This window comes from Arthrobacter sp. 10T416 (assembly GCF_056394165.1).
Genome location: NZ_JBFTHI010000013.1, coordinates 1 through 56,074 on the forward strand (window position 1 = coordinate 1; position 56,074 = coordinate 56,074).

Annotated in this window: 51 protein-coding genes, 2 tRNA genes and 2 riboswitches (1 of these 55 cut by a window edge); of the genes, 37 read left to right on the forward strand and 16 right to left on the reverse strand. The window is 68.4% G+C overall.

The annotated features are described in order from the left end of the window. The first annotated feature begins 72 nt into the window (after positions 1 to 72). The 5 genes from AC1DBE_RS13275 (at position 73) to AC1DBE_RS13295 (ending at position 4,764) form a co-directional block, all read left to right on the forward strand. The gene (locus tag AC1DBE_RS13275; RefSeq protein ID WP_476880537.1) at positions 73 to 339 is read left to right on the forward strand and encodes a hypothetical protein; all 267 of its coding nucleotides are present in this window, start codon (positions 73 to 75) and stop codon (positions 337 to 339) included. A 114-nt stretch (positions 340 to 453) separates the two neighbouring features. Beyond that, the gene (ligA, locus tag AC1DBE_RS13280) at positions 454 to 2,745 is read left to right on the forward strand and encodes an NAD-dependent DNA ligase LigA (protein ID WP_476970827.1); all 2,292 of its coding nucleotides are present in this window, start codon (positions 454 to 456) and stop codon (positions 2,743 to 2,745) included. Next, the gene (locus AC1DBE_RS13285; protein WP_476970828.1) at positions 2,742 to 3,572 is read left to right on the forward strand and encodes an inositol monophosphatase family protein; all 831 of its coding nucleotides are present in this window, start codon (positions 2,742 to 2,744) and stop codon (positions 3,570 to 3,572) included. The genes ligA and AC1DBE_RS13285 overlap by 4 nt, the downstream gene beginning before the upstream one ends. Positions 3,573 to 3,651: 79 nt before the next feature. After that, a complete protein-coding gene (locus AC1DBE_RS13290; RefSeq protein ID WP_476879417.1) occupies positions 3,652 to 4,155 on the forward strand; it encodes a GNAT family N-acetyltransferase in 504 nt (167 codons plus the stop codon). 87 nt (positions 4,156 to 4,242) lie between these two features. After that, positions 4,243 to 4,764 carry a hypothetical protein gene (locus tag AC1DBE_RS13295; RefSeq protein WP_476970829.1) on the forward strand — a complete coding sequence of 174 codons (522 nt, stop codon included), beginning with the start codon at positions 4,243 to 4,245 and terminating at the stop codon, positions 4,762 to 4,764. 46 nt (positions 4,765 to 4,810) lie between these two features. Here the strand turns inward: AC1DBE_RS13295 and AC1DBE_RS13300 are convergent, their stop codons facing one another. Both AC1DBE_RS13300 and AC1DBE_RS13305 read right to left on the reverse strand, forming a co-directional pair. Continuing rightward, positions 4,811 to 5,482 carry a response regulator gene (locus AC1DBE_RS13300; RefSeq protein WP_476879419.1) on the reverse strand — a complete coding sequence of 224 codons (672 nt, stop codon included), beginning with the start codon at positions 5,480 to 5,482 and terminating at the stop codon, positions 4,811 to 4,813. Further along, on the reverse strand, positions 5,475 to 7,232 hold the full coding sequence (locus AC1DBE_RS13305) for a sensor histidine kinase (RefSeq protein ID WP_476970830.1): 1,758 nt from the start codon (positions 7,230 to 7,232) through the stop codon (positions 5,475 to 5,477). Before AC1DBE_RS13305 ends, AC1DBE_RS13300 begins: the two co-directional genes overlap by 8 nt. Positions 7,233 to 7,364: 132 nt before the next feature. Here AC1DBE_RS13305 and AC1DBE_RS13310 point away from each other — a divergent pair, with 132 nt between their 5' ends. The 4 genes from AC1DBE_RS13310 (at position 7,365) to gatB (ending at position 12,557) form a co-directional block, all read left to right on the forward strand. Then, a complete protein-coding gene (locus AC1DBE_RS13310; protein WP_476970831.1) occupies positions 7,365 to 8,888 on the forward strand; it encodes a CitMHS family transporter in 1,524 nt (507 codons plus the stop codon). A 282-nt stretch (positions 8,889 to 9,170) separates the two neighbouring features. Continuing rightward, positions 9,171 to 9,467: an Asp-tRNA(Asn)/Glu-tRNA(Gln) amidotransferase subunit GatC gene (gene gatC, locus AC1DBE_RS13315; RefSeq protein ID WP_138769869.1), complete on the forward strand. Its 297-nt coding sequence runs from the start codon at positions 9,171 to 9,173 to the stop codon at positions 9,465 to 9,467. Between the two features lie 4 nt (positions 9,468 to 9,471). Then, positions 9,472 to 11,052 (forward strand): Asp-tRNA(Asn)/Glu-tRNA(Gln) amidotransferase subunit GatA, encoded by a 1,581-nt coding sequence (gene gatA / locus AC1DBE_RS13320; protein ID WP_476879422.1) that lies wholly within the window; start codon positions 9,472 to 9,474, stop codon positions 11,050 to 11,052. Beyond that, a complete protein-coding gene (gene gatB, locus AC1DBE_RS13325; RefSeq protein ID WP_476970832.1) occupies positions 11,052 to 12,557 on the forward strand; it encodes an Asp-tRNA(Asn)/Glu-tRNA(Gln) amidotransferase subunit GatB in 1,506 nt (501 codons plus the stop codon). Before gatA ends, gatB begins: the two co-directional genes overlap by 1 nt. Before the next feature lie 26 nt (positions 12,558 to 12,583). On the opposite strand, the gene AC1DBE_RS13330 is transcribed toward gatB, so the two are convergent. Continuing rightward, positions 12,584 to 13,489: a LysR family transcriptional regulator gene (locus AC1DBE_RS13330; RefSeq protein ID WP_476878451.1), complete on the reverse strand. Its 906-nt coding sequence runs from the start codon at positions 13,487 to 13,489 to the stop codon at positions 12,584 to 12,586. 142 nt (positions 13,490 to 13,631) lie between these two features. Between AC1DBE_RS13330 and tdh the strand changes: the two genes are divergently transcribed. From tdh to AC1DBE_RS13355, 5 genes are read left to right on the forward strand one after another with little or no spacing between them, the layout of a single operon-like run. After that, positions 13,632 to 14,678, forward strand: coding sequence for an L-threonine 3-dehydrogenase (gene tdh, locus AC1DBE_RS13335; RefSeq protein WP_476878452.1), 1,047 nt, complete (start codon positions 13,632 to 13,634; stop codon positions 14,676 to 14,678). A 57-nt stretch (positions 14,679 to 14,735) separates the two neighbouring features. Continuing rightward, entirely contained in the window at positions 14,736 to 15,950 is a 1,215-nt protein-coding gene (locus AC1DBE_RS13340; RefSeq protein ID WP_476878453.1) for a glycine C-acetyltransferase, read from the forward strand. 52 nt (positions 15,951 to 16,002) lie between these two features. Further along, complete coding sequence (locus AC1DBE_RS13345) at positions 16,003 to 17,118, forward strand: NAD(P)/FAD-dependent oxidoreductase (protein ID WP_476970833.1); 1,116 nt, start codon at positions 16,003 to 16,005, stop codon at positions 17,116 to 17,118. An 11-nt stretch (positions 17,119 to 17,129) separates the two neighbouring features. Then, on the forward strand, positions 17,130 to 18,341 hold the full coding sequence (hutI, locus tag AC1DBE_RS13350) for an imidazolonepropionase (RefSeq protein WP_476970834.1): 1,212 nt from the start codon (positions 17,130 to 17,132) through the stop codon (positions 18,339 to 18,341). 25 nt (positions 18,342 to 18,366) lie between these two features. Further along, the gene (locus tag AC1DBE_RS13355; protein ID WP_476970835.1) at positions 18,367 to 19,764 is read left to right on the forward strand and encodes a phenylacetate--CoA ligase family protein; all 1,398 of its coding nucleotides are present in this window, start codon (positions 18,367 to 18,369) and stop codon (positions 19,762 to 19,764) included. Between the two features lie 11 nt (positions 19,765 to 19,775). On the opposite strand, the gene AC1DBE_RS13360 is transcribed toward AC1DBE_RS13355, so the two are convergent. Further along, entirely contained in the window at positions 19,776 to 20,432 is a 657-nt protein-coding gene (locus AC1DBE_RS13360; protein WP_476878471.1) for a histidine phosphatase family protein, read from the reverse strand. 80 nt (positions 20,433 to 20,512) lie between these two features. Between AC1DBE_RS13360 and AC1DBE_RS13365 the strand changes: the two genes are divergently transcribed. Beyond that, on the forward strand, positions 20,513 to 21,298 hold the full coding sequence (locus tag AC1DBE_RS13365; RefSeq protein WP_476970836.1) for a CPBP family intramembrane glutamic endopeptidase: 786 nt from the start codon (positions 20,513 to 20,515) through the stop codon (positions 21,296 to 21,298). Positions 21,299 to 21,448: 150 nt separating this feature from the next. Further along, the gene (locus AC1DBE_RS13370) at positions 21,449 to 22,462 is read left to right on the forward strand and encodes an isopenicillin N synthase family dioxygenase (protein WP_476970837.1); all 1,014 of its coding nucleotides are present in this window, start codon (positions 21,449 to 21,451) and stop codon (positions 22,460 to 22,462) included. Positions 22,463 to 22,565: 103 nt separating this feature from the next. On the opposite strand, the gene AC1DBE_RS13375 is transcribed toward AC1DBE_RS13370, so the two are convergent. After that, the gene (locus tag AC1DBE_RS13375) at positions 22,566 to 23,204 is read right to left on the reverse strand and encodes a VOC family protein (protein WP_476878459.1); all 639 of its coding nucleotides are present in this window, start codon (positions 23,202 to 23,204) and stop codon (positions 22,566 to 22,568) included. 151 nt (positions 23,205 to 23,355) lie between these two features. Further along, positions 23,356 to 23,471: riboswitch (SAM riboswitch) on the forward strand. Positions 23,472 to 23,532: 61 nt separating this feature from the next. Here AC1DBE_RS13375 and AC1DBE_RS13380 point away from each other — a divergent pair. The 3 genes from AC1DBE_RS13380 (at position 23,533) to AC1DBE_RS13390 (ending at position 27,801) form a co-directional block, all read left to right on the forward strand. After that, on the forward strand, positions 23,533 to 24,849 hold the full coding sequence (locus AC1DBE_RS13380; RefSeq protein ID WP_476970838.1) for a bifunctional o-acetylhomoserine/o-acetylserine sulfhydrylase: 1,317 nt from the start codon (positions 23,533 to 23,535) through the stop codon (positions 24,847 to 24,849). Positions 24,850 to 24,932: 83 nt separating this feature from the next. Beyond that, positions 24,933 to 25,048: riboswitch (SAM riboswitch) on the forward strand. 11 nt (positions 25,049 to 25,059) lie between these two features. Beyond that, on the forward strand, positions 25,060 to 26,247 hold the full coding sequence (metX, locus tag AC1DBE_RS13385) for a homoserine O-acetyltransferase MetX (protein WP_476970839.1): 1,188 nt from the start codon (positions 25,060 to 25,062) through the stop codon (positions 26,245 to 26,247). A gap of 171 nt (positions 26,248 to 26,418) precedes the next feature. After that, positions 26,419 to 27,801: an MFS transporter gene (locus AC1DBE_RS13390; RefSeq protein ID WP_476903772.1), complete on the forward strand. Its 1,383-nt coding sequence runs from the start codon at positions 26,419 to 26,421 to the stop codon at positions 27,799 to 27,801. A gap of 85 nt (positions 27,802 to 27,886) precedes the next feature. Here the strand turns inward: AC1DBE_RS13390 and AC1DBE_RS13395 are convergent, their stop codons facing one another. After that, a complete protein-coding gene (locus AC1DBE_RS13395; RefSeq protein WP_476970840.1) occupies positions 27,887 to 29,146 on the reverse strand; it encodes a phophatidylserine decarboxylase associated domain-containing protein in 1,260 nt (419 codons plus the stop codon). A gap of 10 nt (positions 29,147 to 29,156) precedes the next feature. After that, entirely contained in the window at positions 29,157 to 29,438 is a 282-nt protein-coding gene (locus AC1DBE_RS13400; protein ID WP_476970841.1) for a hypothetical protein, read from the reverse strand. A gap of 125 nt (positions 29,439 to 29,563) precedes the next feature. On the opposite strand from AC1DBE_RS13400, the gene AC1DBE_RS13405 reads away from it, so the two are divergent. Then, complete coding sequence (locus AC1DBE_RS13405; RefSeq protein ID WP_476970842.1) at positions 29,564 to 29,953, forward strand: GntR family transcriptional regulator; 390 nt, start codon at positions 29,564 to 29,566, stop codon at positions 29,951 to 29,953. Then, positions 29,950 to 31,032, forward strand: a complete 1,083-nt coding sequence (locus AC1DBE_RS13410) for a DUF1648 domain-containing protein (RefSeq protein WP_476970843.1) — start codon at positions 29,950 to 29,952, stop codon at positions 31,030 to 31,032. Before AC1DBE_RS13405 ends, AC1DBE_RS13410 begins: the two co-directional genes overlap by 4 nt. 27 nt (positions 31,033 to 31,059) lie before the next feature. Here the strand turns inward: AC1DBE_RS13410 and AC1DBE_RS13415 are convergent, their stop codons facing one another. After that, the gene (locus AC1DBE_RS13415; RefSeq protein WP_476970844.1) at positions 31,060 to 32,004 is read right to left on the reverse strand and encodes a LysR family transcriptional regulator; all 945 of its coding nucleotides are present in this window, start codon (positions 32,002 to 32,004) and stop codon (positions 31,060 to 31,062) included. A gap of 135 nt (positions 32,005 to 32,139) precedes the next feature. On the opposite strand from AC1DBE_RS13415, the gene mmsB reads away from it, so the two are divergent. Then, positions 32,140 to 33,042 carry a 3-hydroxyisobutyrate dehydrogenase gene (mmsB, locus tag AC1DBE_RS13420; RefSeq protein ID WP_476970845.1) on the forward strand — a complete coding sequence of 301 codons (903 nt, stop codon included), beginning with the start codon at positions 32,140 to 32,142 and terminating at the stop codon, positions 33,040 to 33,042. Between the two features lie 28 nt (positions 33,043 to 33,070). Next, positions 33,071 to 34,555 (forward strand): CoA-acylating methylmalonate-semialdehyde dehydrogenase, encoded by a 1,485-nt coding sequence (locus AC1DBE_RS13425; protein WP_476970846.1) that lies wholly within the window; start codon positions 33,071 to 33,073, stop codon positions 34,553 to 34,555. Positions 34,556 to 34,560: 5 nt separating this feature from the next. Here the strand turns inward: AC1DBE_RS13425 and AC1DBE_RS13430 are convergent, their stop codons facing one another. Together AC1DBE_RS13430 and AC1DBE_RS13435 are read right to left on the reverse strand one after the other, a co-directional pair. Further along, positions 34,561 to 35,097 carry a hypothetical protein gene (locus tag AC1DBE_RS13430; RefSeq protein WP_476903774.1) on the reverse strand — a complete coding sequence of 179 codons (537 nt, stop codon included), beginning with the start codon at positions 35,095 to 35,097 and terminating at the stop codon, positions 34,561 to 34,563. A gap of 94 nt (positions 35,098 to 35,191) precedes the next feature. Beyond that, on the reverse strand, positions 35,192 to 36,067 hold the full coding sequence (locus AC1DBE_RS13435; RefSeq protein WP_476903775.1) for an SGNH/GDSL hydrolase family protein: 876 nt from the start codon (positions 36,065 to 36,067) through the stop codon (positions 35,192 to 35,194). A 69-nt stretch (positions 36,068 to 36,136) separates the two neighbouring features. On the opposite strand from AC1DBE_RS13435, the gene AC1DBE_RS13440 reads away from it, so the two are divergent. Continuing rightward, entirely contained in the window at positions 36,137 to 36,799 is a 663-nt protein-coding gene (locus tag AC1DBE_RS13440; RefSeq protein ID WP_476970847.1) for an alpha/beta hydrolase, read from the forward strand. A gap of 73 nt (positions 36,800 to 36,872) precedes the next feature. Here AC1DBE_RS13440 and AC1DBE_RS13445 read toward each other — a convergent pair whose 3' ends face one another. Continuing rightward, entirely contained in the window at positions 36,873 to 37,109 is a 237-nt protein-coding gene (locus tag AC1DBE_RS13445; protein ID WP_476879737.1) for an RNA-binding S4 domain-containing protein, read from the reverse strand. Between the two features lie 33 nt (positions 37,110 to 37,142). On the opposite strand from AC1DBE_RS13445, the gene AC1DBE_RS13450 reads away from it, so the two are divergent. From AC1DBE_RS13450 to AC1DBE_RS13460, 3 genes are all read left to right on the forward strand, one after another. Beyond that, the gene (locus AC1DBE_RS13450) at positions 37,143 to 38,120 is read left to right on the forward strand and encodes a DMT family transporter (RefSeq protein ID WP_476970848.1); all 978 of its coding nucleotides are present in this window, start codon (positions 37,143 to 37,145) and stop codon (positions 38,118 to 38,120) included. A gap of 118 nt (positions 38,121 to 38,238) precedes the next feature. Continuing rightward, a complete protein-coding gene (locus tag AC1DBE_RS13455; RefSeq protein ID WP_476970849.1) occupies positions 38,239 to 39,624 on the forward strand; it encodes a glycine--tRNA ligase in 1,386 nt (461 codons plus the stop codon). A gap of 2 nt (positions 39,625 to 39,626) precedes the next feature. Beyond that, a complete protein-coding gene (locus AC1DBE_RS13460; RefSeq protein ID WP_476970850.1) occupies positions 39,627 to 40,640 on the forward strand; it encodes a GNAT family N-acetyltransferase in 1,014 nt (337 codons plus the stop codon). A gap of 31 nt (positions 40,641 to 40,671) precedes the next feature. Here the strand turns inward: AC1DBE_RS13460 and AC1DBE_RS13465 are convergent, their stop codons facing one another. The 3 genes from AC1DBE_RS13465 to AC1DBE_RS13475 are packed head-to-tail and all read right to left on the reverse strand — an operon-like array spanning position 40,672 to position 43,098. Continuing rightward, complete coding sequence (locus AC1DBE_RS13465) at positions 40,672 to 41,526, reverse strand: lysophospholipid acyltransferase family protein (RefSeq protein WP_476970851.1); 855 nt, start codon at positions 41,524 to 41,526, stop codon at positions 40,672 to 40,674. A 1-nt stretch (position 41,527) separates the two neighbouring features. Then, a complete protein-coding gene (locus AC1DBE_RS13470) occupies positions 41,528 to 42,346 on the reverse strand; it encodes a DUF1295 domain-containing protein (protein WP_476970852.1) in 819 nt (272 codons plus the stop codon). Beyond that, complete coding sequence (locus tag AC1DBE_RS13475; RefSeq protein WP_476970853.1) at positions 42,346 to 43,098, reverse strand: alpha/beta hydrolase; 753 nt, start codon at positions 43,096 to 43,098, stop codon at positions 42,346 to 42,348. Before AC1DBE_RS13475 ends, AC1DBE_RS13470 begins: the two co-directional genes overlap by 1 nt. Before the next feature lie 302 nt (positions 43,099 to 43,400). Here AC1DBE_RS13475 and AC1DBE_RS13480 point away from each other — a divergent pair, with 302 nt between their 5' ends. The 7 genes from AC1DBE_RS13480 to AC1DBE_RS13510 all read left to right on the forward strand — a co-directional run bounded on the left by AC1DBE_RS13480 (position 43,401) and on the right by AC1DBE_RS13510 (position 51,296). Next, a complete protein-coding gene (locus tag AC1DBE_RS13480; protein WP_476970854.1) occupies positions 43,401 to 44,774 on the forward strand; it encodes an FAD-binding oxidoreductase in 1,374 nt (457 codons plus the stop codon). A 77-nt stretch (positions 44,775 to 44,851) separates the two neighbouring features. Then, a complete protein-coding gene (locus tag AC1DBE_RS13485) occupies positions 44,852 to 46,297 on the forward strand; it encodes a YibE/F family protein (RefSeq protein WP_476970855.1) in 1,446 nt (481 codons plus the stop codon). 85 nt (positions 46,298 to 46,382) lie between these two features. Continuing rightward, complete coding sequence (dusB, locus tag AC1DBE_RS13490; protein ID WP_476879273.1) at positions 46,383 to 47,561, forward strand: tRNA dihydrouridine synthase DusB; 1,179 nt, start codon at positions 46,383 to 46,385, stop codon at positions 47,559 to 47,561. Then, positions 47,554 to 48,843 carry a deoxyguanosinetriphosphate triphosphohydrolase gene (locus AC1DBE_RS13495; RefSeq protein ID WP_476879274.1) on the forward strand — a complete coding sequence of 430 codons (1,290 nt, stop codon included), beginning with the start codon at positions 47,554 to 47,556 and terminating at the stop codon, positions 48,841 to 48,843. The genes dusB and AC1DBE_RS13495 overlap by 8 nt, the downstream gene beginning before the upstream one ends. 65 nt (positions 48,844 to 48,908) lie before the next feature. Further along, positions 48,909 to 50,864 carry a DNA primase gene (gene dnaG, locus AC1DBE_RS13500; protein WP_476970856.1) on the forward strand — a complete coding sequence of 652 codons (1,956 nt, stop codon included), beginning with the start codon at positions 48,909 to 48,911 and terminating at the stop codon, positions 50,862 to 50,864. A gap of 138 nt (positions 50,865 to 51,002) precedes the next feature. Then, positions 51,003 to 51,075: transfer RNA gene (locus tag AC1DBE_RS13505), tRNA-Asn, on the forward strand. 148 nt (positions 51,076 to 51,223) lie between these two features. After that, positions 51,224 to 51,296, forward strand: a tRNA-Asn gene (locus tag AC1DBE_RS13510). Positions 51,297 to 51,427: 131 nt separating this feature from the next. Here AC1DBE_RS13510 and AC1DBE_RS13515 read toward each other — a convergent pair. Both AC1DBE_RS13515 and AC1DBE_RS13520 read right to left on the reverse strand, forming a co-directional pair. Continuing rightward, positions 51,428 to 51,835, reverse strand: a complete 408-nt coding sequence (locus tag AC1DBE_RS13515) for a hypothetical protein (protein WP_476970857.1) — start codon at positions 51,833 to 51,835, stop codon at positions 51,428 to 51,430. Between the two features lie 461 nt (positions 51,836 to 52,296). Next, positions 52,297 to 53,520, reverse strand: a complete 1,224-nt coding sequence (locus tag AC1DBE_RS13520) for a multidrug effflux MFS transporter (protein WP_476970858.1) — start codon at positions 53,518 to 53,520, stop codon at positions 52,297 to 52,299. Between the two features lie 276 nt (positions 53,521 to 53,796). Between AC1DBE_RS13520 and AC1DBE_RS13525 the strand changes: the two genes are divergently transcribed. The 3 genes in view from AC1DBE_RS13525 to AC1DBE_RS13535 are tightly spaced (at most 55 nt apart) and all read left to right on the forward strand, a layout consistent with a single transcriptional unit that may run on beyond the window. Continuing rightward, positions 53,797 to 54,693, forward strand: a complete 897-nt coding sequence (locus AC1DBE_RS13525; protein WP_476970859.1) for a phage holin family protein — start codon at positions 53,797 to 53,799, stop codon at positions 54,691 to 54,693. Positions 54,694 to 54,748: 55 nt separating this feature from the next. After that, the gene (locus AC1DBE_RS13530) at positions 54,749 to 55,417 is read left to right on the forward strand and encodes a CDP-alcohol phosphatidyltransferase family protein (protein ID WP_476879279.1); all 669 of its coding nucleotides are present in this window, start codon (positions 54,749 to 54,751) and stop codon (positions 55,415 to 55,417) included. Further along, on the forward strand, positions 55,417 to 56,074 hold the 5' portion of the coding sequence (locus AC1DBE_RS13535; protein WP_476970860.1) for a DMT family transporter. Its footprint extends 248 nt past the window's final position; 658 of the gene's 906 nt are visible here — the first part of the coding sequence; the start codon lies at positions 55,417 to 55,419; its stop codon lies off the right edge, out of view. Before AC1DBE_RS13530 ends, AC1DBE_RS13535 begins: the two co-directional genes overlap by 1 nt.

A 56,074-nucleotide genomic window follows, 5' to 3' on the forward strand; every position in this document is an offset into this window, starting at 1 on the left:
TCTTCCGGATCAGCCGGAGGCCGTTGGGGATGCCGACAGTGATCGGGTCCGGTGAACTAAGGAGATTGTCACATGGCTATGTGGGGCGCAGATGTTACTCAGCTCAAGGCACTGGGAACCAAGTTGCAGGCCGGCGCGCAGGAGATCGACAACCAGCGGTCGCTGCTGACCAAGGCCCTGGCGGCCACCGACTGGAAGGGTCCGGACGCCGACAAGTTCCGTAACGACTGGTCCGGTGAGCACACGGCCAACCTGAACCGGGTGTCGCAGGCCCTGCAGCAGGCCAGCCAGATGGCTACCCGCAACGCCAGCGACCAGGAAAGCGCTTCCCTCCGCTAAGCACGCTTCAACGAAAGGCCCGGACGCACCGCGTCCGGGCCTTTCGCGTTCCCGGGTTCCGGCGGGTCCGGCCGGTGAACGGACAACGTCGGTGATGTAGGGCAGGATAGGTCTGTGAGCACAGGGAAGACAGCAGCAGAGACCGAAACCCGCAGCGCTGACGGGGAACTGGTCCCCTCCGAAGCCGTCCGGGCGGAGTACGAGGACCTGGTCGAGGCAGTCCGGAAGCACCGCTTCGCGTACTACCAGGAGGACGCCCCGACCATCTCCGACGCCGAATTCGACGAGCTCTTCCGGCGGCTGGAGACCATCGAGGCCATGCACCCCGAACTCGTGGCCAACGATTCCCCCACCCAGGAGGTCGGCGGCGAAGTCTCCGCCGCCTTCGCCGCCGTCGAACACCTGACCCGGATGTACAGCCTCGAGGATGTGTTCTCGCTCGAGGAGCTGGAGGCCTGGATCGCCAAGGCCGAGGCCGGGGTCGCCAAACTCGGCAACGGTGGCAACCCGCCGTCGTGGCTCACTGAACTCAAGATCGACGGCCTGGCCGTTAACCTGCTGTACCGCGACGGAGTACTGGTCCGGGCGGCCACCCGCGGCGACGGCTTCACCGGCGAGGACATCACCCACAACGTCCTGACCATCAAGGAAATCCCGCAGCAGCTCACGGGCACGAACTTCCCGGCCGAGATGGAAATCCGCGGCGAGGTCTTCATCCCGTCCAAGGCGTTCGCGGAATTCAACGAGGCCCTGATCGAGGCCGGCAAGGCGCCGCTGGCCAACCCGCGCAACGCCGCCGCCGGCTCACTGCGGCAGAAGGACCCGGCGGAGACCGCCAAGCGGCCGCTCAAGATGTACGTCCACGGAATCGGGGCCCGCGACGGCCTGGAGACGGTCAGCCAGTCGGACACCTACCGTCAGCTTGCCGACTGGGGCCTGCCCACCAGCCCCTACTTTGAGGTGCTGCCCGGCCTGAAGGAAGTGCTGGACTTCATCCGGCGCTACGGGGACAAACGGCACAGCCTCAGCCACGAGATCGACGGCATTGTGGTCAAGGTGGACGACCTCGCCACCCAGCGTGCTCTGGGCTACACCTCGCGGGTCCCGCGCTGGGCTGTGGCGTACAAGTACCCGCCCGAAGAGGTCAACACCAAGCTGCTGGACATCGCCGTCAATGTCGGCCGGACCGGCCGGGTCACGCCCTTCGGCATTATGGAGCCGGTCAAGGTCGCCGGCTCCACCGTCAGCATGGCCACCCTCCACAACCAGGACGTGGTCAGGGCCAAGGGCGTCAAGATCGGAGACATTGTTGTGCTCCGAAAGGCAGGGGACGTCATCCCGGAGATTGTCGGGCCGGTGCTTGCGCTCCGGGACCAGCAGGACCCGCCGGTCCGGGACTTTGTTATGCCCACCGAATGCCCCTCCTGCGGCACACCGCTGGCACCCGGCAAGGAGGGCGACGTGGACATCCGCTGCCCCAACGCCCGTTCCTGCCCGTCGCAGCTGCGCGAGCGCGTGTTCCACGTGGCCAGCCGCGGAGCCTTCGACATCGAGGCGCTCGGCTGGGAGGCCGCGATCGCCCTGACCCAGCCCACCGAACCTGAGGTTCCGCCGCTGAGCACAGAGGCGAATCTGTTCCGGCTCAAACCCGAAGACCTCGCCGGGGTCCGGATCCGCCGCGAAAAGCGCTCCAAGGGCGTGCCCACCGGCGAATTCGAGCTGGTGCCCTACTTCTACACCAAGGGCACGGCCAAGGCGCCGTCCAAGCCGACGGCCACCACCGAAAAGCTGTTCAGTGAGCTCGAGAAGGCCAAAACCCAGCCGCTCTGGCGGGTCCTGGTGGCGCTGTCCATCCGGCACGTCGGACCCCGGGCGTCCCGGGCCCTGGCCACCGCGTTCGGCACCATGGACGCCATCCGGCAGGCGTCCGAGGAGGAACTGGCCAACGTCGACGGCGTGGGCCCGGTCATCGCCGTGGCGCTCAAGGAGTGGTTCGCCGAGGACTGGCACCGCGAAATCGTCGACACCTGGGCCGCCGACGGCGTCCGGATGGAAGACGACCGCGACGAGTCCACCCCGCGGACCCTCGAAGGCCTGACCGTGGTGGTCACCGGCAGCCTCGAAGGGTTCAGCAGGGATGAGGCCAAGGAAGCGATCCTCATCCGCGGCGGCAAGGCGGCCGGTTCCGTCTCCAAGAACACCAGCTACGTCGTAGCCGGGGAGAACGCCGGGACCAAGCTGGACAAGGCAGAGCAGCTGGGCCTTCCCGTCCTTGACGAGGACGGCTTCCGCGCCCTGCTCGCCGGCGGCCCGGCCGCCCTCGGCGGCGACGCCGACGCAGACGCCGACGCCGGGACAGCCGACGCGGCGGACGCGGACGGAGCCGACGGGGACGCCGCCGAATGACCGCCGGCACGGAGCACTTCCCCGCGTCCGGCGCCTTCCTGGCCCTGGCGCGGGAGGCTGCCGCCGCCGGTGCCGCGGTGCTGGCCGGGCGGAGCGCCGAGGCGCTGGGCGTGAGCAACAAGGGTGACTCGGGGGACTGGGTGACGTCCTTCGACCTCGCCGCCGAGGCCGCCGTCCGCGACGTCATCACCCGGGCCAGGCCGGGGGATGCGATCACCGGCGAGGAAGGCGGCACCGTCCGCCCCGCGGATCCGAGCGGGTTCCGCTGGTCCGTCGACCCCCTGGACGGCACCACCAACTTCATCCGCAACATCGTCTACTACGGAACCTCCGTGGCGGTGGCCGGCCCCGACGGCACTTGGCTGGCCGGCGTCGTCCACGCCCCCGCGCTGGGCCGGATCTATTACGCCTCCCGCGGCCAGGGCGCCTGGCTGGAACAAGGCGGCCAGCGGACCGCCCTCAACGGACCCGTGCCGGGCCGCTCCGGCCAGATCCTGGCGACCGGATTCAGCTACGATCCGGCGGTCCGGGCCGAACAGTCCGCCGCACTCGGCGGGCTCATGGACGGCTTCGCCGACGTCCGGCGGCTCGGGTCCGCGGCCCTGGATCTGTGCCTGGTGGCGGACGGCACCCACGATGCCTACGGTGAGCGCGGCCTCAACGAACACGACTTCGCCGCCGGTGCGCTCATCGCGGAGGAGGCCGGCTGCTGGGTACGCCGCCCGCGGCTGACCAGCGTCCTCGACGGCGGCCCGTCCGACGACGAACGGCTCGCCGCCTGGACCTGCGCCGGACCCCTTGAACTGTCCGGCACGTTCCCGCTCTGACCGGTGTCCGCCTGATAGTTCGGTCACGGAAACCCCCGGTTGGCGGGCCGCGGGTGTCCGCCGCCCGTACCATGGACTGGTGCATTCGCAGATCCTCATTCGTCCCGCCGTCCCGGCCGACTACGACGCCGTTGCCCGCATCACCCGGGACGCCTACCTGGCGGCAGGCCACTTTGAAGACGGCGACCACCCGTACATGCAGGAAATCCAAAAGGTCGCCCAGCGGCACGAGAACGCGACCATTTGGGTGGCGGAACGCGCCGGCCGGATCGTCGGGTCGGTGACCCTCGCCGTCGCGGGGGAGCCCTACGCCGACATCGCCCGCCCGGACGAACTGGAATTCCGGATGCTCGTGGTGGACCCGGCAGTACAGCGCAGCGGCGCCGGCAAGGCCATGGTGCAGGCCATCATCGAACACGCCCGTTCGCTGCCCGGCGTCACCGGGGTGGCCCTGACCACCGGCCAGACCTGGGAAAGCGCCCACGGCCTCTACCGCTCATCGGGTTTCCGCCGCGTCCCGGAGCGCGACTGGTTCGTGCCGAACACGGACATCAAACTTCTCGTCTACCGCCTGGACCTCTAACCACCCGCGCCCGACCCGGTAGGGTGTGCAGTCAGAGCATCATCCCCTGACGCACGCCCGCAAGCGCCGAGTACAGCTGGAGGATCCATGGCCCCGCACATCCCCGAAACCCTGGACAAGAAACTGCTTGGCCTGTATCTCTCCGACCACCTGACCGGCGCCACCGCCGGGCTGGGCCGGATCGAACGGATGGCCGGGGACTTCACGGACACCCCGTTCCGCGCCGAGCTCACGGCTCTTGCCGCCGAAATCCGGCGTGAACGCGACATGCTCCGTGGCCTGATCCATGACCTGGGCATCCGCCAGCGGCCGCACCGGCAGGCCGCGGCCTGGCTGGCCGAACACGCCGGACGGCTGAAACTCAACGGACGCCTGCTGAGCCGGTCGCCCATGACGCTGGTCCTGGAGTCCGAACTGATGCGGGCCGCGGTGCTGGCCAAGATCGGCGGCTGGCAGACACTGGAGGAGCTGGCCCCGGAACTCGGGCTTGAGGCCGCCACCTTCGCCAACCTCACCGCCGAAGGCCGGGCCCAGATCGCCACCCTGGACCGCGTCCACGACCACGCCCGCAGCCAGGCGTTCCGCAAGGGCCACGACGTCACCGGCTGACGGCTGGAACCCGCACCGCCGCCGTCGGCAGGCTAGCCTGCGTCCGCTATCCGGCCGCCCCGGCCGGCACCCCGTAGCGGTGCTCGGGCCGCCCGGTGGTGCCGTAGCGCAACTGGATGTCGACGGCGCCGTCGTCCGCCAGCGCCGACAGGTACCGCTGGGCCGTCGCCCGGGAGACCCCTACGCGGGACGCCACCTCCGCCGCCGAATACTGTTCCCCGGGCTCCAGGGACTCCAGGACCGCCGCCTCCGTGGCGGAGCGCGGCCGGGCCGAAGGTGCGACGTCGCCCGGAATGAGGGCACGTTTGGCCCGCTCCACGGTCTCCTGTGACAGGTTGCCGGGCTGGGCCAGGATCCGGCGGTAGCGGGCGTAGGAGCGCAGCTGCTGGGACAAGGACTCGGACGTGAACGGCTTGAGCAGGTAGCCAAGGGCGCCACGCCGGAACGCGACCCGGATCGAGGCAGCGTCCGAGGCGGCACTGAGGATCATCGTGTCAACGTCCAGCTGGTGCAGCAGGTCCAGGCCCGAGGCGTCCGGCAGGTAAACGTCCAGTAGCACCAGGTCGGGCCGGAGGCTGTGGATGGACTGCAGGGCCTGCGACGCCGAGCCGGCCGGCGGCAACGCCAGGAACCCGGCCACCGAGTCCACGTAAGCCGCGTGCAGCTTGGCGACGTGGAAGTCATCGTCCACAATCAGGACCCGGAAATCTTCAGACAACGTTGTCTCCTTCTGTACTGTCGCCTACTTCTGTATCAACGGATGCGGCTCCGGCGACCGTCCCGGGGAGGACCGCCATAAACACCGCGCCGGGGCCGCCCCGCGAACCCCGTTCCAGCACCACCACATCCCCGCCGCGGCGCCGGGCCAGCTGCCGGGCCAGTGCAAGTCCCAGCCCTTGGCCGGCCCCGGCCCGGGCGGGTCGCTGCGCGGTGGTAAAACCCTCGGCGAAGACCCTGTCATCGGCATCGGCATCGGCATCCGGCTGGCCCGCGGCTGCCGGGAGTCCGTCACCGGAATCGCCCACAATGATGTGCAGCGTGCCTGCCGCACCGCCGTCGGCGGGTTCGTCCAACACTTCCACTTCCACCCAGCGGTCGGCCGCGGCGCCGGCGACGGCGGCGTTCACTGCGTTGTCGATCAGGTTGCCCAGCACGGTGGTCACCTCCTGGGGCTCCACCACGTGGCCGCGGACCAGGGTCTCCGGGCCAAGCCGCAGGCTGACCCCACGCTCGTCGGCTTCCACGCCCTTCGCGCCGAGGAACGCCTGGAGGTAGGTGTCCTGCAGCAGCTCGGCCTGGTCCACCGGGAACTTCAACGGCCCGGTCGCCGCGAGCCGGGCAAGGTAGTCCTGGGCCTGCTGGTGCTGCCCGATGCTCATAAAGCCGGCGATGGTGTGCAGCTGGTTGGCGAACTCGTGGCGCTGGGCGCGCAGGGCGGTGGACATGGTGCCCACGGCGTCCAGCTGGCGGGTGAGCTGCTGCAGTTCAGTGCGGTCGCGCAGGGTGACCACCCAGCCCAGGTCCTCCCGGCCGTGCAGGGCCTTGCGGGCGCTGGCCACCAGCACGCGGTCCCCGGCCAGGAGTTCGACGGCGTCGCCCTCGCCGGCGTCCGGCCGGGTCAGGGCCTGCAGCGCGGCCGGCACCGGGGCTCCGGCCCACGGCGTCCCGGCAAGATCGGGCTGGTCCAGCATCCGCCGGGCCGCGGCGTTAAAGACGCTGATCCTGCCGTCGGCGGCGACGCCGATCACGCCGTCGTCCACGCCCTGCAGCACCGCGACCTGATCGTGGACCAGGGTGCTGATCTCCTCCGGTTCCAGTCCCAGCGTCAGCCGACGGAGCCGGTGCCGCAGCAGGAAGGAGACCACGCCGCCGGCCAGCAGGGCGCCCGCTGCGGTGAGGGCGATCGGCACAATGTCCCGGGTCAGGCTCTGGCCGATGGACTCGGTGGAGTAGCCCACGCTGACTTCGCCCACCACGGTGCCGGAGCCGGGCGCGTAGACGGGGACTTTGGCGCCGGCGGAGGGGCCCAAGGTTCCGGTGTTCCGGGTGGTCACTTCCTTGCCGGAGAGTGCCTCGGAGGGGTCAGTGCTGACGCGTTCGCCCAGCCGGTCGGCGTCGGGGTGGGCCAGCCGGAGGCCGGTTTCGTCGGTGATCACAACAAACAGGGCACCCGTGCGTGCCCGGGCGCCCTCGGCGGCGGCCATCAGCGGCCCCGCGAGCAGTTCAGCAGGCGGGGGAGTGCCGGTCCGGGCGCTGATCTGCCGGACTTCGGCCCGCACCGCCGGGTCCGAGGCCACGGTTCGGGCCAGGGTCAGCGCCTGGTTCTCCGCCTCGCGGCCCAGGCGCTCGTAGGTCAGCCATGCGTGCACGGCGCTGCTGAGCAGCACCACCAGGACCACAACGCCCAGCTGGAGCAGCAGGGTCTGCGTGGTGAACCGCAGGTGCCTGCGGCGTGTGAGGGCTCCCACGGCGGCCCTCCTTCAATGGTGTGGCGGCGTCAGCGGCCTGTGAGCAAAATGAGCAAAATGCGTCCAACAAGCAGTATGCCAATCAATTGAGCCAAAGGCACCTCCGTGACGCAGACCACCCTAACGTCTGTAGTGCGCATCACAGCGGAGTGGTGCGGAACACAGAAGAAGGAGCCGGCTGTGCTGGTATTACTCGGATTCGCCATGATTGCAGTCTTCATGGTGCTGATCATGACGAAGAAGCTGACGCCGGTGCTGGCGCTGATCATCGTCCCCACTATTTTCGGGCTGTTCGCCGGCGCAGGCCTCGGCATCGGGCCCATGGTCATGGATTCCATGAAGTCCATGACGTCAACGGCCGCGCTGTTGATGTTCGCCATCATCTACTTCGGCCTGATGATCGACGTAGGACTCTTCGACCCCCTGGTCCGGTTCATCCTGCGCAAGCTCGGTAACGACCCCGCCAAGGTGGTCCTGGGCACCGCGATCCTCGCCGCCGCCGTCTCGCTCGACGGTGACGGCTCCACCACCTTTATCCTCACCACCGCCGCCATGCTGCCGGTCTACCTGCGGCTGAAGATGAGCCCGGTGGTCCTGACCTGTGTGGCCGGCCTGGCCAACGGCACCATGAACATCCTGCCCTGGGGCGGCCCCACCGCCCGCGCCGCGTCCGCGCTGAAGATCAGCGTTTCCGACGTCTTTGTCCCGATGATCCCGTCGCTGATCGCCGGCCTCGTCGTGGTGTTCGTCTTCGCCTGGCTGCTGGGCCTGCAGGAACGCAACCGCCTCCGCGCCGTGGCCCCGGAAATCTGGGCCGAGGGCGCGGAGTTCGACGGCGGCACCCCTGCCGGCGGCACCGGCGCCGGCGTTAGCGGCTCGGGACGTCTTGGTTTCGGACGCAAGTCCGCCACCCCCGCCGGCGGAGCCCCCGCCGCGGGCGGCACCGGCGTCGCGGTCCTGGAACGCACCGAGGACCTTGTGGACGAGCGCGATTCGGCCATGGCGGACACCGCCCTGGATCCCAACCGCAAGACCCTGCGCCCCAAGCTGTTCTGGTTCAACCTCGGCCTCACCGTCGCCGTGATGGTGACCCTGGTTGCCAACATCGTTCCGCTGCCGTTCGTCTTTATGGTCGGCGCCGCGATCGCCCTGCTGGTCAACTTCCCCAACGTCAAGGACCAGGGCGCCCAGCTGATCGCCCACGCCCCCTCGATCGTCGCCGTCGTCAGTATGGTCATGGCCGCCGCGGTCCTGACCGGCGTCCTCAACGGCACCGGCATGGTCAAGGCCATGTCCGAGTGGCTCGTCCAGATCATCCCGGCGGACATGGGCCCGCTGATGGCCGTCATCACCGGCGTGCTCAGCATCCCGATGACGTTCTTTATGAGCAACGACGCGTTCTACTTCGGCGTCCTGCCCGTCCTCAGCGAAACGGCGGCCCACTACGGCGTCGGCGCCGCGGACATGGCCCGGGCCTCCATCACCGGCCAGCCGTTCCACCTGCAGAGCCCCCTGGTCCCGGCCATCCTGCTGCTGGTCTCGCTGGCCAAGGTGGAGCTGGGTGACCACCACAAGAAGGTTCTCTGGCGCACGGCCGTGATCTCCCTGGTCATGCTCGGGGTAGGAGTAGCCACCGGAGCGATCGGCATCGGCTAACCAAACCAATAAAACAGAAGGAGGCAGGGTGCGGAAGATTTTCCCCACCCTGCCTCCTTCTGCATGTGGGGTGAGTCCGACATCGCTGAAGGTGAGAGCGGCACATCGGCGACGGGACGGACATCCGGAAGCGTGCGTCTAAGCGAGGTACGAGCGAGCACGCGGAGGATCGTCCGGCCCGCCGCCGAAAGGCGACCACGTCCGGCGATAAGCCGGACGGTAACCACACGCAGGGACACGTAGACTGGGACGGAAAATAATCCGAACTTGCAGGGGAGATCCATGGCTGCGATCAACCGCGACGACGTCGCGCATCTCGCGCGTCTCGCGCACATCGAGATGAGTGCTGAAGAGCTGGACAGGATGGCCGGCGAACTCGCCGTCATCGTGGAGTCGGTTAAGTCCGTCAGTGAAGCCGCCGGTGATGACGTCCCGGCCACGTCCCACCCGATCCCGCTGACCAACGTGTTCCGCGAGGACGTTGTGGGCCACACCTTCACGGCCGAGCAGGCGCTTTCCGGAGCCCCCGACGCGTATGAGGGCCGCTTCAAGGTCCCGGCAATCCTGGATGAGGACTAAGACCATGACTGAAACCACCCCCGAGCTGTTCCGCCTCTCCGCGGCGGCGCTCGCCGAGAAGCTCGCCGCCCGCGAGATCACCGCCGTCGAGGTCACCCAGGCGCACCTGGACCGCATCGCCGCCGTCGACGGCCAGGTCCACGCCTTCCTGCACGTCAACGCCGAGGAAGCCCTCGCCGTCGCCGCCGAGGTGGACGCGATCCGCGCCGCCGGCGGCCCCGCCGCCGAGGAACTGCACGTGCTCGCCGGCGTGCCGATCGCCGTCAAGGACCTGATCGTCACCGTCGGCCAGCCCACCACCGCCGGCTCCAAGATCCTCGAGGGCTGGCACAGCCCGTACGACGCCACCGTGGTGGAGCGCCTCCGCGCCGCCAAGATGCCGATCCTCGGCAAGACCAACCTGGACGAGTTCGCCATGGGCTCCTCCACCGAGCACTCCGCATACGGGCCCACCCGCAACCCCTGGGACCTGGACCGGATCCCCGGCGGTTCCGGCGGTGGCTCCGCGGCCGCCGTCGCCGCCTTCGAAGCACCGCTTGCCCTCGGTACCGACACCGGCGGGTCCATCCGCCAGCCCGGCGCCGTCACCGGCACCGTCGGCGTCAAGCCCACCTACGGCGGCGTCTCCCGCTACGGCGCCATCGCCATGGCCTCCTCCCTGGACCAGATCGGCCCGGTCTCCCGCACTGTGCTGGACTCGGCCCTGCTGCACCAGGTAATCGGCGGCCACGACCCGCGCGACTCCACCTCCCTGCCGGACCCGCTCGAGGACCTCGTGGCCGCGGCCCGGACCGGCAACGTCGAGGGCATGAAGATCGGCATCATCAAGGAACTCCACGGCGAGGGCTACCAGGCCGGCGTCGAGAACCGCTTCAACGAGGCGCTGGAGCTGCTCAAGGGCGCCGGCGCCGAGATCGTCGAGGTCTCCTGCCCCAACTTCAAGTACGCCCTGGGCGCCTACTACCTGATCATGCCCTCGGAGGCCTCCTCCAACCTGGCCAAGTTCGACGGCGTCCGGTTCGGCCTGCGCGCGCTGCCCGAAGAGGGCCCGATGACCATTGAACGCGTTATGGGGGCCACCCGCGCCGCCGGCTTCGGTGACGAGGTCAAGCGCCGCATCATCCTCGGCACCTACGCCCTGAGCGCCGGCTATTACGACGCCTACTACGGCTCGGCCCAGAAGGTCCGCACCCTGATCCAGCGCGACTTCGACGCCGCGTTCGCCCAGGCCGACGTGCTGATCTCCCCGACGGCGCCGACGACGGCGTTCAAGCTCGGCGAGAAGCTCAACGACCCCCTGGCCATGTACCTCAACGACGTCGCCACGATCCCCGCCAACATGGCCGGGGTTCCGGGGCTGTCCCTGCCCGGCGGCCTCGCCGACGAGGACGGGCTCCCCGTGGGTGTGCAGCTGCTCGCCCCGGCACGGCAGGATGCCCGGTTGTACCGCGTCGGTGCCGTCCTCGAGTCGCTGCTCGAGGCGCAGTGGGGCGGACCGCTGCTGGAGAAGGCCCCCTCACTGACTGACGCCGACGCCGATTCTTCCACCGCTGCCACGGCCCTGAGCCACGGAGGTTCACACTAATGACTGATGCAACCCTCAGCTTCGAAGAGGCGATGGAGAAGTACGATCCCGTCCTGGGCTTCGAGGTCCACGTGGAGCTCAACACCAAGACCAAGATGTTCTCCTCCGCCCCGAACGTCTTCGGCGACGAGCCGAACACGAACGTCAACGAGGTGGACCTCGGGATGCCCGGCGTCCTGCCGGTGGTGAACAAGACCGCGATCGAGTCCTCGATCAAGATCGGCCTGGCGCTGAACTGCAAAATCGCCGAGACCTGCCGCTTCGCCCGGAAGAACTACTTCTACCCGGACACCCCGAAGAACTTCCAGACCTCGCAGTACGACGAGCCCATCGCGTACGACGGCTACCTCGACATCGAGCTCGCCGACGGCACCGTGTTCCGCGTCGAGATCGAACGCGCCCACATGGAGGAGGACGCCGGCAAGCTCACCCACATGGGTGGCGCCGCCGGCCGCATCCAGGGCGCGGACTACTCCCTGGTGGACTACAACCGTTCCGGTGTGCCGCTGGTCGAGATCGTCACCAAGCCGATCGAGGGCGCCGGCAGCCGCGCGCCCGAGCTCGCCAAGGCCTACGTCGCCGCGGTCCGCGAGATCGTGAAGAACCTGGGCGTCTCGGACGCGAAGATGGAGCGCGGCAACGTCCGCTGCGACGCCAACGTCTCCCTGCGCCCGCACGGCCGCGAACGCTTCGGCATCCGCTCGGAGACCAAAAACGTCAACTCGCTGCGCGCCGTCGAACACGCCGTCCGCTACGAGATCCAGCGCCACGCGGCCGTCCTGGAATCCGGCGCGCCGGTGGTCCAGGAGACCCGGCACTGGCACGAGGACACCCGCTCCACCACCTCGGGCCGGCCGAAGTCCGACGCTGACGATTACCGTTACTTCCCGGAACCGGACCTGGTGCCGGTTGTCGCTTCGCGCGAATGGGTCGAGGAGCTCCGGGCCACCCTGCCCGAGCCGCCGGCCGCCCGCCGCAAGCGCCTGCAGGCCGACTGGGGCTACTCGGACCTTGAATTCCGCGACGTCGTCAACGCCGGTGTCCTCGACGAAATCGAGGAGACCATCGCCGCCGGTGCCACCGCCACCGTGGCGCGTAAGTGGTGGATGGGCGAGATCGTCGGCCGTGCCAAGAACGCCGACGTCGACCCCGGCCAGCTCGGCGTCGCCCCGGCCACCATCGTGGAACTGAACGCGATGGTCGAAGACGGCAAGATCAACAACAAAATGGCCTCCGAGGTCCTGGACGGCGTGCTCGCCGGCGAGGGAACCCCGGCGGAAATCGTCGAAAAGCGCGGCCTGGCCGTGGTCTCCGACGACGGCCCGCTGCTCGAGGCCATCGACGCTACCCTCGCCGCGCAGCCCGGCGTCGCGGACAAGATCCGCGGCGGCAAGCTGCAGGCCATCGGCGCAATCGTTGGCGGCGTTATGAAGGCCACCCGCGGCCAGGCTGACGCCGGCCGCGTGAAGGAACTGATCCTGGAGCGCCTGGGCGTCGAAGGCTAAGCACCCCGCCGCCCCGGAACGGGACGTCAGGCAACAAGCTCGGTCATGATGGTCTGCAGTGCATCGCAGACCATCATGACCGATGCGCGTTTAAGGTTCTCCGGCCGTGCCAGGATGTCGATCCGGCGCCTGGTGCTGATCCCCTCGAGCGGCTTGAGCACAATCTCCGGGTTCAGCACCGGCCGGGCGGTGTGCCGCGGCAGCAACCCGATCACGCTGCCGGCGGCCACCAGCGCCGCGACCGTGGAGTAGTCGTTGATCCGGTGCACGATGTTCAGCTCGCGGCTGGAAACCGCGGCCACCGCGGAGAGCACGTCCGCGGGGGAGTAGCCGGTGTGGCTGGTCACCCACGGTTCGCCGACGACGTCGTCCGCGGTCACCGCCCGCTGCCGGGCCAGCCGGTGCCCGGCGGGCAGGGCCACGTCCAGCGGTTCGTGAGCCAGCGGAATCACCGCGACCCGTTCCTCCGGCCAGCGCGGGCTGTGGTCCATCCGGTGCGCGAGGACCAGGTCATAACGTGCTGTCAGGGCCGGGAAGTCCTGCTGCGCGACGTCCTCGTCGGAGAGCAGGAGCCTGGGCTGGTCCGGACCGGCCAGGAGCCTGGCCAGCGGCGCGAACAGGGCCTGGCCGGCACTGTGGAACCCGCTGAGCGTGACCGGCCCCACCGGGGAGCCGTGGTAGGCGCCGATCGCCGTCCGCGCATCAGCCATCGCGCTCACCACGGCCGCACCGGCGTCCGCGAGCACCTGCCCGGCCTCGGTCAGGACGAGGTTCCGGCCCTCCTTCCGGGTCAGCGGGACCTCAACGGACCTTTGCAGCGCGGCCAGCTGCTGCGACACCGCCGACGGGGTGACCAGCAGGGTCTCGGCGACGGCTTTGACGCTGCCCAGGGCGCCGAGTTCGCGCAGCATTTCAAGCTGGTGGATTTCCATCCCACCATCCTATGCGCAAGGTAAAACTAAATCGTCGATTGAGAAAATTCTGGTTGTGCTAACGCTTTGGGGCGGGTCTAATGAGGTGAGTTGTCCCACACGCGCCGCCGCCCAGGCCGGCCATTCACAGTAAGGCAGGCCCATGAAGGCTCTCTACAAGTCCGGCGCCCACGCGGGATTCGAACTGGTTGACCGCCCGGAACCGGAAACCGGCGCCGGTGACGTCAAGATCCGGGTCATGACCACCGGCATCTGCGGCACGGACCTGCACATCCAGTCCTGGGACGCCTGGGCGCAGGGCATCATCAACGCGCCGCTGATCGCCGGCCACGAGTTCTACGGCGAGGTGGTTGAGGTCGGCGAGGACGTGATGGACGTCAAGGTCGGCGACCGGGTCTCCGGCGAGGGCCACATCGTCTGCGGCATCTGCCGTAACTGTCGCGCCGGCCGCAAGCAGATGTGCATCAACACCGTCAGCGTCGGCGTGCAGCGCGACGGCGCGTTTGCCGAGTACGTCGTCATCCCGGAGACCAACGTCTGGGTCCACCACGACCCCTCCGTGACCCCCGAGCTGGGCGCGATCTTCGACCCGTTCGGCAACGCCGTCCACACCGCCCTGAGCTTCCCGCTGGTGGGCGAGGACGTGCTCATCACCGGCGCCGGCCCCATCGGCCTGATGGCAATCGCCGTCGCCCGCCACGCCGGGGCCCGGAAGATCGCCATTACGGACGTCTCCGCCCCGCGCCTGGAGCTGGCCCGCCGGCTCGGCGTCGACCTCGCCATCGACGTCTCGAAGATGCGGGTCAAGGAGGCCCAGCGCGAACTGGGCATGCGCGAGGGCTTCGACATCGGCATGGAAATGTCCGGCCACCCCACGGCCCTGCCTGAGATGATCGACAACATGAACCACGGCGGCCGGATCGCGATGCTGGGGCTGCCCAGCCAGTCCATCGACATCGACTGGGGCAAGGTGGTCACCCACATGCTGACCATGAAGGGCATCTATGGCCGCGAGATGTTCGAGACCTGGTACGCCATGAGCGCCATGCTCTCCTCCAACCCGGTCCTGCACGCCAACATCTCCGCGGTGGTCACGGACACCCTGCCCGCCGCCGACTGGGAAAAGGGCTTCGAGATCGCCCGCGCCGGCGTCGGCGGAAAAGTCGTCCTCGACTGGACCGGCTTCTAGGTCCTGTCCGTTTCCGGTACCGTACAAAAACTTCACCCCTGCTGAGGAGCCCAACCAATGTATTCAGCCATCAAGGACCAGCTGCGGCACGAACTCGACGAGATCCGCGGCGCCGGCCTGTTCAAGACCGAACGGCACATCGACTCGCCGCAGGCCAGCCACATCAAAGCCGGCCAGCTCGGCCAGGGCAGCGCCGACGTGCTGAACTTCTGCGCCAACAACTACCTTGGCCTCGCGGACCACCCCGAGATCATCGCCGCCGCCAAGGACGCCATGGACGAGCGTGGCTTCGGCATGGCCAGCGTCCGCTTCATCTGCGGCACCCAGGACCTGCACCTGGCCCTCGAACAGCGGGTGTCGGCGTTCCTGGGTACCGAGGACACCATCCTCTTCTCCAGCTGCTTCGACGCCAACGGCGGCGTCTTCGAGTCGCTCTTCGGCCCGGAGGACGCCATCATCTCCGACGCGCTGAACCACGCCTCCATCATCGACGGCATCCGGCTGTGCAAGGCCCAGCGCTTCCGCTACGCCAACCAGGACATGGCGGACCTGGAAGCCCGGCTGATCGAAGCCACCACGCAGGAGAACCCCGCACGACGCAAGATCATCGTCACCGACGGGGTCTTCTCGATGGACGGCTTCCTGGCCCCGCTCGAAGCGATCTGCGACCTCGCCGAAAAGTACGACGCCCTGGTGATGGTGGATGATTCCCACGCTGTTGGCTTTATGGGCCCCACCGGTGCAGGCACCCCGGAACACGCCGGTGTGTCGGACCGCGTGGACATCTACACCGGCACGTTCGGCAAGGCCCTTGGCGGTGCCTCCGGCGGCTACGTCTCCGGCCGCGCCGAAGTCATCGCCATGCTCCGCCAGAAGGCCCGCCCCTACCTGTTCTCCAACTCCCTGGCCCCGGCGATTGTCGCCGCCACCCTGAAGGCACTGGACCTCGTGGAGAACTCCGGAGAACTGCGCGGCAAGCTGTTCGCCAACGCCGAACTCTTCCGCCGCCGCATGGCCGAGGAAGGCTTCGACCTGCTCGACGGCGAGCACGCGATCGTCCCCGTGATGTTCGGCGACGCCGTTATGGCAGCCAAGGTGGCCGACGCGATGCTCGCCAACGGCGTCTTCGTCACTGCCTTCAGCTACCCCGTGGTGCCCAAGGGAGCAGCCCGCATCCGCGTGCAGCTTTCCGCCGCGCACAGCACCGACGACGTCGAACGCTGCGTCCAGGCGTTCGTCCGCAGCCGCGAAACGGTGGCCGCGGCCTCCTAGGGCCGGTAAAAAAGTACTGACGTGACCTCCGGACGGGTGCAAGGATGGAGGCATGTCAGCTACATACGATGTTGTGATCGTGGGCGGCGGCATCGCCGGCCTGTCCCTGGCCTCCGCCCTCGCCGGCCAGTGCACCGTGGCCCTGGTCGAGGCCGAGCAGTCGCTGGGGTACCACACCTCGGCGCGCTCGGCCCGGCAGCTGATCCCCAGCTACGGTCCGCCCGTAGTGCAGGAGCTCACCATGCGCACGCTGGAGCTCATCGGCACCAAGGAAGGCACCCGGCCCGAACCGGTGCTCTCGCCGCGCCGGTTCATGCTGATTGGCGACGAGGCGTCCGTGCAGCAGCAGGCCAGCGGCTTCATGCACCGGATCAGCCATGACGAGGCCCTCGAGATCTGCCCGGCCCTCAAGCCCGACACCTTCGAGGCAGCGGGACTGGATTCTGGATCCTTCGCCTGCAACGCGTCCCTGCTCCTGGAAGACCACCGGGAGCGCGCGGTGGAGGGCGGCGTGGACATCATCACCGGCGCGCGCGTCCACTCGGCGCAGCGGCTGGGGACCGGCTGGGAGCTTGGGGCCGGACAGGAAGGCCTGGAGGCCGCCGTCGTGGTCAACGCCGCCGGTGCGTGGGCGGATGAACTCGCCGTGCTCAGCGGCGTCGAGAAGCTTGGACTCCAGCCGTACCGGCGCACCGCGGCCATTGTCGACGTCGAACACCCCCTCCCGCCGGGATGCCCCATGGTCGCCTCTGCGGGCAGCTTCTACTTCCGGCCCGACGGCCGGCGGCAGGTGCTGATCTCCCCGTCCGAGACTGTACCCAGCGGCCCCGAGGACGCCCGGCCCTATCCCGGCGACGTCGAGGCCCTTATCACCAGGCTCAACGCCCTCACCACCATGGGGATCGGGGCAGTGAGCCGGGCCTGGACCGGGCTGCGGACCGAGGCCTCCGACGGCGTGCCCGTTGTGGGGTTCGACGCCGAGGCCGCCGGTTTCTTCTGGCTCGCCGGCCAGGGCGGCTACGGTTTCCAGACCTCCTCCGGCATCGCCGAGGTGGCGGCTGCCCTGATCCTCGCCGGGCAGGGCTCGGCACAGCCGCTTCCGGCCGACAGTCCGGCATCCCGGACGGCCGCGGCGCTGGCCGCGACGCGGATGTCCATCCGGGCCTGAAGAATGGACCCATGAGCACCCTCATCACCAACATCGCCGAACTGATGACCCAGGACGCGGAGCACAGGGTCCTGGCGGACGCAGCCCTCGTCATCGACGGCGAACGGATCGCCTGGCTCGGCGCCGCCGCCGACGCCCCGGCGGCCGACGACGCCGTCGACGCCGGTGGCCGTGCCCTGCTGCCCGGCTGGGTGGATTCGCACACCCACCTGGTGTTTGCCGGCGACCGGACGGCGGAGTTCGAGGCGCGGATGGCGGGGGAAAGCTACAGCGCCGGCGGCATTGCCGTCACCACCGGCGCCACCCGGAGCACCGGCGACTTCGACCTCACCCGGCTGGCGCTGGGCCGCGTCGCCGAAGCCGTCGCCCAGGGCACCACCTACCTCGAGACCAAAACCGGGTATGGCCTGGACGTGGACAACGAGGCCCGCAGCGCCCGGATCGCCTCGACCGTCGCGGACGAGGTGACGTACCTGGGCGCGCACCTGGTCCCGCACGGGATGGACGCGGACGAGTACACGGACCTGGTCTGCGGTCCCATGCTTGCCGCGGTCCGGCCGTACGTGCGCTGGGCCGATGTCTTTTGCGAGCAGGGTGCCTTCACCGAGGAGCAGTCCCGTCGGGTCCTCCAGGCCGCCCGGGAAGCCGGGCTCGGCCTGCGGGTACACGGCAACCAGCTCGGCGAGGGCCCGGGGGTGCGCCTGGCGGTCGAGTTCGGGGCCTCGAGTGTGGACCACGTGAACTACCTCTCCGGAACGGACATCGACGCCCTGGCCGGCAGCTGGTCCGGCTGGGACCCGGCTGCCGGCGCCGGCCGCCGCGGCACCGTCGCAACCTGCCTGCCGGCCTGCGACCTGTCCACCCGGCAGCCGCTGGCCCCCGGACGGGAACTGCTCGACGCCGGGGTCCAGCTGGCCCTCGCCTCCAACTGCAACCCCGGAACGTCATACACGAGCTCAATGGCATTTTGCGTGACCACCGCCGTGTTGCAGATGCGGCTCAGCGTGCACGAGGCCGTCCGGGCGGCCACCTACGGCGGGGCGCTGGCCCTGGGCCGGGAGTCCGGAAACGACGCCGACGGCCAGCGTGCGGTCGGTTCCCTCGCGGTCGGGCACCGGGCAGACCTGCACCTGCTCAACGCCCCCTCCGCCACCCACCTGGCCTACCGGCCGGGCATGCCGCTCACCCACGCGGTCTGGCGAGCCGGAGTCCGCGCCCGCTGACGCACCAGCACACAGGAGGCACCCCATGGCCGGGTTCGCGAGGGAGCTGGGCATCATGCTCGATCTGCTGCGGGCCACCCGCGGCGGACCGCAAGCGCTGGCCCGGCGCCGCGACACCCGGCTCAACGCCCTGGTCCGGCACGCCAGGACCTGCTCGCCGTACTACCGGGAGCTGTACCGCGGCCTCCCGGCCGGGGACGCCGCACTTGGTGACCTGCCACCGGTCACCAAGCAGCAGCTGATGTCCCGTTTCGACGACTGGGTGACCGACCCCGCCATCACCCGGGCCGGCCTGGAAGCCTTCGTCGCCGATCCGGCCCTGGTGGGCAGCCTCTACTGCGGTCAGTACCTGGCCTGCACCAGCTCGGGAACCACCGGACACCCTGGGCTCTTTGTGCACGACCCAGCGGCCGTGGCATGCTACCGGGCGCAGGGCGCCCGCGCGCTGGCGAGCACCGCGGGCATTCGCGGCCTCCTCCCGCTGCTGCTCCAGGTGCTGCGCCGCGGCGTCCGCACCGCCGTCGTAGTGGGTACCGGCGGCCATTTCGCCGGCGCCGTCTGGCTGGAGGCCGAACGCCGCCGCAGCCGGGGCCGGGGCCGGGCCTTCCGCCTGTTCCCGGTCCAGCAGCCGCTGGAGCGGCTGGTGCAATCGCTCAACGACTTCAACCCCGCCCTCCTGGTGGGCTACCCCAGTGCCCTGGAACTGCTCGCTGCGGAACAGGACGCCGGCCGGCTGCGCATTCATCCGGTCCTCGTGGAGTCCAGCGGGGAGTCCGCCGGGGAGCCGGAGCGGCTGGCCGCGTCGCTGGGTGCCCGGGTCCACAACGTCTATGCCGCCTCCGAATTCAGCCCCATCGCGCTGGACTGTCCCGCCGGCTGGCTGCATGTCAACAGCGACTGGGTGATCCTGGAACCGGTGGACAGAGACTACCGGCCCACGCCGCCGGGGGAGGCCTCCCACACGGTGCTGCTGACCAACCTCGCCAACCGCGTCCAGCCGCTGATCCGCTACGACCTCGGCGACTCGGTGGTCGCCAGGCCCGGCCCCTGCAGCTGCGGCAACCCGCTGCCCGCCATCCGGGTGGCCGGCCGGCGCGACGACGTCCTGCACTTCGCGGATGCCGGCGGCCGCACGGTCAGCGTCCTGCCGCTGGCCATCACCACCCCTATCGACGATGCCCCGGGTGTGCACCGCTGCCAGCTGGTGCAGACCGGTCCGGAGTCCCTCCGGGTGCGGCTGCTGCTCGAACCGGGTGCCGCGCCGGAGCCGGTGTGGCAGGATGTCACGGCGAAGCTTGCCGCGTTCCTGGCTGGCCAGGGCCTGCCCGACGTGGCGCTGGTCCAGGCGGACGAGCCGCCGGAGCAGCACGGGCCTAGCGGAAAGTTCCACCAGGTCATCGGGCTGAAGCGGCCGCCCGGGTAGGGGAGCGGTGCCTAAAAGACCATCGGGGGAGCGTCCAGCACGGTCTCATCCACCCGGCGGTCCTCCCACTGGCTGAACGGCTTGTCGAGCTCGTACTTGCCCGCCCCGGTGCGCAGCAGGGTCCTGATCTCGGCGTTGTCCGGGTTGTTCAAGGACTCGAAGTACTCCACTGACCAGTGGAACCAGCGCATGCAGAACAGCCGCATGGTCAGGCCGTGGGTGACGAACAGGGCGTTCGGCGCGTACGTGGGCTTGGACCAGTGCCGGTACAGCGTCTCCATGAACGAGGAGATCCGGTCGTAGACGTCCGAGCCGGATTCACCCTCCCGGAACCGGTAGAAAAAGTGCCCGTACGCGTTGCGGAGCTCTTTTTGGTCCTCGATGTCGCCGGCGATCTGGAAGTTGGCCCAGTCCTGCTCCCGCAGCCGGGGCTCCTCGATCACGCGTTCCACCAGGGAACCGAGGCGCAGCGCCTCCAGGGTCTGGTAGGCCCGCAGGTAGGGGGAGACGTAGACGCAGACCTTCTGCCCGTCCAGTTGGTGCCGCAGCTGCCCGCCCGCAGCCACTGCCTGCTCCACGCCGAGCTCGGTCAGCGGGATCCGGTAATCGGGCACCCGGTTATAGATCGAGGTGTCGGCGTTGGCGGCAGACTGGCCGTGCCGGATCATGATGATTTTCCCGGGCGCACTCACAGGCCTAGCATAGGCGCGTGCAGCCAACTCCCGGCAACGGCAGGCAAGATAGGAGCATGTTGGTTCCCTCCCGCCGCCGGCTGCGGCTCGAAGTCTGGATTGTCCTGGGCCTGTCCCTGGGGCAGTCGGCGGTGTATTCGGTGGTGCAGCTGCTGGACAAGCTGACCCGGGCGCCGCTGGCCCAGGGCACATCCACGCTGAACCGGTCGCAGAGCAGCCGCGAATACTTCGACCTCACGTATCAGCTCCTGGACATCATCTTCGCCCTGGTGCCGGTTGCCCTGGTGATCTATTTCCTGACCGAGCTCCGGCCAACGGGCGCGGCCGCCGGGGCCGGGAGCACCGGCACGTCGGCGTTCCGGAAGCTGGGCTTCAATTTCGCCCGCCCGGGCAAGGACCTGCTGCACGGCATCGGGCTCTTCGCCCTCATCGGCGTCCCGTCGCTGGGGCTCTACGCCGCCGGCCGGGCTTTGGGCATTACGACGGCGATCATCCCCAGCGCGCTCGACTCCTACTGGTGGACCGTGCCGGTCCTGATCCTCTCCGCGATCCGGCACGGCATCGTGGAGGAAGTGATTGTGGTGGGGTACCTGCTGGACCGGTTCGGAAAGTTCGGCTGGAGTATGCCGCTGGCCATCTTCGCCAGCTCCATGCTCCGCGGCAGCTACCACTTGTACCAGGGCTTCGGCCCCTTCATTGGCAACGCGGTCATGGGCGTCATATTCGCCCTCATCTACACGCGGACACGGCGGGTAATGCCGCTCGTGATCGCCCACGCGCTGCTCGACATCGTCGCATTCGTCGGGTTCAGCCTCTTCGGGAAAGCCATCGGCCTGGGCTGAGTCAGCAGGGTCACCCCGCCGGGGTTCCGGCCTGTGGGCGGAAAATGTCTTATTTCGACACAGGACTCATCAGGACAGGGTCCCAGTCCGTAACATTGGAGCTATTCCAGGCTTCGGCTTGCTAAATACGCTGCAAAGGACTAGGTCATCTTGTCGCTTGAATCATTGCCCATCTTGGATTTCTCGCTTCTGGCTGCGGGCCCCGAAGAGGCCGCACGGTTCCGGAACGATTTGCGCGATGCCATGCGGGAGGTCGGCTTCATCTACCTCTCCGGCCACGGCGTCCCCCAGGAACTCACCGATGCCATGCTGGACGTCTCCCGGCGCTTCTTTGCCCTCCCCGAGGACCAGAAGCTCGCCATCGAGAACGTCCACAGCCCGCAGTTCCGCGGCTACACCCGCGTGGGCGGCGAGATCACCGACGGCGCCGTCGACTGGCGCGAGCAGATCGACATCGGCGTTGAGCGCGACGCCGTGGAGCCCGGGCCCGGCGTCGCCGACTACTGGCGGCTCGAGGGACCCAACCTGTGGCCCGACGGACTGCCCGACATGCAGGAGGTCGTGACCGAATGGACCGATCGCCTGAGTGAAATTTCGCTTTCCCTGCTCCGGGCCCTCGCCGTCTCGCTCGGAGCGCCCGAGGACACCTTCGACGCCGCATTTGCCGCGCGGGCCTTCCCGCTGCTGAAGATCGTGCGGTACCCGGGGGAGTCCGATCCGGAGCCCAAGCAGGGTGTGGGATCCCACCGCGACGGCGGGGTCCTGACCCTGCTCCTGGTCGAGCCCGGGAAGGGCGGCCTGCAGGTCGAATACCAGGGCAAATGGATCGACGCGCCCCAGGTGCCCGGCACGTTCGTCGTCAACATCGGCGAGATGCTCGAGCTGGCCACCAACGGGTACCTCAAGGCCACGCTGCACCGGGTGATTTCGCCCCTGCGCGGCACCGACCGGATCTCCCTGCCGTTCTTCTATAACCCGGCCCTGGACGCCACCATGCCCCGGCTGGCCGTCAGCCCGGAATTCCAGGCCCAGGCCCGCGGACTGTCCGTGGACCCCACCAACAGTCCGATCCTGGAGACCTACGGCGACAACGCCCTCCGCTACCGGCTGCGGGCACACCCCAACGTGGTGGAAGTGCACCACCCGGACCTGCTGAAGGCCTGAGCCGGGACCAGCACCGGGACCAGCGGCTTAAAGGAATTCGGCCGCCAGCGGTGGGTGGCATCATTGGCACCCGCTGCTGGCGGCCGAAGTGTAGGGGAAACCGTCAGATAGTGACGGCGCCGGAATCCGTTTCGAACGTGACGGAGAGGATCCCCGGCGTCCCGTGCGGGGCGAGCCAGTTGACGTCCACGTCCTCCAGCGGCTTGCCCACCGGTTCACCCAGCCACTCGGTGACCCGCTCGGCGGAACCGGCGATGGTGAGCGCAGACATCTTGACGCTGCTCTCGTAGGCGTTGGACGGGTGCAGCGCCGGATCGCCTTCCCACTTGAGCATGTAGGGCACCTGCGGGTCGGCGATCAGGCCGAGGATGCCGATCTGCTTCCAGACAAGTTCCCGTCCGTCAGGGAACTTGCGGTTGCCGTTGACGGCCGCGCGGCCCAGGCGTTCCTCGAACGGGCCGAGGTCGTCGACCTCGACGCACCAGCCCATCCAGCCCCCGCCGGCCGCCGAGCGTGCCCGGACGGCCTGGCCGAAGGGTGCCTTGTCCGACGCCGGGTGGTCCAGGACCTCCACGACCTCAAGGTACTTGTGCCCGGCGAGCGGAATGATCATGTTGCGGGTCCCGAACCGGGGGTGGACTCCGCCCTTGACGGCCTCGACCCCAAGGGCCGAGGCGATACGTTCGGTGGTGGCAGCCAGGCCATCCTGTTCACAGGCGTAAGAGACGTGATCCATGCGCATGCCATCATCTTGGCACTTTGTGATGGAGCTCTCAGCTTAGGGTGTCCTAACTCAGATGGGATGTCCTTTTCCGAGCCCTGCGCACGCCGTCGTTCTTCATTTTCGTCACAAACCTATCCTGCCGCCGGGACCGCTTCCTAGACTGAATCCAGGTCATGAGCGCCAGCATCAAGCCCCGGCTTGCTGGCCGGCAACCCTCCAAACGCGGCGGGGTGCCCCGGGTGAAGACCTGGCCCACCGGCGCCCGCCGGCGGGCAAGCGCGGCTGCCAGCGCCGTCCCGGCCCCGAGGCCGGAGTCGGGCTGCGCCCAGTAACAAGGAGCACTCCGATGTCCAACGCCTGGTCCTTTGAAACCCGCCAGATCCACGCCGGCCAGGAGCCGGACGCTGCCACCGGCGCCCGGTCACTGCCTATCTACCAGACGACGTCGTTCGTCTTCCCCAGCGCCGAAAGCGCCGCCAACCGCTTCGCGCTCGCCGAACTCGCGCCCATCTACACCCGGATCGGAAACCCCACCCAGGACGCCGTCGAACAGCGCGTAGCCAGCCTGGAAGGCGGCCTTGGGGCGCTCCTGCTCAGTTCCGGCCAGGCCGCCGAGACCTTCGCGATCCTCAACATCGCCGAGGCCGGCGACCACGTGGTGGCCAGTCCCAGCCTGTACGGCGGAACTTACAACCTGCTGGCCCACTCGCTGAAGAAGTTCGGCATCGAAGTAACCTTCGTCGAGGACCCCGACAATCTGGACCAGTGGCGGGACGCCGTGCGGCCGAATACCAAACTGTTCTTCGGCGAGGTGGTCTCCAACCCCCGCCAGGACGTGCTGGACATCGAGGGTATCGCGGACGTGGCCCACCAGGCCGGCGTCCCGCTGATCGTGGATAACACACTCTCCACCCCGTACCTGATCCGTCCGATCGAATGGGGTGCCGACATTGTGGTCCACTCGGCCACCAAGTACCTCGGCGGTCACGGTGCGGCGATCGCCGGCGTGATCGTCGACTCCGGCAACTTCGACTTCGGCAAGGAACCGGACCGCTATCCGGGCTTCAACACCCCGGATCCTACCTACAACGGCCTCGTCTACGCCCGGGACCTGGGGGCGGACGGGGCACTGGGCGCGAACCTGTCCTATATCCTCAAGGCCCGCGTCCAGCTGCTGCGCGACCTCGGCTCCGCCGTCTCGCCGTTCAACGCCTTCCTGATCGCCCAGGGCATCGAAACCCTGAGCCTGCGCGTGGAGCGGCATGTCGCGAACGCCACCCGCGTGGCCGAATGGCTGGAAGCCAGGGACGACGTCGAATCCGTCGCCTACGCCGGGCTGCCGTCCAGCCCCTGGTTCGAGCGCGGCCGCAAGTACGGGCCGAAGGGAACCGGCGCCGTCGTCGCCTTCAACCTCGCCGGGGGAGCGGAGGCCGGCAAGCGGTTCGTCGATGCCCTGGAACTGCACTCCCACGTGGCGAACATCGGCGACGTGCGCTCCCTGGTCATCCACCCGGCGTCGACCACCCACAGCCAGCTCTCGCCGGAGCAGCAGGCGGTGGCAGGCGTCAATCCCGGGCTGGTCCGGCTCTCGGTGGGCCTCGAGCACATCGACGACATCCTCGCCGACCTCGACGCCGGTTTCCGGGCCGCGAAGGACGCCTGAGGGGCGGCGGCGCCGGGGTCTGGCTGTCACACAGCCGTCACAATCTTCGCGCTGGCGCCGCCGGCTTTCGTAGAATCAAGGCAGGTCATGAGTGCCAGTGACAGCCCCGGCTTGCTGGCCGGCAACCCTCCTTCTGCGGCGGGGTGCCCCGGGTGAAGACCTGGCCTGCCGGTCAGCTGACGGCGGGCAAGCGCGAAGTTAGGTCCTCACATGACGATTGCCGTCACCCGCACGGGTGTACCCGAAAACCAATCCTCCGCCAGCGCTGTACCGGCCAGCGCTGTACCGGCCGGCGCTGACCCGGATGGCACTGTCCCGGATGGCACTGTGCAGCTCGTGCAGGTGGGGTCGCTGGTCCTTGAATCCGGCGCCACCCTTCCCGACGTCACCCTCGCCTACGAATCGTGGGGGACACTCAACGCGGACGCATCCAATGCGGTGCTGATCCAGCACGCCCTCACCGGCGACACCCATGTCACCCGCGGCGCCGGGGCCGAACCGGGGTGGTGGGAGCAGCTGGCCGGCCCCGGGGCGCCGGTGGACACGGACAAGTACTTCGTCGTCTCCATCAACATCCTCGGCGGCTGCTACGGCTCCACCGGGCCCTCCACCGCCGCGCCGGACGGGCGGCCCTGGGGCTCGCGGTTTCCGCTGGTCACCCTCCGGGACAGCACAGCGGCCGAGGCCCGGCTCGCCGACGCTCTCGGGATCGACAGCTGGTACGCCGTGCTGGGCGGTTCGCTCGGCGGTGCCAGGGCACTCGAATGGGCGGTCAGCTACCCGGAACGGGTGCGTCGGTGCGCCGTGATTTCCGTCGGTGCCAGCAGCACGGCCGAGCAGATCGCTTTCGCCCAGGCCCAGACCCTGGCCATCCGGCAGGACCCCAACTTCAAGGGCGGGGACTACTACGGCGGTCCGGAGCCCGACGCCGGCCTGGCGCTGGCCCGGCGGATCGCGCACATCACCTACCGCTCCGCGGCCGAGCTCGACGGGCGCTTCGGGCGCAACGCCCAGGCCGCCGAGGCCCCGCTCGGCGCAGGGTCGCTGGCTGGCCGCGGCCGCTACCAGGTTGAGAGCTACCTGGACCACCAAGGCAACAAGCTGGTGCGCCGCTTCGACGCCAACAGCTACATTGCCATCACCGAGGCGCTGATGAGCCACGACGTCACCCGCGGCCGGGGAAGCCTGGAGCAGGCCGTTTCCCGCGCCACGGCAGCCTTCTTCGTGGCCGCCGTGGACTCGGACCGGCTGTACTTCCCCGCGCAGTCCCGGGAACTCGCCGAGGCCCTGCCCGGGGACGTGCCGCTGCATGTCATCGAGGCCCCGATCGGCCACGACGGCTTCCTGACCGAGATCGGCCAGCTCGGGGACCGGCTCCGGAGCGACTTCTTCGCGTAGCCCACCCTTCAGCGTGTGCATTTTTGCAGACGCCCTCTGCGCGATTAGTTGTTGAGCCTGCCGCGTTCCGGGACCATACTCGTGGAGAATGACGCCGTGTGTCCCAACTCACACACGCGTTGTCAACTTAATGGTCCACAGGGTGTCGAAGATGACGCCGAAGGAGTTCGCATGAGTACGGAAAACGCCGCCGCACGGCGCGCAGAGGAACCGGACGTCAAGACGTCCGGGCTAAAGAAGGTCGTCACCGCCTCAATGGCAGGGACGGTGGTGGAGTGGTATGAGTTCTTCCTCTACGCCTCCGCCGCCACCCTGGTGTTCGGCAAGATGTTCTTCCCCAACTCCGGGTCGGATCTGGACGGCATTCTCGCCGCCTTCCTGACCTACGCGGTGGGCTTCGTGGCCCGCCCCATCGGTGGCATCGTCTTTGGCCACTTCGGTGACAAGTTCGGCCGCAAGCAGCTGCTGCAGCTGAGCATCGTCCTGGTCGGCGTCTCGACCTTCCTCATGGGCTGCCTGCCCAGCTTCGCGCAGATCGGCTACTGGGCACCGGCCCTCCTGGTCTTCCTGCGCTTCGCCCAGGGCTTCGCCGTCGGCGGCGAATGGGGCGGCGCCGTCCTCCTCGTGGCCGAGCACAGCCCGAGCAAGTCCCGCGGCTTCTGGGCCAGCTGGCCGCAGTCGGCCGTTCCCATGGGCAACCTGCTGGCCACCGCCGTGCTGTTCATCCTGTCCTCCACGCTCTCCTCCGCCGACTTCCTGGGCTGGGGCTGGCGCGTCGCCTTCTGGCTCTCCGCCGTGATCGTCGTCATCGGCTACTACATCCGCACCAAGGTCCAGGACGCCCCGATCTTCGTCGAGGCACGCAAGGAAGTCCTCGCGGAAAACAAGGGCTACGGCGTCGCCGAAGTCTTCCGCCGCTACCCCCGCGGCGTGTTCACCGCCATGGGCCTGCGCTTCGCGGAAAACATTCTCTACTACCTGGTGGTCACCTTCTCCATCACGTACCTGAAGACCGTGGTCCACGCCGACACGGCACGGATCCTGCTGCTGCTGCTGGTGGCGCACGCCATCCACTTCGCCGTGGTTCCTGTGGTGGGCCGGCTCTCCGACCGCTTCGGCCGCAAGCCGGTCTACATGGCCGGCGCCGTCCTCGGCGCGACCTGGGGCTTCTTCTCCTTCCCGATGATGGACACCGGCAACGACTTCATGATCCTCGCCGCCGTCATCATCGGCCTGCTCTTCCACGCCCTGATGTACGCCGGGCAGCCCGCCATCATGGCCGAGATGTTCCCGACGCGCATGCGCTACTCCGGCGTCTCGCTCGGCTACCAGGTGACCTCGATCGTGGCCGGTTCGCTGGCTCCGATCATCGCCGTCGCACTCCTGAGCCAGTACAAGTCCTCCGTCCCGGTGGCCATCTACCTGCTCATCGCCTGCGCCGTCACCGCCGTCGCGGTCTTCTTCCTGAAGGAAACCCGCGGCATCTCCCTGCACGACGTCGACGCCGCTGACGCCCAGGGCACCGCCGACCTGCTCGCTGCAGGCAAGCGGTAACTGGCAGGCACCTGCCCGCACTAACAAAAACACGGCAGCCCCCGACCCCGCAGCGCGGGAATCGGGGGCTGCCGTCGTGTTGCCCTTAGGACCTGGCGGTTGCAAGCTTCGAGCGGACCCGAACCAGGGGTGCTTTCGGATCCTGCGGCTGGGGGACGGCGGCCAGGGCAAACTGGTCGATTACCCCGGGCCGGAAAACGAGGCACTCCGTGGAACCGCCGAACTGGAAGTACCCCAGCTCGTCGCCCTTCTCCACATGGTGGCCAGGGACGATCTCCGGATCGATGACGCAGGACGAGACCTCAATCATGCCCACGGGAATCACCGCCATGAGACCAATGACGGGGTCGTCAGCCTGGATCAGGATGATCGCACGGGCTGCGACATGGGCCAGGTAGGACTGTGAGACGGTCGGGTCGACGGCGTCGGCCCCCTCGGATTCCGCTTCGGAGAAGTACGTGCCGTCCTTGAGGTACCCCCGCACAATCGTTCCAGCGACGGGGGAGTGCCAGCGGTGATAGTTCAGCGCGCTAAGGAACGCCTGGTACACCGTCCCGCCGACAAACTGGTCCACCGATTCGTCACGGGCGAGCAGGTCATCGAGTGAGTAGGGCTGGTTCTTGACCCAGAACCGGCTTTGGCGCTGGACATCGGAGCTGATCTTGTAGGGCGTCGACTCGCATGCGCTGACAATCACCTTGTCGTCCTCCGGTGCTGCGACCGGCCGGGAGGTCGCAGTGAGACGGCGCGCAAAGAAGTCGTTCCACGACGTGAAGCCCCAGTGCTCGGCGAGGGCATCGTGCTGGTAGTCGTCCATACCGACAACCTGCCGTGCCTTCTCCGACATCCACCCGGACGGCGAGGTATTCAACACGTACAGCGAGTCCTCGCTGGTCAGGAACTCACACCAGGCGTCCAGGACTTTGCGGAACATGGCCACGATCCGGGGATCGCGGTGGGCCGCGAATCCGGCCTCGGTTCCCATGGTCCAGTCCAGGATTGCGGTCAACGGAGTGGTGACCATGCCGCCCTCGCTGAACTCGGGAGCCATCGTCAGGACCTCATTGATCAGCCGGAGCATCTGGTCAACGCTTGTGAGGTGCCGTTTCCGGTAGGGCTTGGACTTTGGAACCTGCTCGATCATCTCGGTCATGTAGAGACGAACAACCGGATCGCTGGCTATGAGCTCTTGGAACTCGACGATTACGGGGTGCAGGGGAATGTCCTCACCCCTCACTTCCACTCTTTCCCGATGGCCCGCGATCCAGTCCTCGAGTTCGTCCTGATGCTCGGGCAACCAGCCGCCCGGCCGCCGGACACTGTGCGAAGAAGAGTTGATAGTCATAGGGGCGAGCCTACTCGGGCCGGCTGGTGATTCGGATGACTCGTGCCTGATGGACGGCGGCCAGGGCAACGCCGCTGGCGGCGAGCCTGAGGGCATTGACCCTGTACCAGCGCCGCAGCAGAGGCTTGCGGCGCATTTCGCTGAGCGGACGCGGGCTGAAGAACAGTTTCGGATTGACGGACCGGAGCAGGTACACCGTGGCCGCAGCGCCCGTTGTGGAGCTCCGCGAGCCCGAGGAGCCGATCAGCGAGCACACCTTCGCGGCGTGCGGAATTTTGTCCCATGTCCACAATCTAGCGCCCTCCGCGCCTTACCGGCAGTGCGGAACAGAGCTCCTATAGCCCGGCGCCGGGGCGGTATTGTCACCACCCGCTCTTTGTTCTATAACGTGTATAACAAGGCGGGGGGGTGCGGCGCATGATCCTCAACGTGGACCTGTCCGGCGACGTGCCGATCTACCAGCAGTTGCGGAACCAGATCGTGGAAGCGATCGCCGATGGAGTGTTGACCGAGGGCAGTTCGTTGCCGGCCACCCGGACGCTCGCCGCGGATTTCGGGATCAACTTTCACACTGTGAACAAGGCCTACGACCTCCTGCGCCAGGAGGGTCTGATCCGCCTGAACCGCAAGACGGGCGCGGTAGTGACGACGGCGGTTGCGGCCCCACCCTTCCCGGCAGAGTGGACGGCGAGGGCCCGCACCCTATTGGCCGAGGCCGTGGTGAGAGGTTTACCGGCCGACGAGGTCCTCCAGGCCTGCCGGTCCGTGCTCGGGTCATTTGCAACACCGCGAGAGGACACGCCATGAGTGCCGCCATAATTCTGAGCTTAGTGTTGCTTGGGCTGGTGCTCCTCCTGGCCCTGGTGCTGCCCTCCGTTACGAGCCCGATCGTGCCGTTCGGGGTCCGTGTGCCGGCCCAGCACGCGGGGGACAGGATAGTAACCAGGCAGGCCCGCCTTTACCGGTGGCGGGTGCTCATCAGCGGGTTGGTCGTCGCCGGAGCCGGCGCCGGCATCTACGCCGCGAGCGGTGACGCGTTGCTGCTGCCCTTGTCTGTGCTGGTGCTCGTCGGGGCCTGGTACGGGTGCTTCTTCCTGGCCAACCAGCAGATCCGGGCCGCGAAGGCTGCCGGCGGCTGGTACCAGGGCCTGCATCAGGGCATCGCGGTGGACACCGGGCTGCTGACCGATCCGCCCCGGTTCCCCTGGCTCTGGCTGGCCCCCGCGGCGATCATCACCGTCGCTACGGTGGTCATCGGGGTGGCCAGCTACCCGTCGATGCCGGAGGTGCTCGCGGTGCACTACGGCCCCAACGGTGCGCCCAACCGGGTGGTGGTCAAGTCGGTCGGCGCAGCGTTCTCCCTCGTGTTTGTGCAGGCCGGCCTGACCGCGCTGCTCGGGGGAATGGCGGCGGCCATCGTGCACAGCCGGCCGGACCTCGATCCGGCGCAGCCTCAAGGCTCCGCGCGCTGGTCCCGGCGTTACATGTCGCTGGGCGCCAAGTCGCTGCTCGGGCTGGTGGCGATGATCGACCTCGCGCTGCTGGGATCATCGCTGCTGATGTGGACCGGGATCATCACACCCTGGGCGCCGCTGGTAGTGGCCGTGCCGATCCTGGCCGCCGTTGCCGCCACCATCGTGGTGTTGGCCAGGAACAACCGGGAGCGGGGCGGAGTCGGGGAAAGCACCGGGCTGACCCACGTCGACGACGACCGGTACTGGCGCGGCGGATTGGTCTACGTCAACCGTGACGACCAGAAACTGCTGGTCCCGCGCCGGTTCGGCCTGGGATGGACCCTGAACTTTGGCAATCCCAGGGCGGCGATGCTGCTGGCCGGGGTTGTGGCGCTGATCAGCCTGGTGGTCGTCCTGCGTCTGGGTAGCTGACCCCCGCGGGCTTCCATCGCGCCCGCCTCAGCCCGCCAACACGTCCTGGCGTTCCGCGATCTCGGCCCGGACGGCGGACAGCACCCCCTGTACTGCGGCCGAACGCAGCGACTCCGCCCGCGCCACCGCCCAGATTGGCAGCTGCCGCTGGAAGTCGTCGGGCAGGACCGGCACGAACCCGGGTTTGCCCACGACGAGGAAATTGGGCAGCAGCCCAATCCCGGCAGCACGCCGCACGGCCTCCATCTGGGCGAAGATGCTGGTGGCCTGGAAGCTCGAGCGTGGCATCGGCAGCTGCGTGGACCGGTGGCCCAGCTCGGCGACCTGCAAGGCGGACTCGACGTAGGAGACGAAGCCGTGCTGCCGGACGTCGTCGAGGGTCGCCGGCAGCCCGTGCTCCTGCTCGTACTGCGGGCTCGCGTACAGCCGGAGGAAGTAGTTTCCCAGGAAAATGGTCTGAGCGTTGCTGACGTCCAGGTTGCCCACCACCACTTCCAGGTCCACCCCGGACCGGTTCTGGCTGACCTTCCGGGTGGCGCTGAGCATCTCCACGTTCAGCAGCGGATGCTCTTGCTGCAGCCGGACCAGGGCGGGGGTGACGAACTCGGCGCCGAAGCCGTCGGGCGTGCTGATCCTGACCAGCCCGGACAGCGTGTCCCCGGTCCGGGCAATCCGGCCGGACAGCGCCCCGAGCGTCCCCTCGATGGCTTCGGCCGCAGCCACCGCCTGCGACCCCAGTTCTGTCAGCTCCCAGCCGTGCGGGCTGCGCTCCAGGGTCCGGCCGCCCAGTTGTTTGTCCAGGGCGAGGATCCTGCGCGAAATGGTGGTGTGTGTGGTGCCGAGGGTCTCCGCCACGGCATTGAACCGGCCCAGCCGGGCCACAGTCAGCAGGATCAGCAGGTCATCCGGGCTCGGGAGCCGCTTCAAGTCCACCTGGCGCCTTTCGTCGATGTGCATCAATGCACATGCCATCTTCACTTTTTCCCCTTGTTTGCACTGTAGCAGGGTGTGATGGTTGACACAGAACGTCCGCCGTTACGCCGGACGCGGTGCCGCACCTGCACGCGGCCCACCACACGACGCATCAAAAGCAAAGGAGCTTATGCCATGGCAGTTGTCGCCTGGATCGGACTGGGAAACATGGGCGGGTTCATGTCTGTGAACCTCGCCAAGGCCGGAAACGAGGTCCGCGGGTTCGACCTGAATCCCGAGGCCGTGGCAGCCGCTGAGGCCGGGGGAGTCAAGGCCGCCGGCAGCATCGCCGACGCGGTGCAGGGCGCCGACGTCGTCTTCACCATGCTGCCCAAGGGCGAGCACGCCCGGGCCGTGTACCTCGGCGAGGACGGCGTGCTGGCCCACGCGGACACCCGCACCCTGCTGGTGGACTCTTCCACGATCGATATCGCGTCCGCCCAGGCCCTGCACGACGCCGCCGCAGCTGCCGGCTTCCGCTTTGTCGACGCCCCCGTCTCCGGCGGCATGAGCGGGGCAAAGGCCGCCACCCTGACGTTTATGATCGGCGGCGAGGCCGGCGCCGTCGCCGACGCCACCGAATACATCCGGCCGATGGCCGCCAACATCATCCCCACCGGCGGAGCCACCACCGGCCAGGCCGCCAAGATCTGCAACAACCTGATGCTGTTCATCAACCTCGCCTCCACGGCCGAGGGGGCTGTGCTCGCGGACCGGCTGGGCCTGGACAAACAGGTCTTCTGGGACATCGCCTCGGTCTCCTCGGGCGACAGCTGGGCGCTGCGCACCTGGTACCCGGTAGCCGGCGTCGTGCCCACGGCGGCCTCCAACAACGACTTCGCCCCGACGTTCACGGCTGAGCTTGCCAACAAGGACATCGGATTGGCCATCAGCGCAGCCAAGGACACCGGTACCCCGCTGGAAATCGGCGAACACGTCCAGCAGCTCTTCCAGCGGCTCATCGACTCCGGCCAGTCCGGCACGGACTGCTCCGCCATCGTCAAGCTCGTCGACGGCTCGTTCGAGTCCGCCAAGTAGCCCCAAGAACTTCCAGAAAGAGATCCCCATGGAACGCATTCCACACTTCATCAACGGCAACCTCGTCTCCGACGCCGATCGCTTCGGCCCCGTGTTCAATCCGGCCACCGGCGAGCAGGAAAAGGAAGTGGCCCTGGCCTCGGCAGCGCGCGTCGAAGAGGCCATCGCCGCCGCCCGCGCCGCGCTGCCCGGCTGGCGCGCCACAAGTCTGGCCAAGCGCACCACCATCTTCTTCAAGGTCCGTGAGCTGCTGATGCAGCGCCGGCCGGAACTGGCGGCGCTGCTGACCAGCGAGCACGGCAAGGTCCTCTCCGACGCCGAGGGCGAGATCACCCGCGGCCTGGAAAACATCGAGTTCGCCACCGGCCTGTCCCACATGCTCAAGGGCGAACGTTCCGAGCAGGTCTCCAGCGGGGTGGACGTCCACTCCGTCCGCCAGCCCGTCGGCGTCGTCGCCTGCATCACGCCGTTCAACTTCCCGGCCATGGTGCCGCTGTGGATGATCGGCAGCGCACTGGCCTGCGGGAACACCGTACTGCTTAAGCCGAGCGAAAAGGATCCGTCCTCGGCGATCTTCATCGCCCAGGTCTTCGCCGAGGCCGGGCTGCCGGCCGGTGTGCTCAACGTGGTGCACGGGGACAAAGAAGCAGTGGATGTGCTCCTGGAACACCCGGACGTGAAGGCCGTCAGCTTTGTCGGCTCAACACCGATCGCCCAGTCGATCTACAAGCGCGCCGCCGACCACGGCAAGCGGGTCCAGGCCCTCGGTGGGGCTAAGAACCACATGGTGGTGCTTCCCGACGCGGACCTGGACATGACCGCCGACGCCGCCGTCTCCGCCGCGTACGGATCGGCCGGGGAACGCTGCATGGCCGTCAGCGTCCTGGTTGCCGTCGGGAACATCGCGGACGATCTCGTGGAGGCGATCAAGACCCGGATGGCCACGCTGAAGATCGGTCCGGGCACGGACCCCGCCTCGCAGATGGGTCCGCTCATCACGGCCGAGCACCGCGACAAGGTGGCCTCCTACGTGGCCGGCGCCGCCGACGAGGGTGCCTCCGTGGTGGTGGACGGCCGCGCCCAGGAGTTCGACTCCAACGGGTTCTTCATCGGCGTCAGCCTGATCGACCACGTCAAGCCCGGCATGAAGGTCTACGACGACGAGATCTTCGGTCCCGTGCTCTCGGTGGTCCGCGTTGAGACGTACGCCGACGCCGTCAAGCTGGTCAACGACAACGAATTCGGCAACGGCGTGGCGATCTTCACGCGCGACGGCGGTGCCGCCCGGCAGTTCGAGTTCGACGTCGAGGCCGGCATGGTGGGCGTCAATGTGCCGATCCCGGTCCCGGTGGGCACCTTCTCCTTCGGCGGCTGGAAGAGCTCGCTGTTCGGCGACACCCACATGTACGGCCCGGAGAGCATCCGGTTCTACACCCGCGGCAAGGTGGTCACCACCCGGTGGCCGGATCCCTCGACCTCCGTGATCGACCTCGGCTTCCCGCAGGTCGACTAGGCAGGTCAGCCCTTCATGATCTCCGCGCGCTGGGCCATGTAGTCCTCCATCGCGAGCTCGCCGTTGCTGTACTTCTGGTCCAGCTCGGCGAGCTTGCGGGCGCGGAAACCCTGCTGCCCGGACGGCACCTCGGGTACCGGGGGAGCCTCCGGCGCGGCCGGGCGCTGGTGCTGTTCCGGTGCAGGGGGCTGCCACTGCTGGGCCGGAGGCTGCCACTGCGGCGGCGCAGGCTGCGGCGGGTTATTCAGGTACTCCGGGCTGTCCTCGTACGGGACGGGGTACTGCTGGTTCGCGGGCGGCTGGTTCGACGGCGGCTGCGGGGCGCCGAGCTGGCCGAATCCGCCGTAGTAGTCGCGCTGGGTGAAACCGTCCCGGGGCTGGTTGCTCTGCTGGCCGGGTTGACTTCCCGGGAAGCCGCCAAAAGGCTGGCCCGGGAGCCCGCCCGGTGCGCTGCCGTTCTGCCCGCGCCCGGACGCCCGGTACCGGCGCAGCGCGAACATGATGACCGTCGCCAGGATGGCGATCCAGATGAGGGTGAACACGGCACCGTTCCTTTCAGGGGTGGTCCTTCAGCTTAACGCGCAGAGGGTGCCGCCGGTGCCCGCGGGACCGGCGGCACCTTGGCGTCCGGCCGGATCAGGACCGGAGGGCCTCCTCGGCGCCGGGAGGTCCCTCGCCCGAACCGAGCGGAACTCCCGGGCCGAAGACGGGCCCGGCCAGCGGCCGTTTGGCCGTGATGCCGTCCCCGGACGAGCGGTGCCGGAGCCGGCGGACCACCCATGGGACAAAGTGCTCGCGGGCCCAGATGAGGTCACCGGCCCGGGCCTCCCGCCAGGTGCGTGGGGGCAGCGGCTTGGGGGAGAGCGGCTCCAGGGTGTGCTGCACGTTCAGCGAATCCAGCACCATGGCGGCAATGGTGTGGTGGCCCAGGGGCGAGAAATGCAGCCGGTCCGCGTCCCACATCTGCGGGTCGTTGAGCTGCCGCAGGGACCACATGTCGGCGATCACGGCGTCGTGCCGGGCCGCCACGGTGCGGAGGTTCTCGTTGTAGATCGCTACCTTGCTGCGGATCCGGCCGAGGACGCTGGACCCGGTGTCCGGGCCGTTGAACAGGACCACGGTGGCGCCGCCCAGGCTGAGGATCTGAACCACCGAGTCCAGCCGTTCGGCGAGGACGTCGGGGTCGCCGCCGGGCCGGATGAGGTCGTTCCCGCCAGCAGAGAGGGTCACCAGATCAGGTTTCAGCGCCAGGCAGTCGGCCAGTTGCTGGTCCACGATCTGCTGCAGCAGCCGTCCCCGGACCGCGAGGTTGGCGTACGCGAAATCCTCGTGGCCGCGGCTCAGTTCCTCGGCCACACGGTCCGCCCAGCCACGGTGGCCGCCCGGGCTGGCCGCCTCAGGGTCGCCGATGCCCTCGGTAAAGGAATCGCCCATGGCGACGTAGCGCGTCCAGGGGTGGTTGACAGTCCGGTCCGGGTAATTCTCCATCGCTTCTGTTTCGCTCACCTTCATATCCTGCCCCCTTCCGGCAAAGCTGCGCCACCGGACCGGCCACCGGGCGGCAACTGCAAGAATGGAGCCATGACTGACGCCGCCTCCGCCCGCTCTGCTTTCCCCGACCCTGTCGTCCTGTGGTCCGCACCCGAAGAGGCCCGCGCAGGCCGGCCCCTGCTGGTCCTGCTGCACGGCTACGGCGCCAACGAACAGGACCTGTTCAGCCTGGCGGACATGCTGCCGGCCGAGTTCGTGGTGGCCTCGCTAAGAGCGCCCCTGGTCTCTGGTCCGGGCTTCACCTGGTTCCCGCTGACGGCGTCTATCGAGTACTCGCTCGAGGCCGTCAAGGATGCCGCGGCCTACACCCAGGACTGGATCGACTCCGTGCGGGCCAACCACCCCTCGGTCACGCTGCTGGGCTTCTCCATGGGCATGGCCATGGCCACCACGCTGCTGCGGCAGCGCCCGGACGGCTATGCCGCCGTCGTCGGGCTGTCCGGGTTTGCCGTCGATGCCGGCGCGGATCCGAGCTTCCGCGACGCGGAACTCGACGGCACCGTGCCGATGTTCTGGGGCCGCGACCAGCAGGACCCCGTCATCACCCCCGACAAGATCGAGTTCACCATGGGCTGGGTGCGCAAACACGTGAAGCTCACCAAGGTGCTGTACACCGGCATGTGGCACGGCATCAACCAGCAGGAGGTCGGCCACGTGGGCGAGTTCCTGACCCATGAGGTCCTGAACAAATAACGGCCGACGGCGGCGACGGTCGCCGAAGCGGGACGGAGCCCTTCCGGTTGCCCTCCGGCGGGGCCGGCCGCTGCTAGGCTCCGTGGAGGGCGACGATCCGCACGGTCTGGCCGTTCACGGTGACGGTGTCGCCGTGGTGCAGCTGGCGGCCGCGGCGGTCGTCAATTTCGCCGTTGACTTTCACCAGTCCGTTCTTGACCAGCTCAGCAGCCTCCACGCCGTCCTCGACCAGGTTGGCCAGCTTCAACAGCTGGCCCAGCCGGATCATGTCGTCGCGGATGGAGATGTCTTCGATTTCCGGGTTGCTCATACAAGCAATAATGCCTGACCAAAGGTGGCACCAATGACCCACGCACCACGGCTTCCCCTCCCCGTGGGACTGCTCCTTGCCGTTTCGGCCGGACTCCTCGTTCCTGTTCAGGGCCGCATCAACGGCGCCCTGGGGACTGTCCTGGCCGACGGCCTGGCGGCGGCGGTGGTCAGCTTCAGCACCGGCCTGGTCCTGATGATCGTGATTTCCCTAAGCCTGCCGAAGGGGCGGGCGGGGCTGGCCACCGTCCTGCCGGCGCTGCGCGAGCGGCGGTTCCCGCGCTACTACGCCCTGGCCGGCGGGATCGGCGCGTTGTTCGTCTTCGCCCAGTCCTTCACGGTGGGCCTGCTCGGCGTCGCGCTCTTCACCGTCGCCGCCGTCACCGGCCAAACCCTCAGCGGACTGCTGGTCGACCGGATGGGCATCGGCCCGGCCGGCAAGAAGCCCGTCACCGGGATCCGGGTGCTCGGCAGCGTACTGACTGTGGCCGCCGTGGCCTGGGCCGTGTCGCCGCGCTTCGATTCCGCGGCCGGCGGGTCCGGTCCGCTCCAGTTGCTCATCCCCGTACTGCTGCCGGTAGTCGCCGGGTTCCTGATGAGTTTCCAGCAGGCGATGAACGGCACGGCCACGGTGCACTACGGCACCCCCATCACGGCCACCCTGGTGAACTTCATCGCCGGCGGCATCCTGCTGTGGCTTGTCTGGCTGATCAAGCTGGCCGCCGCGGGGCCCGGCAACGCCCTTCCCTCCGAGTGGTGGTATTACCTCGGTGGCCCCATGGGCTGCGTCTTCATCGCCGTCGCGGCCTTCCTGGTCCGCGGCCTCGGCGTCCTGGTCACCGGGCTCGGGATGATCGCAGGCCAGCTGCTCGGCTCGCTCGCCCTCGATCTGGCCCTACCCGCACCGGGCACCGTCGTCGCCCTTCCCACGGTGCTCGGCACCATCCTGACGCTGGCGGCCATTGTCCTGGCCAGCCTCCCCTGGTCACGGGGAGCCCTCAAGCGCCGGTAGCCCGGTAGGCTAGGACACTGCATCACACCATTCGCACCACCCCGCCCGGCAACCAGCCGGTGACCCGGGGCTGACAGCACGGACCGCACCCAGCGGCCCTGTAGAAATTGGAGTTCCCATGGCAGCAAAATCCGTTCTTGACCAGATCATTTCCCTCGCCAAGCGCCGGGGTTTCGTCTTCCAGGCCGGTGAAATCTACGGTGGCTCCCGTTCTGCCTGGGACTACGGACCCCTCGGTGCCGAGCTGAAGGAAAACATCAAGCGCCAGTGGTGGCAGTCCGTGGTGCGCGGCCGCGAGGACGTCGTGGGCCTCGACTCCTCGGTGATCCTGCCCCGCCAGGTCTGGGAGGCCTCCGGCCACGTGGACGTCTTTTCCGATCCGCTGGTGGAGTGCCTCTCCTGCCACAAGCGCTACCGCGCGGACCACCTCGAGGAAGAGTACGAGGAGAAGAAGGGCCGCCCCGCCGAGAACGGCCTCAAGGACATCGCGTGCGCCAACTGCGGCACCCGCGGCCAGTGGACCGAGCCGCAGGAATTCTCCGGCCTGCTCAAGACCTACCTGGGCCCCGTGGCCAGCGAAGAGGGCCTGCACTACCTGCGCCCCGAAACCGCGCAGGGCATCTTTGTGAACTTCAACAACGTGCTGACCACCTCCCGCCGGAAGCCGCCGTTCGGCATCGGCCAGATCGGCAAGTCGTTCCGCAACGAGATCACGCCCGGCAACTTCATCTTCCGCACCCGCGAGTTCGAGCAGATGGAGATGGAGTTCTTCGTTGAGCCCGGCACCGACGAGCAGTGGCACCAGTACTGGATGAAGGAGCGGATGGCCTGGTATACGGGCCTGGGTATCCGGGAGGACAACCTGCGCTTCTTCGAGCACCCGCTGGAAAAGCTTAGCCACTACTCCAAGGGCACCACCGACATCGAATACCGCTTCGGCTTCAGCGGTTCGGAATGGGGCGAGCTCGAGGGCATCGCCAACCGCACCGATTTCGACCTCTCCACGCACTCCAAGGCCTCCGGCCAGGACCTGAGCTACTTCAACCAGGCCACCAATGAGCGCTACACCCCGTACGTGATCGAGCCCGCCGCCGGCCTCACCCGCTCCTTTATGGCGTTTATGATCGACGCCTACACCGAGGACGAGGCACCCAACGCCAAGGGCGGCGTCGACGTCCGCACGGTCCTCAAGCTGGACCCGCGCCTGGCCCCGGTCAAGGCCGCGGTGCTCCCGCTGAGCCGCAACGAGGACCTGTCCCCGAAGGCCAAGGACCTCGCCGCACAGCTGCGCCGGAACTGGAACATCGAATTCGACGACGCCGGCGCGATCGGCCGCCGCTACCGCCGCCAGGACGAGATCGGCACCCCGTTCTGCATCACCGTGGACTTCGACACCCTCGAGGACCAGGCCGTCACCATCCGCGAGCGCGACACCATGAGCCAGGAACGGGTTTCCCTGGACAAGGTGGAGGGCTATCTCGCCGCACGGCTGATCGGCGCCTGACCATGGCGATCGCATACCGCGAGTGGCGCGAGGGCGACGACCTCGCGCTCCTGGAGATGTGGGGCGGCCCGGAGACCGACCAGGCGCGGCAGTTCCGCGGCGCCCTGGCACCCTCGGGCAACGCCCCGTGGCGGCGCTGCATTGTGGCCGAGGACGTCGTTGACGGCGTCGCCATTCCGGTCGCGGCAGGCGTGGTCCACGAGGCCTCCCTGCACCCGGAACGCCTCTGGGCCTACGTGGAGGTGGCCCGCGACCACCGCCGCTCCGGCATCGGCTCCACGCTGCTGGCCATGCTCCGGCACGAGGCCGGCGGCTCGCCGTCGGGCGTCACCCGGCTCCGGACCAAGGTGGAGCCCGGCACGCCCGGGGCCGCTTTCGCCGAGGCGGCCGGCCTGGCCCCGATCCAGCGGTCCCGCCTGGTAGTGGTGGAGCCAGGGTCACTGAAGCTGCCCGTGTTCGGCGACGGCTCCGAGGCTGCAGCGTCCGAACAGGTGGAGGACCTGGCCACCGGGTCCGTGGAACTGAGCGACGTCGTGGGACGGTACTACACGGCCGTGCACCACTGGGACAGCCCCGGGGAACTCAGCATCGCCACCGTCCAGCGGCTCTTCCTGGATGACCTCAGCGGAGCCCATGGGGCGATCGTCCTTCGCGGGGCCAAGGCCAGTGCCTTCGGTGCGGGAGTCCCGGCGAGCAAAAAAGGGAGGCTTCAGGCTTTCGCCGTCAGCTACGCCCAGGGCGGACCCGAAACCGGCGGCGCACCGGACGCGGCAGCAGGGGCAGACCCCGGCGGTGAGCCCTCGGACGTGTTCCTGGGCCACGACCCGGAACTCTCCGACGACGACGCCCGCGCCGCAGTCCGGGACCTGCTGGCCCTCATCGCCTACCAGTACCCGGTCCTCCTGGAACTGGACGACGCGATGACGGCTCTGCGGGCCGTCGTCGAGCCCCTGCTGGAGAGCGGCAAGGCACACCAAACCGGTGCGGAAACGCTGATCGTCTCCGACCCCGCCTAGGCGGAGCCGCCCGCGGTCACCCGGGAAGGGGTTAGCGGCGGCTGCGCGCGCGCCGCGGACCTTCGGCGTCGTCCAGCCGCTGCCGTTCCTCCTCGGTGGGTGCACCGCCGCCGAGAACGGCCGGCATCCACCAGGCACCGGGCCGCGGTGTGAGCGGGAAATCGGCGATGCAGAGGTCAATCCCGTGCTGGAGCGCCTCCCGGAGCCCGGCGGTCGCGGCCGCGACATCCAGGCCGGGAGCCGGGGTGAGGGGTTCACCCACGTGGACCCGGACCGGCGCCCGCCAGGCACGGAGCGGGGAGAATCCGTGGTGCCGGGTCATGATCCGGTGCGCGCCCCAAACGGAGACCGGAATGATCGGTACCCCCGCGTCGGCGGCCATCCGGACGGCGCCGGTCTTGCATTCGCGGACCCGGAAGCTGCGGCTCACGCCGGCCTCCGGAAGGATCGCGATGTACTCGCCGTCCCGGAGCTTGCGCACGGCGGCGTCGTAGGCGTGGGCTCCGGTGTCGTACCCGACGACGACGTGCCCCGCAGCGCTGACCGCCGGGCCGGCGAACCAGTGGTCGGCGGCGCCCTGTGTGATCAGGAAACGCATCTGGGCTTTGTTGTGCCACCACAGGAGCAGCTCCGCAAAGGCGAAATCCAGGTAGCCGAAGTGGGTGATGGCCACCACCGCGCCGGTGCCCGGTGCAACCCGCCGGGAAGCGCCCTGCCGTGCGGGACCGAAAGGCGACCCGTCACGCGAAACGGCCGGAAGGTGCTCGGAACCGGTGACGGTCACCTGCACGCGGAACAGCCAGCGGAGCGCCTGCCCGGTACGGACGATCACCCGGTAGAACCGGTCGTTAGGGCGGGGACGCCAGACGCGTCGGACGCCCGGCATCTCAGCGCCCGCCCGGTTTCCGTGTGCGGCGCGGGGGCAACGGGAAGAACCCGGACGTGGACTCGATGTATTCCTTGTAGCCGGGCCGGGCGGACATGGCCTTCTCGGTCAGCGGTTTCCCGGTCTTGCCGGCGAGGGTCCAGATCATCAGGGCGGGGGAGAGGATGGTCAGCACGCCGGGCCAGGAGTCGGCGGCGACCAGGAACAGGCCGGCCCATACGGCGGCGTCGCCAAAGTAGTTCGGATGGCGGGTGTAGCGCCACAGCCCGGTGTCCAGGACGGTGCCGCGCCGGGCCGGATCGGCCTTGAACTGAGCGAGTTGCCAGTCGCCGACGGTTTCGAAGACGAAGCCGATGATCCACAGGAGCACACCCAGCAGGGCCACCCAGCCGAGGGTGCCGGTGCTGAACATACCCACCTGGATGGTGAGCGAGACGAAGAACATCACGATGCCCTGCGGCAGGTACACCCGGCGCAGGGCGTAGGTGTTGCGGGACCCGGGGGCCGCGGCGAGCATGTCCACGTAGCGGGGATCCTCGTGGCCGCCCCGGGCGCGGACCCCGATGTGCAGGGCCAGCCGGACGCCCCATACTGCCACCAGCGCCAGCAGCAGGAGGCGCCGGCCGTCGTCGCCGTGTCCGGCGGAGAGCAGCCAGGAGACGGCGGCCGCCACCACAAAGCCCAGGCCCCAGACGGTGTCGATGACCGAATGCCGGCTTTGGCGCACCGCGATGGCGAATGTCACCGCCAGGAGGGCAGCGAGCGCCAGTGCCACCCAGGGCAGGCTGGCCAGGAACGCGTCCAGCGGGAAGGCGGCCATCACAGCACCACCGGGAGGCTCGCAGCAGCAGGCAGGACCTGGCGGAACGCGTCCGTGCCCCGGAGTTCGGTGCCGGCGCTGCTGCCGAAGGCGTCAAGGATGAAGCCGTTGGCCAGGGAGTTCCAGAGCCGGACCCGGCGGAACATAAAGTGGCCGGCGCCCTTGAGCGAGACGTACTCGATGGAGCCCGCGACACCCTCGGCACGGCGGGCGTAGGCCAATGAGTTCCGGGGGCTGGTCCAGCGGTCCTCGCTGCCGTGGACGATCAGGACGCGGCGCCCGGCGAGGGGTTCCACGGGGGTGGCCGCATCAAGCCACGGCGCCAGGGCGACGACGGCCTCCACTTGGGCGTCGTCGGCGACGCAGAGCGCAGTGAGGCCGCCCATCGAGTGCCCCAGCAGGTACACCGGCACCCCGGCGTGCTCCAGGCTGATCTGGGCCAGGGCCCAGCGGGCATCCTGGACCGGTGACATGTCTTGTCCGTTCCAGCCCCGGTAGCGGTTGCGGAGGGTCCAGACGGCCAGTCCGTGCGGGCCGCCCTCATTCCGGAGCGCCTGGGCGAAGGGGAGCATGCGGGCCGGGCTCAGGTGCCGGGCCCTGACGGCTTCGAAGCTGTCCGCCCGTCCGCCGTGGAGGACCAGGACGACGCCGCGCGTCTGCCCGGACGCGTCCGCGATGCTCAGTTCGGCCTTGGCCGCGCGACCGGTCCCGGCCGTGCCGTGCTCCCGGTCATCTGTCTTGCGTCTGGCCACGCTGGTGCCTCCCCGTCGTTTGTCCCTGCAATGATCAACAATAAGTTGCCCGCCGAAGTTCCCGGCCGCTTAACCGCCGGCGACTCCACCGCGGGCCTCATTCCAAGAGGCATTCGGTGCAGCGGGCGCGGGGGATGGGACGGCCGGCTTCGACGCCGGCGCCGCGCAGCGTGGCCGGACCTCTTGACTCCCATCCGGGGGAAGAGTAGGCCTGTGCTCGTAAGCCTCCGGACGCCATGCCGGCTGGGAGCACAAGAACACCGTCCGGGTCGGAAACCACGACGAAATCGACGGTAGAAAAAATGAACGGAACCGACTTCGAGGCCCTGCGCGGGCAGGTCCGCGGGCAGGTCATCACGTCCGGCGATGCGGACTACGACGCCGCGCGGGCGGTGCACAACGGCATGATCGACAAGCGGCCCGCCGCCGTCGTCCGCGTGTCCCAGGTGGCCGACGTGATGGCGGGCGTGAATTTCGCCCGGGACAACGGGCTGGCCGTGGCGGTCCGGGGCGGCGGCCACAGCGGCCCCGGGTTCGGCACCGCCGATGACGCGCTGGTCATCGACTTCACCAACACCCGCGGGGTGCGGGTGGACCCGGCCGGCCGCACCGCGAGGGCGGAGGCGGGCGCCACCTGGGCGGACTTCAACCACGCCACCCATGCCTTCGGGCTGGCGACCACCGGCGGCGTCGTGGGCTCCACCGGCGTATCCGGGCTGACGCTCGGCGGGGGTATTGGCTATCTTGACCGGAAATTCGGTCTGAGCTGCGACAACCTGCTCTCCGCCGACGTCGTCACCGCCGAGGGCAAGTTCCTGACGGCCAGCGATAAGGAGAACACGGACCTGTTTTGGGCGCTGCGCGGCGGCGGCGGGAACTTCGGCGTCGTGACCTCGCTTGAATTCCGGCTGCACCCCGTGGACATGGTCCATGCCGGCATTGTCATCTACCCGGCGGAGCACGCCGAGACCGTGGCGAAGTTTTACCGCGAGCACATTGCCGCCGCGCCCGAAGAGCTCGGCGCGTTCCTGGCCTTCCACCGGGGGCCGCCGGTCCCGTTCCTGCCGGAGGAATGGCACGGGAAGCCCGTCTGCATTGTGGTCGGCATGTGGACCGGCGACCCGGCGGAAGGCCCGGCCCGGTGGCAGCCGTTCCTGGACGCCGCGCCGGTGGCCGGATCCATGGTGGGGCCCATGCCGTATCCGGCCCTGAACTCGGCCTTCGACGCCATGTATCCCAAGGGCCTGCTCGCCTACTGGAAAGCGGCCTTCCTGACCGAACTCAACGACGGGGCCATCAACGCCCACCTCGAGTTCGCGCCCCGGGTCCCCACCGTGCAGACCGCCGTGCACATCTACCCCATCGACGGGGCGGTGCACCGGGTGGGGGTCACGGACACGGCCTTTCCCAACCGGAACGCCAAGTTCTCCCCGGTCATCGCCTGCCACTGGGAGAACCCTGCGGACACGGCGGCGAACGTCGCCTGGGTACGGGACTACGCGGCCGCACTGCAGCCCTTCTCCGAAACCGCCGGCTACATCAACTTCATGGACGGCGACGACGCGGGCCGGGTCGCGGACAACTACGGCCCGAACTACCAGAGGCTGCGCGAGGTCAAGGCCACCTACGATCCGCAGAACCTTTTCCACGTCAACCAGAACATCGTGCCGGCATAGCCGGGGGCGGAACATCGTGCCGGCATAGCCGGGGGGTGCCGACACCGTAAAGTTTTCGGCATGAGGTTGAACTGCTGATGGGCGTCGGACACTCCCACACCGGACACTCCCACACCGTCCAGGGGCACCCCGACCCCACGCCCCGCGAACTCGCTGCCCGGAGGAAAGCCAACTGGATCCTGGCGGCCGTCCTGGTCCCGCTGACCCTGCTGACCGCCGTCGCCATGGTCCTGCTCTGGCCCTCGGGCGGCAAGGAGGGCCTGAAGCTGTCGAGCCCCTACGCGGCGGCCCCCGGCGTCAGCTTCGACACCGGGGTCATCCGGAGCGTCGTCGTCGGCGACTGTATGGACAACGCCGCACAGCCCGGCGCGGCCGCCGGCACCGCGCCGGCGCCGGCCTCCCAGTGCACCTTTGCCTACACCGAGCCGGACAAGGGCGGCAACCAGGTCAAAGTGGTGATCAACCCCGACGTCGCCAAGTCGCACGGCGTTAAGGTCGGCGACAACATCCGCTACCTCAACCTCTCGAAGGCCCAGGGCGCCGCAGCCGGAGGGTCGCCCGCCTATGTATTCGTTGACTTCGTCCGGACGCTGCCGATCATCCTGCTCGCCGTCCTCTACGCCGTCGTCGTCATCGCAGTGGCACGCTGGCGCGGGCTGCGCGCCCTGATCGGCTTGGCCGGGGCCTACGCCGTACTGGTCGCGTTTATCCTTCCCGGCCTGGTGGAAGGCAAACCGCCCCTGCTGCTGGCCCTGGTCGGATCGACAGTGATTATGATCGGGGTGCTGTATTTCGCCCACGGATTCACCGCCCGGACCTCGACGGCGCTGCTGGGCACCATGTTCGGCCTGGGCATCACCGCGGCGCTCGCGGCCTGGGCCACGGACGCGGCAAACCTGGCCGGCGTCGGCAACCACGACGCCGCCACCCTCGCCAACGTCTCCGACCACATCTCGATCTCCGGGATCATCCTGTGCGGCCTGATCATCTCGGGCCTGGGCGTGCTCAACGACGTCACCATCACCCAGTCCTCCGCGGTGTGGGAGCTGTGGGAGATCGCGCCCGGAACCTCGGCCCGGAAACTGTTCGCCGCGGCCATGCGCATCGGCCGGGACCACATCGCCTCCACGGTCTACACCATCGCCTTCGCCTACGCGGGCGCAGCCCTGCCGATCCTGATCATCGTGATGCTCTACGAGCGCCCGCTCGGCGACGCCCTGACCAGCGCCGAACTTTCCGAGGAAGTCATCCGCACGCTCGTCGGATCCATCGGGCTGGTCCTGGCCATCCCGGTCACCACACTGATCGCCGTCCTCGTGGTCAAGGCCACCGGACTGAAGGGCGGAACGGCGGTCGACGCCGGCCGAGCGGCTCCCGCCGCCGCCGGTCTGGGCAGGGAGCACGAGGCTGAGCCGCTCAGGGACGCGCTCGGGGACCAGGGTGCGGAGCGTGAGCCGGTCGGTGTGGCGGACAGCGGTGCTGAGAGCCGCCGTCGTGGCCGGCGTGCGGCCTTGCCCGGCTGAGGACCGACGGCGGCCTGACGGGCCGCGATTTCCACATAGCCTGGCCGGATCCCGTCGATTTGCCCGTCTTTGAGACAATGGTCGGGTGACTGTTGTAGCAACCCCTCCCGCCCCCAAGCTGGAATTGCCGCCCCTGAAGCTGGGCCCCATCACGGTGGACACCCCCGTGATCCTGGCCCCGATGGCGGGCATTACCAACTCCGCCTTCCGCAGGCTCTGCCGGGAATACGGCGGCGGTTTGTACGTGGCTGAAATGGTGACCTCCCGCGCCCTCGTGGAGCGCACCCCGGAGTCGCTGCGCATTATTTCGCACGACGAGGACGAGAAAGTCCGTTCCGTCCAGCTCTACGGCGTGGATCCCGTGACGGTCGGCCAGGCCGTCCGGATGCTGGTGGAGGAGGACCGCGCGGACCACATTGACCTGAACTTTGGCTGCCCGGTGCCCAAGGTGACCCGGCGCGGCGGCGGTTCCGCGCTGCCCTGGAAGACGGACCTCTTCACCTCGATCGTGCAGACCGCGGTGAAGGAAGCGTCCAAGGGCAACATCCCGCTGACCATCAAGATGCGTAAAGGCATTGACGATGACCACCTCACCTACCTCGACGCCGGCCGCATCGCCCGCGACGCCGGCGTGGCCGCCGTCGCCCTGCACGGCCGCACCGCCGCGCAGTTCTACTCCGGCAAGGCCGACTGGTCCGCCATTGCCCGCCTGCGCGAAGCCCTCCCGGACATTCCGGTCCTCGGCAACGGCGACATCTGGTCCGCGGAGGACGCGGTCCGGATGGTGCGCGAGACCGGGGTGGACGGCGTCGTCGTGGGCCGCGGCTGCCAGGGCCGCCCGTGGCTGTTCGGCGACCTGATGGCAGCCTTCGAGGGGAGCGACGTCCGCCACACCCCGGCCCTCCGCCAAGTGGCCGAAAGCATCTACCGGCACGCCGAGCTGATGGTCGAGACCTTCGGCGACGAGGGCAAGGCCCTCCGCGAGATCCGCAAGCACATGGCCTGGTACCTCAAGGGCTACGTGGTGGGCAGCGAGCTGCGGAACCGGCTGGCACTCGTGACCAGCCTCGAGGTCCTCCGCAGCACCCTCGACGAACTCGACCTCGACTCGCCGTACCCGGGCGCCGACGCCGAGGGCCCGCGCGGCCGCGCCGGCTCGCCCAAGAAACCGGCCCTGCCCAAGGACTGGCTGCTCAACCGGAGCCTCGATGCCGAGCAGTCCCACGAGATCTCCTTCGCCGAACTGGACGTCTCCGGTGGCTGAGACCCGGACAACCGCGCCCGTACTCGATGGCTACGTGGACCGCGACTGCGCCCGCTGGGTCGAGGAACCGCCCAAGAGCACCTACCGCTCCGACTTCGAACGCGACCGCGCCCGGGTGCTGCACTCCTCGGCGCTGCGCCGGCTCGGGGCCAAAACCCAGGTGGTCGCCCCGGACACTGACGACTTCGTCCGCACCCGGCTCACCCACAGCCTCGAGGTGGCCCAGGTGGGTCGCGAGCTCGGCCGTGCCCTGGGCTGCGACCCGGACGTTGTGGACACCGCCTGCCTGAGCCACGACCTCGGCCACCCGCCCTTCGGGCACAACGGGGAGTCGGCCCTGAACGAGGTCGCGCACGCCATCGGCGGCTTCGAAGGCAACGCCCAGACGCTGCGCCTGCTGACCAGGCTCGAACCCAAGGTCCTCGCCCCGGACGGCCGGCCCGCCGGCCTGAACCTGACCAGGGCCAGCCTGGACGCCGCAGCCAAGTACCCGTGGTCCGCCGAGGACGCCCCGGTCATCCACGGCCAGCGCACCAGCAAGTTCGGCGCCTATGAGGACGACCTGCCGATCTTCGAATGGATCCGCGAGGGCGCTCCGGAACGCCGCTCCTGCCTTGAGGCCCAGGTCATGGACCTCGCCGACGACATCTCCTACTCCGTGCACGACGTCGAGGACGCGATCGTCGCCGGGCATTTCCAGCTGCGCTGGATGGACAACCCGGACCACCGGGCACGGGTGGTGGGCTACGCCAAGCAGTGGTACCTGCCGCACAACGACCCCGCGGCCATCGACGCCGCCCTGGCGCGGCTGGAATCCACCAGTGTCTGGGTGCGGGAGGCCGACGGTAGCCGCAAGTCCATGGCGGCCCTGAAGGACATGACCAGCCAGCTGATTGGCCGGTTCTGCCAAAGCGCGCTGGAGACCACCCGTGCCGTCTACGGTCCCGAGAACCTGACCCGCTACAACGCCGAACTCATCGTCCCGGACGAGACCGTGATGGAAATCGCCGTGATGAAGGGCCTGGCCACCACCTTCGTGATGACCACCGAGCACCGGCAGCCCATCTACGAACGGCAACGCGAAGTGCTGCACGCGCTCGTGACCGCCCTGAACGCCAGCGGCGACCGGCACCTGGAACCGATGTTCGCCGCCGACTGGAGGGCCGCGGAAGACGACGGCGCGCGGCTGCGGGTCGTGATCGACCAGGTCGCCTCACTTACCGACGGCTCCGCGCTGGCCATGTACGAACGGCTTGTCGGCAGCCTCCCGTCGCTGTGGTGACGGGCACCGGTGACGGCGCTCATAGGCGGCCCACCGGCGTCGCACCCGGGTACTAGGATGGCACTGTGGCCGGCCTGATCAAACGTGAAGATATCGACGAGGTACGCCAGCGTACAGACATCAAGGAAGTCGTCGACGGCTATGTGACCCTCAAGGGCGCCGGGCTGGGTTCCTTCAAGGGGCTGTGTCCCTTCCACGACGAGAGGTCGCCCTCGTTCACCGTGCGTCCGCAGGTGGGCCGCTACCACTGCTTCGGTTGCGGCGAAGACGGCGACGTCATCTCGTTCGTGCAAAAACTGGACCACACATCCTTCCACGAAGCCGTGGAAAAGCTCGCCGCCAGGATCGGCTACGAGCTGCGTTACGAGGACGGCGGGTCCGGGCCCAACCGTGAGGAAATCGGCCGCCGCCAGCGCCTGCTCGACGCGCACAAAATTGCGGACGAATTCTTCCGCGCCCAACTGCTGACCCCCGGCGCCACGGAGGGCCGGAACTTCCTCTACGGTCGCGGCTTCGACCGCGCCGCCGCCGAACAGTTCGGTGTCGGCTACGCCCCGCAGGGCTGGGACTCGCTGCTCAAGCACCTCCGCGGCCGCGGCTATACCGACGCGGAACTCAAACTCACCGGCATGTTCTCCGAGGGCGGCCGGGGCATCTACGACCGTTTCCGCGGCCGGCTGATCTGGCCCATCCGCGACATTGCCGGAGACACCATCGGGTTCGGCGCACGCAAGCTGTACGAGGACGACCAGGGCCCCAAGTACCTCAACACACCGGAAACCGCGCTCTATAAGAAATCTCAGGTCCTCTACGGCATCGACCTCGCCAAACGGAATATTGCCAAGGACCGCCAGCTCGTGGTGGTGGAGGGTTACACCGACGTGATGGCCTGCCACCTGGCCGGAGTCACGACGGCGGTGGCCACCTGCGGCACCGCGTTCGGCACCGAACACATCAAGATCGCCCGCCGGCTGCTGTCCGACGACGGCAGCGGGGGAGAGGTCATCTTCACGTTCGACGGCGACGCCGCCGGCCAGAAGGCTGCCCTGCGCGCGTTCGAAGAGGACCAGCGCTTTGTGGCCCAGACCTACGTCGCGGTGGAACCCGGCGGTTCGGACCCCTGCGAGCTGCGCCAGGCCAAGGGCGACTCCGCCGTCCGGGACCTGATCAACACCCGCCGTCCATTGTTCGAATTCGCGATCCGCGCAGCGCTCAAGCGGCACAACCTGGACACCGTCGAGGGCAGGATCGCCGCGCTGCGTGAATCCGCCCCCGTGGTCGCGCAGATCCGCGACGCCGGCATCCGCCCCGCCTACGCCCGCGAACTGGCCGGCTGGCTGGGTATGCCGGTCGAGGAAGTCAGCCGCGCCGTGGGCGCTGCAGCCAAACGCCAGGCCCAGGGCCCGTCCGGAGGCTCGGGGCAGGCGTACGGCCAGAACCCTGGTCCGAACTCCGGCCAGTACGCGGGCCGCCCTGGCGGCACGGGCCCCGGTTCGGCGCCCGGCCTGGCGCCGCTGCCGCCGTTGGCCGCGCTTCCTGCCTTCAACCGGCCGGACCCGCGGGACCCCGTGGCCGCGATGGAACGCCAGGCCCTTGAGGTCGTCCTGCAGGAGCCTGCCATCCTTGAGGGTGCAACGTGGGAGCGCTTCTCGGAGGCCCGGTTCTCCACGCCGGCCTACCTGGCCATCCACGAGGCCATCCGCGCCACCGGCCCGGGAGCCATCGGCGACCCCGCCCGGTGGGTGGAGCTGCTGCTGCAGGAAGTGCCGGAGCCGTTGCGGCCCCTCGTGTCTGAACTCGCCGTCGTGCCCCTGCCGGCAAGTACGGCCGAGGCTGTCCAGCGGTACTGCCGCGATATTCTTGCCCGGCTGTTCGAGCTCCAGATCACCCGCGTCAAGGCGGACAAGATGGGCCAGCTCCAGCGCCTGGACGCCTCGGCGGACCCAGAGGCGTTCCAGCGACTGAACCGTGAACTCATGGAACTGGAGATGCAGCGGCGCTCGCTTCGGATGGACGGGTGAGCCCGCCGCGTTGACGCTGGTGCTTGCCCGTGCCGGTTTGGGGCCGATGCCGGTGGGCGGCGGGGCAGTCCGGTGGGGATCGGGCGGGGTCAATTTCGCTTCCCGGCAGGGTGTTTGCTAGGCTTATATCCGCTTCATTCCTCCTTAGCTCAATTGGCAGAGCATTCGACTGTTAATCGAAGGGTTGCTGGTTCAAGTCCAGCAGGAGGAGCGCACAGTCCCCGTTCCGGGTCACCGGAACGGGGACTTTTTGTATACCCGGAGGGGGTATCTGTGGCAGCCGGGCAGTGTGGTCAGGACGTCCGGCCCCGCCGATTTCCCTCGCGGTGAAACCTTTGCTAATGTCATACCTGCTTCATTCCTCCTTAGCTCAATTGGCAGAGCATTCGACTGTTAATCGAAGGGTTGCTGGTTCAAGTCCAGCAGGAGGAGCGGACAGGCTCCGCGGCCGGTGAATAACCGGCTGCGGGGCCTTTTTTCTTGGCTTGGACTTTGGCCGGGCTGCCGCTGAGCCGCCTGCCCGGAACCTGCTGCGGCACCGTGAACGCTGGTGGCGCCGAGCCTCAGACGAAATACATTTCGACCTGCAGGAAGCGCTCCGCCTCGGCTACAGCCGCCTGGAAGGCTTCGGCCTCGGTGGGGGACTGACGGGGTTCACGCGGATGCCATTCATGGGCCGAGGAGTGCACCCGGGTGAAGCCACCCCGTGGCGGCGCGTAGAAAATGCCAAAGCGCTGAACCGGCCATTCCCGGGATGTCTCGGGCGCCACCAGGAGGGCCGAGTCGTACGCCGGGTTGTACCACTGTGCAATGGGCCGACGCCGGTCGTCGGTGAACAACCCGGCCGCGTAGAGGGCCGCCGACTGGGGACTGGTCTGCGAGCACAGCCGGTCCCACCACAGAGGCAGAATACCGTCGTCGCACCGCTGCCACGTGGCCGGAAGGGGAGGCGGGTCCTGCCAGTCAGGCACACAACAACTTTATCGCCAGCCGCAGGCCGGGAACAGGGTAGCCCGACCCACCCGGAGTGTGGACATGTCCTGTTTCCGAGGCCACGGATGGACATGCCCCGTTTCCGAGGCCCCGGATGGACATGTCCGTTCGCGGGGCTAGCGGTTGGACATATTCGGATTATGTCCAGTGCTGGGAGCCGGGGGTGAGCATGTCCATCCGGCTGAGGGAGCATGTCCTGTCTCCAAGTTCAAGGATGGACATGTGCGTCGGAGAAGGGCGGCCGATGGGCATGTCCATTCGCGGGAGTGGGCATGTCGTGTGGCCGCGGTTAGGGATGGACATGTTGGTTCGTGGAGACCACCGATGGGCATGTCCATCCGGATTCCACGCAGCCCGCGGCGCATGTCCTGCCTCCGCGGCCACCGATGGGCATGTCCATCCCTGGGGTCGGCAGGTGGGAGTGCCGGACGGGCTCGGGCTAGTGGATTGAGGGCACTGTCCGGGGCCGGACGATGAACCAGAGGGATCCGGCGGCCAGCAGGATGCAGCACGCCTGGACGGCTCCCATCGGGGTCGCCGAGCCGAGGCCCAGCCAGCCGACCACCGGAGAGATGATGCCGGCCATGAGGAAGGTCGCGGCCCCCAGGAGGGATGCCGCCGTGCCGGCCTGTGCGCCGTGCTTGGCCAGTGCCAGGACCTGCACGCAGGGGAACGTGAACCCGGTCCCCAGGATGTACAGCCAGAGCGGGACCATGACCCCCCACAGGCCGAAGCCGAGCCGGTCGAAGACCAGGATCAGTACCGCCATCGTGAACATCCAGGCCGTCGAGCAGGCCAGGATCCACTGCGGCGGGACGCGCTTGATCAGGCGTGAGCTGGTCTGCACACCGGCAACGATGCCAAGCGAATTTATCCCGAACAGCAGGCCGTACTGCTGCGGGGAGAACCGGAACAGCCCCTGGAACAGGAACGGCGACGCCGACAGGTACGTAAAGAGGCCGCCGAAGTTCAACCCGCCCAGCAACAGCAGGCCCACGAAGATCCGGTCGGCGAACAGGACGCCGTATCGCTGGCGGGCAGTCATTCCGGTGGTGCCCCGAAGTTCGCGCGGAAGGGTTTCACGGACCACAAACAGCGCCGCGATGATCACGCAGGTCCCGTAGCCGGCAAGGAAGAAGAAGATCCCGGGCCACGGCATCAGCAGCAACAGTTGGGAGCCAATGACCGGCGCGAGGATGGGGGCCAGTCCGTTGACCAGCGCCATGCGCGAAAACATCCGGACCATGGCGTAGCCGCTGAAGAGGTCCCGGACCATTGCCATGGCCACCACGCCGCCGCCGGCGGCTCCGATGCCCATGAGGACTCGGAACAGGCCGAGGGTGGCGATATCAGTGGACAGCGCGGCGCCGAGGGAAGCTCCGATGTGCACCGCGGTGGCCAGAATCAGCGGCAGCCGGCGGCCGAACTTGTCGCTGAGCGGACCCACCACCAGTTGGCCGAGGGCGAAGCCGACGGTGGTGCCCGTCAGGGTCAGCTGCACCGCGGCCTCGGTGACTCCGAGGCTCGCCTCCAGGGCGGGAAACGCCGGCAGGTAGAGGTCCACCGTGAACGGACCAAGGGCGGTGAGGGCGCCAAGCATCAGGATGTACAGGAGCTTGCGACGGCGGCTCAGGGAATCGCCCGGATTGGTGGGTGTATGCACAGTGGTCAATCCTAGGGCCGCTCCGGGCAAGCCACGCCGAAGGCCGCGCTCCGTCTGCGCCGAGGCCGGGCCCGGCGTAGCCGCATCGCGTCCCGCCGCCGCCCCAACGCTCGCCACCCCACCGCTTCCCGCGCGCCACGGCGGCCCGCCCGGCCGCCTGCGGGGCGCCGTCGGGAGCCTGAATGGTAGTTTTGACACCTGGGAGTGCGTGAAGCTGCGCAGACCCCGCAATCCAGCGGAAGCGGAATCACTGATGGAACCAGTTAGGCGGAACCGATGAGCGGACGGCACACCGGCACTACAGGCGGCGGGCTGCGTCTCTCCGCGCTGCCCAAGACCCTGAAACTGATCTTCAAGCTGGCGCCACGGCAGCTCAATGACGAGATTGCCTTCGCCAAGGCCGAGCTCAAACGCAAAGGCATCCAGGTGGGCGTCGCCGCGGCCTTCTTCGCCGTCGCCCTCATCTTTGTCGCGTTCCTGGTCATCGGGCTCATCGTGGCCGCCATCATGGGCCTCGCCACGATCATGCCCGCCTGGCTCGCCGCCCTGTTGGTCTGCGCCGCTTTCCTGGTGATCGCCCTGATTGTGGGCCTCATCGGCTACTCCCGGTTCAAGAAGGCCATGCCGCTGCTCCCGGAGGAGACCATCCGCGGCCTGAAGTACGATCTCGGCATCGCCAAGGAAGGCTCCTCGTTCGACGCCGCCCTCCTGGACCCCAAGTCTCCGCAGGCCAAGGCCGCGAAGGCTGAAAAGGAAGCGGCCGCAGCCAAGGCCAAGGCCGAAAAGGAAGCCAAGAAGGCAGCCGAGCAGCCCGATCTTGGTCCGGCCCCGACCGAAGCCGATCTGCGCCGCCGCCTCGACCAGCGCCGCCAGCACCTCACCGGGGTCCGCGACGAGCTGGGCCAGGAACTGGACGTGAAGACGCAGGCCCAGGCACTCCTTGCCGCCACCCAGCACCGGCTCGGAGAAGGTAAAGAGCTCGTCGATGACAAGGTCTCCGGCTTCCGCGCCCAGGTCAAGGCCACCCAGGCGAAGGCACGCGACACCGCAGGCACCCCGGCCGCGGAGACCGGACCCGCGGCCGAACTCAGCAAGCGCTGGAAGCCGCTGGCCGCCCTCGCGGCGTCGTCGGCAGCCCTTGTGTTCCTGCTTCGCCGACTCCTCAAGGGCTAGGCGCTGCCCTGAACTCCGACACTAACTCGTTGCCGGCTGTGGGAAGGGGGAACAGATGAAGTTCATCGGCGCTGGCGCACGCCCCGGGCAGCCCGAGATCCACCACGACGCGGTCTTCACCCTTCCCAACCTGCTGACAGTGGTGCGCTTCCTCGGCGTGCCGCTGTTCATCTGGCTGGTGCTGGCCAAACAGGAGTACGGCATCGCAGCATTGGTCCTGGCCGTGATGGGCAGCACCGACTGGGTGGACGGGTACATCGCCCGTCGCTTCAACCAGATGTCCAAGCTCGGGCGCATCATGGACCCCATCGCGGACCGGTTGTCCCTGATCGCTGTGGCGGTCACGCTGGTGATCGCCGGCGTCGTCGAATGGTGGTACCTGACCGCTCTCCTGGTCCCGGACATGGTGCTGCTCGTGATCTCCCTCTTCTACTTCCACAGCCACCCGGACCTGCCCGTGAGCCGGATCGGCAAAATGCGGACGGGCCTGCTGCTGCTCGGCACGCCGCTGCTGGTGCTGTCCAAGCTGCCCATCCCCGGGACCGGCGCCTATTTCCTGGCGGCGTGGATCTGCCTTGGCCTCGGCCTGGTGGGGCACTGGATTGCGGCGTACAACTACTTTTGGGCGATCATCCGCAAGGGCCGGAGCCGCAAAGCCGGAGTCGCCGCGGGGGATTCCTCCGGTAACGCTGCCGGCGGGACCGACGACGGCGGTTTGCGCTGATGGTCTGGCTTGCGGTTGTGCTGGCGGTACTTGGCGCCTTTTTCCTGGCATTTGGTGCCCAGCGCCAGGGCAGCGCCGTCAAAGCGGACACCGGCGGTCTCGCCCTCAGCTCCCACGGTTTTCTCCGCCTGCTCCGTAACCCGCGCTGGGTCCTGGGCTTGTTGCTTCTGTGCACCGGAACGGCGATGAACGCCGTCGCACTGGTGTCGGCACCGCTGACTGTGGTCCAGCCGATCGGGGCGATAGCCCTGGTCATCACCACCGTCATCAACGCCAAGGACCAGGGACTCAGCATGAACCGGGCCACAGTGGTGGCCATCAGCGCCTGTGTGACCGGCTCCGCCCTCTTTGTGGTGCTGGCCGTCAATGTCACGCAGGAAAACCACCACGTCAGCGCCACGGATGAACTCACCATCGTGCTCCTGCTCGCATTGGCTGTGGGCCTTTTCGGAACACTGGCCGTGCTCTTCAAACACCGGATGAGCGCCTTCGTCTACATCCTCGGAGCAGGTGTGCTGTTCGGCTTCGTGGCCGTCCTGACGCGCATCATAGGCAAGCACCTGCTCGACCCCAACGGGCAGTTCCTGCTCAACGTCCAGTGGTACACCCTGGTGGCCATCCTCGCGGCCGGCGGCCTGGGATCCTGGTTTGTGCAGA

Excerpts from the sequence above, each read along its gene's own strand:
- AC1DBE_RS13275 (WP_476880537.1), top strand. The coding sequence starts at position 73 with ATGGCTATGTGGGGCGCAGATGTTACTCAGCTCAAGGCACTGGGAACC.
- AC1DBE_RS13285 (WP_476970828.1), top strand. The coding sequence starts at position 2,742 with ATGACCGCCGGCACGGAGCACTTCCCCGCGTCCGGCGCCTTCCTGGCC.
- AC1DBE_RS13295 (WP_476970829.1), top strand. The coding sequence starts at position 4,243 with ATGGCCCCGCACATCCCCGAAACCCTGGACAAGAAACTGCTTGGCCTG.
- gatC (WP_138769869.1), top strand. The coding sequence starts at position 9,171 with ATGGCTGCGATCAACCGCGACGACGTCGCGCATCTCGCGCGTCTCGCG.
- gatA (WP_476879422.1), top strand. The coding sequence starts at position 9,472 with ATGACTGAAACCACCCCCGAGCTGTTCCGCCTCTCCGCGGCGGCGCTC.
- gatB (WP_476970832.1), top strand. The coding sequence starts at position 11,052 with ATGACTGATGCAACCCTCAGCTTCGAAGAGGCGATGGAGAAGTACGAT.
- AC1DBE_RS13330 (WP_476878451.1), bottom strand. The coding sequence starts at position 13,489 with ATGGAAATCCACCAGCTTGAAATGCTGCGCGAACTCGGCGCCCTGGGC.
- tdh (WP_476878452.1), top strand. The coding sequence starts at position 13,632 with ATGAAGGCTCTCTACAAGTCCGGCGCCCACGCGGGATTCGAACTGGTT.
- AC1DBE_RS13340 (WP_476878453.1), top strand. The coding sequence starts at position 14,736 with ATGTATTCAGCCATCAAGGACCAGCTGCGGCACGAACTCGACGAGATC.
- AC1DBE_RS13345 (WP_476970833.1), top strand. The coding sequence starts at position 16,003 with ATGTCAGCTACATACGATGTTGTGATCGTGGGCGGCGGCATCGCCGGC.
- hutI (WP_476970834.1), top strand. The coding sequence starts at position 17,130 with ATGAGCACCCTCATCACCAACATCGCCGAACTGATGACCCAGGACGCG.
- AC1DBE_RS13355 (WP_476970835.1), top strand. The coding sequence starts at position 18,367 with ATGGCCGGGTTCGCGAGGGAGCTGGGCATCATGCTCGATCTGCTGCGG.
- AC1DBE_RS13360 (WP_476878471.1), bottom strand. The coding sequence starts at position 20,432 with ATGATCCGGCACGGCCAGTCTGCCGCCAACGCCGACACCTCGATCTAT.
- AC1DBE_RS13365 (WP_476970836.1), top strand. The coding sequence starts at position 20,513 with ATGTTGGTTCCCTCCCGCCGCCGGCTGCGGCTCGAAGTCTGGATTGTC.
- AC1DBE_RS13375 (WP_476878459.1), bottom strand. The coding sequence starts at position 23,204 with ATGCGCATGGATCACGTCTCTTACGCCTGTGAACAGGATGGCCTGGCT.
- AC1DBE_RS13380 (WP_476970838.1), top strand. The coding sequence starts at position 23,533 with ATGTCCAACGCCTGGTCCTTTGAAACCCGCCAGATCCACGCCGGCCAG.
- metX (WP_476970839.1), top strand. The coding sequence starts at position 25,060 with ATGACGATTGCCGTCACCCGCACGGGTGTACCCGAAAACCAATCCTCC.
- AC1DBE_RS13390 (WP_476903772.1), top strand. The coding sequence starts at position 26,419 with ATGAGTACGGAAAACGCCGCCGCACGGCGCGCAGAGGAACCGGACGTC.
- AC1DBE_RS13395 (WP_476970840.1), bottom strand. The coding sequence starts at position 29,146 with ATGACTATCAACTCTTCTTCGCACAGTGTCCGGCGGCCGGGCGGCTGG.
- AC1DBE_RS13405 (WP_476970842.1), top strand. The coding sequence starts at position 29,564 with ATGATCCTCAACGTGGACCTGTCCGGCGACGTGCCGATCTACCAGCAG.
- AC1DBE_RS13410 (WP_476970843.1), top strand. The coding sequence starts at position 29,950 with ATGAGTGCCGCCATAATTCTGAGCTTAGTGTTGCTTGGGCTGGTGCTC.
- AC1DBE_RS13415 (WP_476970844.1), bottom strand. The coding sequence starts at position 32,004 with ATGGCATGTGCATTGATGCACATCGACGAAAGGCGCCAGGTGGACTTG.
- mmsB (WP_476970845.1), top strand. The coding sequence starts at position 32,140 with ATGGCAGTTGTCGCCTGGATCGGACTGGGAAACATGGGCGGGTTCATG.
- AC1DBE_RS13425 (WP_476970846.1), top strand. The coding sequence starts at position 33,071 with ATGGAACGCATTCCACACTTCATCAACGGCAACCTCGTCTCCGACGCC.
- AC1DBE_RS13435 (WP_476903775.1), bottom strand. The coding sequence starts at position 36,067 with ATGAAGGTGAGCGAAACAGAAGCGATGGAGAATTACCCGGACCGGACT.
- AC1DBE_RS13440 (WP_476970847.1), top strand. The coding sequence starts at position 36,137 with ATGACTGACGCCGCCTCCGCCCGCTCTGCTTTCCCCGACCCTGTCGTC.
- AC1DBE_RS13445 (WP_476879737.1), bottom strand. The coding sequence starts at position 37,109 with ATGAGCAACCCGGAAATCGAAGACATCTCCATCCGCGACGACATGATC.
- AC1DBE_RS13450 (WP_476970848.1), top strand. The coding sequence starts at position 37,143 with ATGACCCACGCACCACGGCTTCCCCTCCCCGTGGGACTGCTCCTTGCC.
- AC1DBE_RS13455 (WP_476970849.1), top strand. The coding sequence starts at position 38,239 with ATGGCAGCAAAATCCGTTCTTGACCAGATCATTTCCCTCGCCAAGCGC.
- AC1DBE_RS13460 (WP_476970850.1), top strand. The coding sequence starts at position 39,627 with ATGGCGATCGCATACCGCGAGTGGCGCGAGGGCGACGACCTCGCGCTC.
- AC1DBE_RS13465 (WP_476970851.1), bottom strand. The coding sequence starts at position 41,526 with ATGCCGGGCGTCCGACGCGTCTGGCGTCCCCGCCCTAACGACCGGTTC.
- AC1DBE_RS13470 (WP_476970852.1), bottom strand. The coding sequence starts at position 42,346 with ATGGCCGCCTTCCCGCTGGACGCGTTCCTGGCCAGCCTGCCCTGGGTG.
- AC1DBE_RS13480 (WP_476970854.1), top strand. The coding sequence starts at position 43,401 with ATGAACGGAACCGACTTCGAGGCCCTGCGCGGGCAGGTCCGCGGGCAG.
- AC1DBE_RS13485 (WP_476970855.1), top strand. The coding sequence starts at position 44,852 with ATGGGCGTCGGACACTCCCACACCGGACACTCCCACACCGTCCAGGGG.
- AC1DBE_RS13525 (WP_476970859.1), top strand. The coding sequence starts at position 53,797 with ATGAGCGGACGGCACACCGGCACTACAGGCGGCGGGCTGCGTCTCTCC.
- AC1DBE_RS13530 (WP_476879279.1), top strand. The coding sequence starts at position 54,749 with ATGAAGTTCATCGGCGCTGGCGCACGCCCCGGGCAGCCCGAGATCCAC.